The 56152-nt window shown below is 64.8% G+C and carries 58 protein-coding genes (2 of these 58 cut by a window edge); 19 read left to right on the top strand and 39 right to left on the bottom strand.

The window, feature by feature from the left end:
* On the top strand, positions 1-191 hold the 3' portion of the coding sequence (locus DL899_RS04390) for a VIT1/CCC1 transporter family protein (RefSeq protein ID WP_111732766.1). It extends 535 nt beyond the left edge of the window; 191 of the gene's 726 nt are visible here — the last part of the coding sequence; the start codon falls outside the window, past its left edge; it ends in the stop codon at positions 189-191.
* A 5-nt stretch (positions 192-196) separates the two neighbouring features.
* Here DL899_RS04390 and DL899_RS04385 read toward each other — a convergent pair whose 3' ends face one another.
* Positions 197-1264 carry a DUF6456 domain-containing protein gene (locus DL899_RS04385; RefSeq protein WP_111732765.1) on the bottom strand — a complete coding sequence of 356 codons (1068 nt, stop codon included), beginning with the start codon at positions 1262-1264 and terminating at the stop codon, positions 197-199.
* 258 nt (positions 1265-1522) lie between these two features.
* On the opposite strand from DL899_RS04385, the gene DL899_RS04380 reads away from it, so the two are divergent.
* Complete coding sequence (locus DL899_RS04380; RefSeq protein WP_111732764.1) at positions 1523-1822, top strand: DUF6477 family protein; 300 nt, start codon at positions 1523-1525, stop codon at positions 1820-1822.
* 3 nt (positions 1823-1825) lie between these two features.
* Here DL899_RS04380 and DL899_RS04375 read toward each other — a convergent pair whose 3' ends face one another.
* The gene (locus DL899_RS04375; RefSeq protein ID WP_111732763.1) at positions 1826-3370 is read right to left on the bottom strand and encodes a trimethylamine methyltransferase family protein; all 1545 of its coding nucleotides are present in this window, start codon (positions 3368-3370) and stop codon (positions 1826-1828) included.
* A 211-nt stretch (positions 3371-3581) separates the two neighbouring features.
* On the opposite strand from DL899_RS04375, the gene guaA reads away from it, so the two are divergent.
* The 8 genes from guaA to DL899_RS04335 all read left to right on the top strand — a co-directional run bounded on the left by guaA (position 3582) and on the right by DL899_RS04335 (position 11914).
* Positions 3582-5150: a glutamine-hydrolyzing GMP synthase gene (gene guaA / locus DL899_RS04370; protein WP_111732762.1), complete on the top strand. Its 1569-nt coding sequence runs from the start codon at positions 3582-3584 to the stop codon at positions 5148-5150.
* 50 nt (positions 5151-5200) lie between these two features.
* On the top strand, positions 5201-6286 hold the full coding sequence (locus tag DL899_RS04365; protein WP_111732761.1) for an acyltransferase family protein: 1086 nt from the start codon (positions 5201-5203) through the stop codon (positions 6284-6286).
* Complete coding sequence (locus DL899_RS04360; RefSeq protein ID WP_239494598.1) at positions 6283-7194, top strand: DMT family transporter; 912 nt, start codon at positions 6283-6285, stop codon at positions 7192-7194. The genes DL899_RS04365 and DL899_RS04360 overlap by 4 nt, the downstream gene beginning before the upstream one ends.
* Positions 7195-7319: 125 nt before the next feature.
* Positions 7320-8387 (top strand): OmpP1/FadL family transporter, encoded by a 1068-nt coding sequence (locus DL899_RS04355; protein WP_111732760.1) that lies wholly within the window; start codon positions 7320-7322, stop codon positions 8385-8387.
* 133 nt (positions 8388-8520) lie between these two features.
* Positions 8521-9381, top strand: coding sequence for an ATPase (locus DL899_RS04350; RefSeq protein ID WP_111732759.1), 861 nt, complete (start codon positions 8521-8523; stop codon positions 9379-9381).
* Between the two features lie 31 nt (positions 9382-9412).
* On the top strand, positions 9413-10357 hold the full coding sequence (gene metA, locus DL899_RS04345; protein WP_111732758.1) for a homoserine O-acetyltransferase MetA: 945 nt from the start codon (positions 9413-9415) through the stop codon (positions 10355-10357).
* A gap of 77 nt (positions 10358-10434) precedes the next feature.
* Complete coding sequence (gene ppk2 / locus DL899_RS04340; RefSeq protein ID WP_111732757.1) at positions 10435-11304, top strand: polyphosphate kinase 2; 870 nt, start codon at positions 10435-10437, stop codon at positions 11302-11304.
* Entirely contained in the window at positions 11297-11914 is a 618-nt protein-coding gene (locus tag DL899_RS04335) for a TetR/AcrR family transcriptional regulator (protein WP_111732756.1), read from the top strand. The genes ppk2 and DL899_RS04335 overlap by 8 nt, the downstream gene beginning before the upstream one ends.
* Here DL899_RS04335 and DL899_RS04330 read toward each other — a convergent pair.
* The 4 genes from DL899_RS04330 to DL899_RS04315 all read right to left on the bottom strand — a co-directional run bounded on the left by DL899_RS04330 (position 11895) and on the right by DL899_RS04315 (position 15660).
* The gene (locus DL899_RS04330) at positions 11895-13940 is read right to left on the bottom strand and encodes an acyltransferase family protein (protein WP_162685499.1); all 2046 of its coding nucleotides are present in this window, start codon (positions 13938-13940) and stop codon (positions 11895-11897) included. The genes DL899_RS04335 and DL899_RS04330 overlap by 20 nt on opposite strands.
* Positions 13941-14090: 150 nt before the next feature.
* Positions 14091-14582, bottom strand: a complete 492-nt coding sequence (gene rpsI, locus DL899_RS04325; protein ID WP_111732754.1) for a 30S ribosomal protein S9 — start codon at positions 14580-14582, stop codon at positions 14091-14093.
* Positions 14582-15046, bottom strand: coding sequence for a 50S ribosomal protein L13 (gene rplM / locus DL899_RS04320; protein WP_111732753.1), 465 nt, complete (start codon positions 15044-15046; stop codon positions 14582-14584). The genes rpsI and rplM overlap by 1 nt, the downstream gene beginning before the upstream one ends.
* 197 nt (positions 15047-15243) lie before the next feature.
* On the bottom strand, positions 15244-15660 hold the full coding sequence (locus DL899_RS04315) for a PaaI family thioesterase (protein ID WP_111732752.1): 417 nt from the start codon (positions 15658-15660) through the stop codon (positions 15244-15246).
* A 58-nt stretch (positions 15661-15718) separates the two neighbouring features.
* Here DL899_RS04315 and DL899_RS04310 point away from each other — a divergent pair, with 58 nt between their 5' ends.
* From DL899_RS04310 to gluQRS, 3 genes are read left to right on the top strand one after another with little or no spacing between them, the layout of a single operon-like run.
* Positions 15719-16504 (top strand): enoyl-CoA hydratase, encoded by a 786-nt coding sequence (locus DL899_RS04310; protein WP_111732751.1) that lies wholly within the window; start codon positions 15719-15721, stop codon positions 16502-16504.
* Positions 16505-16545: 41 nt separating this feature from the next.
* Positions 16546-17910, top strand: a complete 1365-nt coding sequence (trmFO, locus tag DL899_RS04305) for a methylenetetrahydrofolate--tRNA-(uracil(54)-C(5))-methyltransferase (FADH(2)-oxidizing) TrmFO (protein ID WP_111732750.1) — start codon at positions 16546-16548, stop codon at positions 17908-17910.
* A 29-nt stretch (positions 17911-17939) separates the two neighbouring features.
* On the top strand, positions 17940-18815 hold the full coding sequence (gene gluQRS / locus DL899_RS04300; RefSeq protein ID WP_111732916.1) for a tRNA glutamyl-Q(34) synthetase GluQRS: 876 nt from the start codon (positions 17940-17942) through the stop codon (positions 18813-18815).
* Positions 18816-18857: 42 nt separating this feature from the next.
* Here gluQRS and hisI read toward each other — a convergent pair whose 3' ends face one another.
* Positions 18858-19220: a phosphoribosyl-AMP cyclohydrolase gene (hisI, locus tag DL899_RS04295; RefSeq protein WP_111732915.1), complete on the bottom strand. Its 363-nt coding sequence runs from the start codon at positions 19218-19220 to the stop codon at positions 18858-18860.
* Between the two features lie 68 nt (positions 19221-19288).
* On the opposite strand from hisI, the gene DL899_RS04290 reads away from it, so the two are divergent.
* Positions 19289-19744: an iron-sulfur cluster assembly scaffold protein gene (locus DL899_RS04290; protein ID WP_111732749.1), complete on the top strand. Its 456-nt coding sequence runs from the start codon at positions 19289-19291 to the stop codon at positions 19742-19744.
* A gap of 206 nt (positions 19745-19950) precedes the next feature.
* On the opposite strand, the gene DL899_RS20060 is transcribed toward DL899_RS04290, so the two are convergent.
* From DL899_RS20060 to DL899_RS04270, 5 genes are all read right to left on the bottom strand, one after another.
* Positions 19951-20073, bottom strand: coding sequence for a hypothetical protein (locus DL899_RS20060; protein WP_275426780.1), 123 nt, complete (start codon positions 20071-20073; stop codon positions 19951-19953).
* Positions 20074-20220: 147 nt separating this feature from the next.
* Positions 20221-22311 (bottom strand): ATP-dependent DNA helicase RecG, encoded by a 2091-nt coding sequence (gene recG, locus DL899_RS04285; protein WP_111732748.1) that lies wholly within the window; start codon positions 22309-22311, stop codon positions 20221-20223.
* On the bottom strand, positions 22308-24554 hold the full coding sequence (ligA, locus tag DL899_RS04280) for an NAD-dependent DNA ligase LigA (protein WP_111732747.1): 2247 nt from the start codon (positions 24552-24554) through the stop codon (positions 22308-22310). Before ligA ends, recG begins: the two co-directional genes overlap by 4 nt.
* 99 nt (positions 24555-24653) lie before the next feature.
* Entirely contained in the window at positions 24654-25370 is a 717-nt protein-coding gene (gene ctrA / locus DL899_RS04275) for a response regulator transcription factor CtrA (protein ID WP_111732746.1), read from the bottom strand.
* A gap of 62 nt (positions 25371-25432) precedes the next feature.
* On the bottom strand, positions 25433-25813 hold the full coding sequence (locus DL899_RS04270; RefSeq protein WP_275426783.1) for a DUF1153 domain-containing protein: 381 nt from the start codon (positions 25811-25813) through the stop codon (positions 25433-25435).
* Positions 25814-25892: 79 nt separating this feature from the next.
* Between DL899_RS04270 and mnmA the strand changes: the two genes are divergently transcribed.
* A complete protein-coding gene (mnmA, locus tag DL899_RS04265; protein WP_111732744.1) occupies positions 25893-27029 on the top strand; it encodes a tRNA 2-thiouridine(34) synthase MnmA in 1137 nt (378 codons plus the stop codon).
* Positions 27030-27084: 55 nt separating this feature from the next.
* On the opposite strand, the gene DL899_RS04260 is transcribed toward mnmA, so the two are convergent.
* The 8 genes from DL899_RS04260 to DL899_RS04225 form a co-directional block, all read right to left on the bottom strand.
* Complete coding sequence (locus DL899_RS04260; protein WP_111732743.1) at positions 27085-27921, bottom strand: ATP-binding protein; 837 nt, start codon at positions 27919-27921, stop codon at positions 27085-27087.
* Positions 27918-28835, bottom strand: coding sequence for a twin-arginine translocase subunit TatC (gene tatC, locus DL899_RS04255; RefSeq protein WP_111732742.1), 918 nt, complete (start codon positions 28833-28835; stop codon positions 27918-27920). The genes DL899_RS04260 and tatC overlap by 4 nt, the downstream gene beginning before the upstream one ends.
* Positions 28832-29512 (bottom strand): Sec-independent protein translocase protein TatB, encoded by a 681-nt coding sequence (gene tatB, locus DL899_RS04250; protein WP_111732741.1) that lies wholly within the window; start codon positions 29510-29512, stop codon positions 28832-28834. Before tatB ends, tatC begins: the two co-directional genes overlap by 4 nt.
* A gap of 6 nt (positions 29513-29518) precedes the next feature.
* Entirely contained in the window at positions 29519-29743 is a 225-nt protein-coding gene (locus tag DL899_RS04245) for a twin-arginine translocase TatA/TatE family subunit (RefSeq protein ID WP_111732740.1), read from the bottom strand.
* Between the two features lie 143 nt (positions 29744-29886).
* The gene (locus tag DL899_RS04240) at positions 29887-31257 is read right to left on the bottom strand and encodes an SLC5/6 family protein (RefSeq protein ID WP_111732739.1); all 1371 of its coding nucleotides are present in this window, start codon (positions 31255-31257) and stop codon (positions 29887-29889) included.
* 103 nt (positions 31258-31360) lie between these two features.
* On the bottom strand, positions 31361-31759 hold the full coding sequence (locus tag DL899_RS04235) for a hypothetical protein (protein ID WP_111732738.1): 399 nt from the start codon (positions 31757-31759) through the stop codon (positions 31361-31363).
* A gap of 3 nt (positions 31760-31762) precedes the next feature.
* A complete protein-coding gene (locus DL899_RS04230) occupies positions 31763-32194 on the bottom strand; it encodes a hypothetical protein (protein WP_111732737.1) in 432 nt (143 codons plus the stop codon).
* Positions 32195-32198: 4 nt separating this feature from the next.
* The gene (locus DL899_RS04225; RefSeq protein WP_111732736.1) at positions 32199-32978 is read right to left on the bottom strand and encodes an SDR family oxidoreductase; all 780 of its coding nucleotides are present in this window, start codon (positions 32976-32978) and stop codon (positions 32199-32201) included.
* A 195-nt stretch (positions 32979-33173) separates the two neighbouring features.
* Here DL899_RS04225 and DL899_RS04220 point away from each other — a divergent pair, with 195 nt between their 5' ends.
* The 4 genes from DL899_RS04220 to DL899_RS04205 all read left to right on the top strand — a co-directional run bounded on the left by DL899_RS04220 (position 33174) and on the right by DL899_RS04205 (position 38671).
* Entirely contained in the window at positions 33174-34187 is a 1014-nt protein-coding gene (locus DL899_RS04220) for a Hint domain-containing protein (protein ID WP_111732735.1), read from the top strand.
* A 98-nt stretch (positions 34188-34285) separates the two neighbouring features.
* Positions 34286-35893 (top strand): peptide chain release factor 3, encoded by a 1608-nt coding sequence (locus tag DL899_RS04215; RefSeq protein WP_111732914.1) that lies wholly within the window; start codon positions 34286-34288, stop codon positions 35891-35893.
* 97 nt (positions 35894-35990) lie between these two features.
* Positions 35991-36956, top strand: a complete 966-nt coding sequence (locus DL899_RS04210) for a glycosyltransferase family 2 protein (protein ID WP_111732734.1) — start codon at positions 35991-35993, stop codon at positions 36954-36956.
* Positions 36957-37162: 206 nt separating this feature from the next.
* Positions 37163-38671 (top strand): DEAD/DEAH box helicase, encoded by a 1509-nt coding sequence (locus tag DL899_RS04205; RefSeq protein WP_111732733.1) that lies wholly within the window; start codon positions 37163-37165, stop codon positions 38669-38671.
* A 30-nt stretch (positions 38672-38701) separates the two neighbouring features.
* On the opposite strand, the gene DL899_RS04200 is transcribed toward DL899_RS04205, so the two are convergent.
* The 19 genes from DL899_RS04200 to nuoF form a co-directional block, all read right to left on the bottom strand.
* Complete coding sequence (locus DL899_RS04200; protein WP_111732732.1) at positions 38702-40372, bottom strand: ribonuclease J; 1671 nt, start codon at positions 40370-40372, stop codon at positions 38702-38704.
* A 4-nt stretch (positions 40373-40376) separates the two neighbouring features.
* Positions 40377-41150: a type III pantothenate kinase gene (locus DL899_RS04195; RefSeq protein WP_111732731.1), complete on the bottom strand. Its 774-nt coding sequence runs from the start codon at positions 41148-41150 to the stop codon at positions 40377-40379.
* Positions 41151-41165: 15 nt separating this feature from the next.
* Positions 41166-41915, bottom strand: a complete 750-nt coding sequence (locus DL899_RS04190; RefSeq protein ID WP_204355245.1) for a biotin--[acetyl-CoA-carboxylase] ligase — start codon at positions 41913-41915, stop codon at positions 41166-41168.
* 48 nt (positions 41916-41963) lie between these two features.
* On the bottom strand, positions 41964-43397 hold the full coding sequence (gene nuoN / locus DL899_RS04185) for an NADH-quinone oxidoreductase subunit NuoN (RefSeq protein WP_111732729.1): 1434 nt from the start codon (positions 43395-43397) through the stop codon (positions 41964-41966).
* A 13-nt stretch (positions 43398-43410) separates the two neighbouring features.
* The gene (locus tag DL899_RS04180) at positions 43411-44958 is read right to left on the bottom strand and encodes an NADH-quinone oxidoreductase subunit M (protein ID WP_111732728.1); all 1548 of its coding nucleotides are present in this window, start codon (positions 44956-44958) and stop codon (positions 43411-43413) included.
* Entirely contained in the window at positions 44958-47021 is a 2064-nt protein-coding gene (gene nuoL, locus DL899_RS04175) for an NADH-quinone oxidoreductase subunit L (protein WP_111732727.1), read from the bottom strand. The genes DL899_RS04180 and nuoL overlap by 1 nt, the downstream gene beginning before the upstream one ends.
* A 4-nt stretch (positions 47022-47025) precedes the next feature.
* Positions 47026-47331 (bottom strand): NADH-quinone oxidoreductase subunit NuoK, encoded by a 306-nt coding sequence (gene nuoK, locus DL899_RS04170; protein ID WP_111732726.1) that lies wholly within the window; start codon positions 47329-47331, stop codon positions 47026-47028.
* Between the two features lie 161 nt (positions 47332-47492).
* Positions 47493-48083: a hypothetical protein gene (locus DL899_RS04165; RefSeq protein WP_162685498.1), complete on the bottom strand. Its 591-nt coding sequence runs from the start codon at positions 48081-48083 to the stop codon at positions 47493-47495.
* Entirely contained in the window at positions 48080-48688 is a 609-nt protein-coding gene (locus DL899_RS04160; RefSeq protein ID WP_111732724.1) for an NADH-quinone oxidoreductase subunit J, read from the bottom strand. The genes DL899_RS04165 and DL899_RS04160 overlap by 4 nt, the downstream gene beginning before the upstream one ends.
* Positions 48685-49098, bottom strand: a complete 414-nt coding sequence (locus DL899_RS04155; protein WP_111732723.1) for a carboxymuconolactone decarboxylase family protein — start codon at positions 49096-49098, stop codon at positions 48685-48687. Before DL899_RS04155 ends, DL899_RS04160 begins: the two co-directional genes overlap by 4 nt.
* Positions 49095-49589, bottom strand: a complete 495-nt coding sequence (gene nuoI, locus DL899_RS04150) for an NADH-quinone oxidoreductase subunit NuoI (RefSeq protein ID WP_111732722.1) — start codon at positions 49587-49589, stop codon at positions 49095-49097. The genes DL899_RS04155 and nuoI overlap by 4 nt, the downstream gene beginning before the upstream one ends.
* Before the next feature lie 3 nt (positions 49590-49592).
* Positions 49593-50630, bottom strand: a complete 1038-nt coding sequence (gene nuoH, locus DL899_RS04145) for an NADH-quinone oxidoreductase subunit NuoH (protein WP_111732721.1) — start codon at positions 50628-50630, stop codon at positions 49593-49595.
* A gap of 7 nt (positions 50631-50637) precedes the next feature.
* Complete coding sequence (locus tag DL899_RS04140; RefSeq protein ID WP_111732720.1) at positions 50638-51042, bottom strand: hypothetical protein; 405 nt, start codon at positions 51040-51042, stop codon at positions 50638-50640.
* Positions 51042-53123: an NADH-quinone oxidoreductase subunit NuoG gene (gene nuoG, locus DL899_RS04135; protein WP_111732719.1), complete on the bottom strand. Its 2082-nt coding sequence runs from the start codon at positions 53121-53123 to the stop codon at positions 51042-51044. Before nuoG ends, DL899_RS04140 begins: the two co-directional genes overlap by 1 nt.
* A gap of 6 nt (positions 53124-53129) precedes the next feature.
* Positions 53130-53561 (bottom strand): DUF5333 domain-containing protein, encoded by a 432-nt coding sequence (locus DL899_RS04130; protein WP_239494597.1) that lies wholly within the window; start codon positions 53559-53561, stop codon positions 53130-53132.
* A 127-nt stretch (positions 53562-53688) separates the two neighbouring features.
* Entirely contained in the window at positions 53689-54075 is a 387-nt protein-coding gene (locus DL899_RS04125) for a hypothetical protein (RefSeq protein ID WP_111732717.1), read from the bottom strand.
* 14 nt (positions 54076-54089) lie between these two features.
* Complete coding sequence (locus DL899_RS04120; protein WP_162685497.1) at positions 54090-54416, bottom strand: hypothetical protein; 327 nt, start codon at positions 54414-54416, stop codon at positions 54090-54092.
* Positions 54417-54547: 131 nt separating this feature from the next.
* Positions 54548-55255, bottom strand: coding sequence for a class I SAM-dependent methyltransferase (locus DL899_RS04115; protein ID WP_111732715.1), 708 nt, complete (start codon positions 55253-55255; stop codon positions 54548-54550).
* A 61-nt stretch (positions 55256-55316) separates the two neighbouring features.
* A protein-coding gene (gene nuoF, locus DL899_RS04110; RefSeq protein ID WP_111732714.1) for an NADH-quinone oxidoreductase subunit NuoF crosses the window boundary here: on the bottom strand, positions 55317-56152 show its 3' portion. The gene runs 460 nt beyond the window's last position; only the last 836 of its 1296 coding nucleotides appear in the window; its start codon lies off the right edge, out of view — the gene reads right to left on this strand; its stop codon occupies positions 55317-55319.

Below are 56152 nucleotides of genomic sequence, written 5' to 3'. Positions count from 1 at the left end.
TCCTGCTGCCGCCGGATCACGACACCTTTCTGCTGTCGCTGACGGCGACGGCCTTGGCGCTGGTGGCGCTGGGGCTGCTGCGCTGGAACGCCACCGGCGAACGGATGTATCGTTGCGTCGGCGAAACCGTGCTGGTCGGCACGGTCTGTGCGCTGGTGGCTTTCGGCGTGGGTTGGCTGGTCGGGGGCTGAGCGCCTCAGCCCAGCATCGCGCCGCCATCGCCCAGGGCGTCATAATGCCGGCTGAGCCGCTGCAGCGCGATCCGCAGCACGATCTTGCCCGAACGCGCCGACCAGCCAAGCGACCGTTCGGCGCTTTCCAGCCCCTCCAGCCGGCAGCAACAACGCAGCGCCACATCGCCCAGCCCCGGCCCAAGATCGCGCAACGCCCCGATGGCGCGGGCGCGCGCCGCCGCGCTGCCACGGCTGGCGGCGGGCGGCAGCGCCTCTTCCTCGGTCAGGAACCGGTCCCAGGCGGCGGCCCCGCGCAAGCCGAGGCCCGCCATCTCGAAATCTTCGCGCAGCCGCTCGCCCGCGCCGACCAGTTCGGGCGCCAGGAACGCACGCCCCTGCCCGTCGCGCCGCCGAGCCAACAGCGCCAGCGGCGTTTCCGCGGCGCGAAACCGTAGCGCGGGCGCGTCCCCTGTCCCGGCACGGCGGGCGATGGGCCGTGGCGCGCCGGTGAACGCGACCGGCGCCTTGGCAAAGCCCACGGCGCGGTTTTCCGCCTCGGCCAGAAAGCGGTTCAGCGCGGCGCGCCCGGCGGCGGTGATGCGATAGCGTGACACCCGCGAGGGGCGGTCACAGGCGATCCAGCCGCACAACGCCATCGCCTCGGCCGGCGCGCGATCGACAACGGCGCGGCGCACGGGCTCGGCCTCCTCGGCCTCTCGCACCACCACGGCCTTGTCCATCTCGGCCGCGACCGCCAGCACCGCGCCGGGCTCGCACATCCGGCGCAGAACCCGCCGCGTTTCTTGCGCCAGATCGTCGGCCGACATCGGCAGATCGTTTTCAGCCATGTCATCGTCGGACCTGAGGCATCGGCCAAGCCGGGTCAGCGCCCCGTCAACCAGCAGGTCCTCGCGCCGCGTCTCGACCCCGCGCACCTGCCGCAGCACTGTCGATGCATGCACGCCGGCGGCCCGCGCCAGCGCCCGCAGCGGGCGGCCCTTCTCGGTGTGCTCCAGATAGACCGACACCTCGGCGGGTACCCAGGCCGGCAGTCGGTCCGTGTTTTCGGCCGAATACAAGGCACAGGTCATACCGTCTCCTTTCCGGTGTCCGATCACGACCACTCCCAGCATGCATGTATCATCCGCAAGTTATCCACACGCGCGCAACAAGTCTGGGTTGTAATCGTTACCGGTTCGTTAACTGTTGATGTTTCCGCAATGATTGTTTCCAAAAGATAAACAAATTCCCTCCCGACCGTTCGCAGAAACCGGCCCGGGCGCAACACGCGCCAAGGTTGTGCAACAGTCATGGCCAACCGAAAACCTGCGCCATGACCGGAGATCGCCATGACCAACCCGCTGAGCATGCTGAACCAATTGCACCGCCCGCCCCTGCTGATCGAGGCGGCGCGCCTGGGGCTGCCCGATTACCACCGCGAGATGGCGCTGCGCCGACATCTGGGCATCATGCGCCCGCCCTCTGTGGCGGCGGCGCTGCTGGCCCTGATCGAGATAGAGGCGGAAATCGACCGCGAACGCCGTTGCGGCGGCGCCGGCTATTCGCCGGCCCGCCACGTCGATGTTCTGATCGCCATGATGGGCGAGGCGCGGCTGATGCGCGCCACGCCGCTGGCCGCCGTCGGCTGACCCTTAGCCAAACGCGTCGGGCATCGACGCCTTCTTTTCGGCCACGTAGGTATTCAGCGCCTCGGTGATGCCCGGGTCGAGGGGCGGCTGCACATAGGTTTCGAGCTGCTTTTTCATCCGGGCGTTAGCCAGCACCATGGTGTCGCGCTCGCCCTCTTCCGACCATTGCTCAAACGGCTTGTAGTCCAGCAGGTCGGTGCGCCAGAAGGCGGATTTGAAATTCGCCTGGGTGTGGGCGCAGCCCAGATAATGCCCGCCGGGGCCGACCTCGCGGATGGCGTCCATCGCCTGGCCGTTTTCCGACATGTCGACGCCGGCGGCGAAATGGTGCAGCGCACCAAGCTGGTCGGCGTCCATGACGAATTTCTCGAAGCTGGACACCAACCCACCCTCTAGCCAGCCGCAGGCATGCAGCATGAAGTTCACGCCCGACAAAAGCCCCATGTTCAGGCTGTTGGCGGTCTCGTAAGCGGCCTGCGCATCGGGCAGCTTGGAGCCGGTGAACGCCCCGGCCGATCGGTAGGGCAGCCCCAGACGCCGCGCCAGCTGTCCCGCGCCATAGGTGATGTGCGCGGCCTCGGGCGTGCCGAAGGTGGGCGCGCCAGAGTTCATGTCGATCGAGGTGACGAAGGCCCCCATGATCACCGGCGCACCGGGGCGGACGATCTGCGAATAGGCAATGCCGGCCAACACCTCGGCCAGCACCTGCGTCAGCGTGCCCGCCACCGACACCGGCGCCATCGCGCCGCCGACGATGAAGGGCGAGATGATGCAGGCCTGGTTGTTGCGGGCATAGATTTCCAGCGCCCCCATCATCACATCGTCAAAGGTCATCGGCGAGTTGATGTTGATAAGCGATGTCATCACCGTGTTTTCCTGCACGAAATCCTTGCCGAACAGGATTTCGCACATCTCGACGCTGTCCTGCGCCCGCTGCGGGTCGGTGACCGAGCCCATGAAGGGCTTGTCCGACAGGGTCATGTGCGCCTTGAGCATGTCGAGGTGGCGCTTGTTCACGGCCACGTCGGTGGGTTCGCACACGGTGCCGCCGGAATGGTGCAGCCATTTCGACATATAGCCCAGCTTCACGAAGTTCTCGAAATCGGCCATCGTGGCATAGCGCCGTCCGCCATCCATGTCGCGCACGAAGGGCGGGCCATAGACCGGCGCGCAGACCAGGTTGCGCCCGCCGATAACGACGTTGCGTTCGGGGTTGCGGGCGTGCTGGGTGTACTGGCCGGGCGCGGTGCGGATCAGTTCGCGCGCCAGCCCGCGGGGCAGGCGCACACGCTCGCCCTTGATGTCGGCGCCGGCCTCGCGCCAGCGTTCCAGCGCACCGGGGTTCTGCACGAAGTTGACGCCGATCTCTTCCAGCAGGGTTTCGGCGTTGTGCTCGATGATTTCCAGCGCCTCGTCGTTGAGAACCTCGAACAGCGGTATGTTGCGCTCGATATAGCGGGCGGTCTCGACGCTGACGGCGGTACGCTCCGCCCGGCGTGCGGCACCACCGCCGCCGCGGACTCGTCTGCGGGCTGCTGCTTCGCTCATCTACAGGTCTCCTCGATCATCCTGGACTTCTGACGGCGCATCGCGGCACCGTTTGGAATGGTTTTATCCGTTGCATCCGCCAACCCGCGGCGAATTTGCGCCCTTGCATGGCCAAAACCGACATGGGGGCAGTCTATTTCCGCCAGCCCTGCCCCGCTAGCTCGCCGCCGGCCAGCTTGCAACGGCATTGGCGCCGGGGTAGAGGGCAAACATGACAAACACCGCCCATGACCGCCTTTTGATCATCGACTTCGGCAGCCAGGTGACGCAGCTTATCGCGCGACGCCTGCGCGAATTGAACGTCTATTGCGAAATCCACCCCTTCCAGGCGGTGACCGATGCTTTTTTGCAGGACTTCCGCCCGCGCGCGGTGATCCTGTCGGGCGGGCCCGCCTCGGTTCTGGACGACGGATCGCCCCGCCCGCCGCAGGCCGTGTTCGATCTGGGCGTGCCGGTGCTGGGCATCTGCTATGGCCAGCAGGTGATGATGCAGATGCTGGGCGGCCGGGTCGAACGCGGCGACGGCACCGCCGAATTCGGGCGCGCCTATATCCGCCCCACCGGCGAGGCGCTGGAGTTGCTGGATGGCTGGTTCACCGCCGACGATGACCGCGAACAGGTCTGGATGAGTCACGGCGACCACGTCGCGGCGCTGGCGCCGGGATTTGCTGCCTATGCCACCTCGCCCGGGGCGCCCTTTGCGGTGGCCGCCGACCCGTCGCGCCGGTTCTATGCGGTGCAATTCCACCCCGAGGTGCACCACACCCCCGCCGGTTCCAAGCTCTATGCCAACTTCGTCCGCATCGCGGGTTTCAAGGGCGACTGGACGATGGCCGCCTATCGTGACGAGGCGATTGCAAAAATTCGCGCGCAGATCGGTGATGGGCGGGTCATCTGCGGACTATCCGGCGGCGTCGACAGCTCGGTTGCGGCGGTGCTGATCCACGAGGCGATCGGCGATCAGCTGACCTGCGTCTTTGTCGATCACGGGCTCTTGCGCCAGGGCGAGGCCGACGAAGTCGTGTCGATGTTCCGTGACCACTATAACATCCCACTGATCCATGCCGACGAATCGGAGCTGTTCCTTGGCGAACTTGAGGGCGTCAGCGACCCGGAAACCAAGCGCAAGATCATCGGTCGCCTCTTCATCGACGTCTTTCAGAAACACGCCGACGCCACCGAGGGCGCCCAGTTCCTGGCCCAGGGTACGCTTTATCCCGACGTGATCGAATCGGTCAGCTTTTCGGGCGGGCCGTCGGTCACGATCAAGAGCCACCACAATGTCGGCGGGCTGCCGGAAAAGATGGGGCTCAAGCTGGTCGAGCCGCTGCGCGAACTCTTCAAGGACGAGGTGCGCGCGCTCGGGCGCGAACTGGGCCTGCCTGACAGCTTTATCGGGCGGCACCCGTTCCCCGGCCCCGGCCTTGCCATCCGCTGTCCCGGCGAGATCACGCGCGAAAAGCTGGAAATCCTGCGTCGCGCCGACGCGGTGTTCATCGACCAGATCCGCAAGCACGGCCTCTATGACGAGATCTGGCAGGCTTTCGTCGCGATCCTGCCGGTGCGCACGGTGGGCGTGATGGGCGACGGGCGCACCTATGACCATGCCTGCGCCCTGCGCGCGGTCACGTCGGTGGACGGGATGACCGCCGATTATTACCCCTTTACCCACGAATTCCTGGGCGAGACCGCCACCCGCATCATCAACGAGGTCAAGGGCATCAACCGGGTGACCTATGACATCACCTCGAAACCGCCGGGCACCATCGAGTGGGAATGATCCTGAACATGACGGCCACCGGCATTCGGCCACACGCGCAGGGCTGAGCCATGAGCTATCTGGTCCGCAAGTACGGCGATACCGATTTCATCACCGGGCTGCGCTGCATCGCGGCCAGCATGGTGATCATCATCCATACCGGCGCACTGCGCGATTTCGGCACGCTGGGCGGGATCGTCACCGACAACGGCAAGTACGGGGTGCAGATCTTCTTTGTCATCTCGGGCTTTACCATCGCGCGCACCTATCGATCGGCCGGGGCATTCTGGCCGTTCTTTGCCCGCCGCCTGCTGCGGGTTGCGCCGCTCTATTACCTTGTCATCACCGCGACATTTCTGCTGATCCTGTGGGAATACCTGCCGCGTCCCTATTGGATGACGCTCTATGACAGCGCGCCGGATCTCTACAACTACCTGATGCACATCAGTTTTCTCAGCGCGTGGGATACCCACGTCGCCAACTCCCTGATCGGGGTGGAATGGTCGATCCCGATTGAGGTGTTCTGGTACGCGGTGCTGCCGCTGCTGCTGCCGATCCCGCATGCGACAAAGCGCGTCGTTGCGGTGATGGTCGCGCTGCTGCTGGTTTCAGGGCTGGCGCGGGCCGCCAGCCACCTGTGGATGCCGCAGCATGGCGCACATTTCCTGCCGCTGACCTATGGCGCCTATTTCTATCTCGGCGCGCTGTCCGAACGCATGCGCGAGCGCGTCCAGCAGCGCGGCGCCGACTGGTGCCGCCGCGCGACATGGGGTGCGGTGGCGCTGTTCGGGGTCGGGCTTTGCACGAATACCGGCTTCAACGCCGCGATCCTGGCGCTGGCCACAGCGGGGCTGATCGTCGCCCGCCCCGGCGGCGCGGGTCGTCGCGGGTTCCTGTGCTGGCGGCCGATGCTGCTGTTGGGATCGATCAGTTACAGCCTCTACCTGCTGCACCCCCTGGCCATTCATCTGGCCGGCACTCTCTGGCCCGGGCAAGAGCGTATCGCAATCCTGTTCTTCGCCCTGGCCTTTGCGCTGACGGTGGTTCTTTCGATCATCACCTACAGCCTGGCCGAATACCCGTTCAACCGGCTGGGCGTGCGCCTTTACGGCTCGCAAAGGCGTGGCGCGCGGGGCACGCCCGACACCGGCAGATGAGCGCGCCGCCCGCCCCCGATGCGACCGCCGAACCCGTTCAGGTTCTGCGTGCCGCCGCCTGGATGCTGGGCGCGGTAGCATCTTTTTCGGCCATGGCGGTGGCCGGGCGGCTGGTGAGTTTCGAACTCGATACCTTCGAGGTCATGCTTTATCGCAGCGTCATAGGGTTCATCGTGTTGCTCACCGTGGCGCGGCTGGCCGGCACGCTGGGCCAGGTGACGTGGCGCAACCCGCATCTGCATCTCGGGCGCAACATCCTGCACTTTACCGGGCAGAACCTGTGGTTCTACGCCATCACGATCATTCCGCTGGCGCAGGTCTTTGCGCTGGAATTCACCTCGCCGCTCTGGGTTCTGGTGCTGTCGCCGGTCTTTCTGGGCGAACGGCTGACGCGGATGCGGGTGCTGGCGGCGACCACCGGGTTCATCGGCATCCTGATCGTCACCCGCCCCAGCGTCGATACGGTCAATATCGGCACGCTCTCGGCGGCGCTGGCGGCGGTGGGCTTTGCCGGAACGGCGATTTTCACCAAGCGGCTGACGCGCCGCGAGACGCTGACCTGCATCCTTTTCTGGATGACGCTGCTGCAATCGCTGTTCGGGCTGATCTGCGCCGGGGCGGATGGCGACATCGCCGTGCCGTCGGCGGGGTCGCTGCCGTGGCTGGCGTTGATCGCGCTGGGTGGGCTGGGGGCGCATCTGTGCCTGACCACGGCGCTGTCGATCGCGCCGGCGGCGCTGATCATGCCGGTCGATTTTCTGCGGCTGCCGCTCATCGCCGTGATCGCGCTGATCCTATTCGCCGAGTCGGTCGATATCTACGTCATGCTTGGCGCGGCGCTGATTTTCGGGGCCAACTATCTCAACCTCTGGGTCGAGACGCGCAAACGGGCCCCCCGCGCCCGGTGATTGTGACAATTTTGTTTCGCCCACCGCCCTGTTCAGCCACCGATAAACGTGTGACGCGACGTCAAACTTCAACCCAAAACGGTTCTGACGATACCTTATGATCAAGAGCCTTGGAGGAGGAGCAAATGAAAAAACGGTTTATGGCTGCTGCCATGTGCAGCATGGTGGCCGGGGTCGGTTACGCAGGCGAAATCCAGCGGGCGTCCGATGTCTCGCCGATCCTGTTCGAGGATGGCGATAATTACTTGGAATTCTCGGTCGCGGCGGTAAATCCCGATCTGAGCGGCACGTTTGCCGGCATGGTCACCGGCGACATCACCGAGGCCTATCGCAACTTTTCACTGGGCTACAAACGCCAGGTCAACGACCGGCTGACCTTTGCCATCGTCGGCAACCAGCCATACGGCGCCGACGTCAGTTATGCGGGTGTCACACCGTACCCCTTTGCAGGTTCCAGCGCGGAACTGAACTCGCTGGCGATCACGGGATTGGTGAAATACAACCTGTCCGACCGCGTCAGCGCCTATGGCGGGCTGCGGCTGCAGTCGCTGGACGGCACCATCGTCATCCGGACCGTGGGCCTGCCGCCGCCCATCCCGGGGGCCTACAACCTGACGGTCAATGAGGATTACAAGCTCGGCTATCTGCTGGGCGGCGCCTACGAGATCAAGGAAATGGCGCTGCGTGTGGCGCTGACCTATGAATCCGAGATCGAGCACGATTTCCGCGACAACACCGGCACCCCCTTCAAGGTCAAGATCCCGCAGGCCTTCACCCTGCACGCCCAATCCGGCATCTCCAGAAGCACAATGGTCTTCGGCTCGATCCGCTGGCAGGAATGGTCCAAGTTCGAAATCCGCCCGCTCGATTTCGCCGGCGGCCTGATCCCGGTTGCCGCCGGCCCGTCCGACATCTGGACTTATGAACTGGGCGTCGGCCACCGCTTTTCCGAAAACTGGTCGGGCGCCTTTACCTTGGGCTATGAGCGTGACCAGGGCGATGTCGTCACCAACCTGTCGGGCAAGGACGGCTATATGAGCTATGGCCTTGCGGTCAAGTACGAGACCGAGAACTGGGAAATCACCACCGGCCTGAGCTATATCGACGTCGGCAGTGCCATGACCAACATCGGCGCGGGCTTCTCCGGCAACGATGCGATTGCCGCCGGGGTCAAGCTGGGCTTTCGTTTCTAGGCAAGGGGCATTCGTCTCTCTCCGCACCCCGTTCGGGCATCGCCCGGGCGGGGTTTTTCTTGTCCCGGCGTGCTTTGCCGTTTGACCCCCGGCGCGGCTCTGGCTACCAAATCGGCAGGAAAGGGGAGCCTCGATGATCTATCAAAGCGCACAGGACTGGCTGGACGCCCCGCGCAAGCGGGTGCTGGTCTATGGCATGTCCGGACTGGGCAAGACCCATCTGTCGAACATGCTGCGCGACAGCGGCGCATGGTTTCACTATTCGATCGATTACCGCATCGGCACCCGCTACATGGGTGAATTCATCGCCGACAACGCCAAGGCGCACGCGATGAAGGTGCCGTTCCTGCGCGATCTCTTGATGACGGATTCGATCTATATCGGCTCCAACATCTCGTTTCACAACCTGGCGCCAGTCTCGGCCTACCTGGGCAAGCCGGGAGACCCGGACAAGGGCGGCATGCCCATTGCCGAATTCCGCCGCCGGCAGGAACAGTTCCGCCACGCCGAGATATCGGCCCTGCGCGACACGCCCTATTTCATCGAACGCGCCGAGGCGCTGTATCGCTATCCGCATTTCATCTGCGATACCGGCGGGTCGATCTGTGAATGGGTCGATGGCGACAATCCCGACGACCCGCTGCTGAAAGAACTGTCGCGCCACTGCCTGATGATCTACATCGAGGGTACCGAGGCGCATACCGCCGAACTGATCCGCCGTTTCGACCGCGCACCCAAGCCGATGTGCTATCAGCCCGAGTTCCTGCAACAGGCCTGGGCGGATTACCTGCGTGAAAACAACTGCAAAGAGGACAAAGTTGATCCTGACGATTTCATCCGATGGGCCTATGCCCGTGCCCTGGCCCATCGCGCCCCGCGCTATCGGGCGATGCAGAAATGGGGCGTGACGGTAAGCGCTGATGAAGTCGCCCATGTTTCCTCGGCCCCCGAATTCGAGGCGCTCGTAGCCCGGGCGCTGGACCGGCGGGACTGACCCCGCCCCGCTAGCAAAGGAAAGATACCTCATGCCGATCAAGATCCCGTTGAACCTGCCCGCCTTCGAGGTCCTGCACCGCGAGGGCGTGATGGTCATGCGCGAGGATCAGGCGGCACGCCAGGATATCCGCCCGCTCAAGATCGCGCTGCTGAACCTGATGCCCAAGAAGATCCAGACCGAGACGCAATTCGCGCGCCTGATCGGGGCCACGCCGCTGCAGATCGAGCTGACGCTCATCCGCATGACCGAACACAAGCCGCGCAACACCTCGCCCGAGCACATGGAAAGCTTTTACCGCCCCTTCGCCGAGGTGGCCGCGTCGGACGAAAAGTTCGACGGGCTGATCATCACCGGCGCCCCGATCGAACACCTGCCGTTCGAAGACGTCACCTATTGGGACGAGATGCGCCAGGTTTTCGACTGGACTCAGTCCCATGTCCATTCAACCTTTGGCGTCTGCTGGGGCGGGATGGCGATGCTGAACCATTTTCATGGCATCGAAAAGCACATGCTGAAAGCCAAGGCATTTGGCTGTTTCCGCCACCGCAACATGGCGCCGGCCTCGCCCTATCTGCGCGGGTTTTCCGACGATTGCGTCATCCCCGTCAGCCGCTGGACCGAGATGCGCAAGCCCGAGATCGACGCCGTACCTGGCCTCGATATCCTGCTGCACAGCAACGAGGTCGGCCCCTGCCTGGTCGAGGATGCGGCGCATCGCGCGCTCTATATCTTCAACCATCTGGAATATGACAGCGACACGCTGAAACAGGAATATGACCGCGATATCGCCACCGGCACGACGATCAACGTGCCCTGCAACTATTACCCCGACGACGACCCGACGCGCACACCGCTGAACCGCTGGCGCAGCCACGCGCACCTGCTTTACGGCAACTGGCTGTCGGAAATTTATCAGACCACGCCCTATGACATGGCCCGCATCGGGCTGGACCGTACCGACCTGCGGGCCTGACCGGGCGCGGTGGCGGCGCAATTGCACGCGCCCGCCCAAGCGCCCATACTGTCACGAAAGAGAACGGAGAAAGCCGCATGGAGCTGCCCTTCGAAGGCGCGATCAGCCAGTATTTCGAAACCGGGGCGCCGCCCGAGATCCGCGACGTCATCCGCGCGGCCGACAAGGACACCATCCTGTCGCCCGTCTATCCCCACCACGAACGCCTGGCGCGCAAGACCTATGAGCGCGAGTTGGAAAACCTGCAGATCGAGCTGGTCAAGTTGCAGGCCTGGGTCAAGCAGTCGGGCGCGCGGGTTGCCATCGTGTTCGAGGGGCGCGACGCCGCCGGCAAGGGCGGCACGATCAAGCGGTTTCGCGAAAACCTGAACCCGCGCGGCGCGCGGGTGGTGGCGTTGGGCAAACCGACCGAGACCGAACGCACGCAGTGGTATTTTCAGCGCTATATCGACCACCTGCCCGCCAGCGGCGAGATCGTCTTTTTCGACCGCTCCTGGTACAACCGCGGCGTTGTCGAAAAGGTGTTCGGCTATTGCACCGATGCCGAGCGCACGCTGTTCTTTCGCCAGGTGGGCGATTTCGAACGCATGCTGGCCGATGACGGCATCCACCTGTTCAAGTTCTGGCTGAATGTCGGTCGGGCCGAACAGTTGCGCCGGTTCATCGACCGGGAACGCGACCCTCTCAAGCAATGGAAGCTCAGCCGCATCGACGTCGAGGGGCTGTCACTGTGGGATGAATACACCGCCGCCATCGGCGAGACGCTGACGCTCAGCCACACGGTGGACGCGCCCTGGACGGTGATCCGCTCAGACGACAAGCGCCGCGCCCGGATCGAGGCCATTCGCCATGTGCTGTCGCATCTGAACTATGCCCGCCAGTCACCCGATGCGATCGGGCAGGCCGACAAGGCGGTCTGCGGCGGGCCGGAAATATGGGATGGCTAAGCGCGGCTATCATCACGGCAACCTGCGCCAGGCGCTGGTCGAGGCCGCACTCGAACTGATCGAGGAACGCGGGCCGACCGGATTCACCCTGTCAGAGGCGGCCAAGCGCGCGGGCGTGACCCCGGCGGCGGTCTATCGCCATTTCGCCGGCCGCGAGGACATGATTGCCGAGGCCGCGCGCCAGGGCTACGCGATCTTTGCCGACATGATGCAATACGCCTATCAGCAGGGCCAGCCATCCGACCTGGCCAGTTTCGAGGCGACGGGCCGCGCCTACCTGGCCTTTGCCCGCCGCCATCCGGGCCATTACATCGCCATGTTCGAAAGCGGCATCTCGGTCAACCGCACGCCGGAACTGGCTGCGATCGCCACCCGCGCGCGCGCGGTGCTGGAACGCGCCGCCGAGGAGCTCAGCCGCCATATCCCGCCCGAAAAACGGCCGCCGCCGGCGATGTTCTCGGCCCATATCTGGGCGCTGTCTCACGGGGTGGTGGAACTTTTCGCGCGCAATTCCCCCGGTACGCAAAGCCCGTTCCCGCCCGAGGACCTGCTGGAAACGGGCATCGGCATCTACCTGCGCGGGCTGGGGCTCATTCCGCCTGACGACTGAGCTCAGTCCGAGACGCATCCTTGCTGTAGAGTTCCCGCAGTGCATCCGCCAGCAATGGATCGATACGCCGCGCACCCTCGGCTGAAACGTGGTCGTCATCCGTATAGAGAGAAACCTCGCCGTCGAGCCACGCAAATCGGTCCCCCTTGGCGAAAACCGGGTCCGGAACAACCATCGGCACGTTCATGTCATCGGCAACTCGACGCATCGCCGCGCGCGCCTCGGCTTGCAGTGCATCGCTATCCTCGCGAGTCACGAAACTTTGCTCGAACATTCGCCTCGCACTTGCCTCATCCTGGCCCAGGAGCATCGCATTCTGCACCATAATGGATGGTATCCGCTGCTGCTGCGGCGCCTGCGCCACGAAAACCACTTCAGCACCGTTTTCGCGGTAGAACGCGACCGTCAGACGAAGCGCCTTTTCAAATTCCTTCAGGCGCTCCCTCTCATCCAGAAAACCGCTGTCGGGGGATGTGCTGACCGATGTGCGCCAGTCCGGCGCATCGTATGTACCATAGGTATAGAGCGTCCACCGTGCAGCCAGAAAGACGACATCAGTGCCGCCATCGATGACTTGACGGCTGAAATTCTCTACTGCGGCACGGCAATTTCTGGTGACAGAGCCACCGCGCACCAGCCAAGCCCCTACAAGAGGTGGACAGCCGGCGAATGCCCCGACCGACGTCATGGCATCAAAGTCCTCCGAAACCGTTTCGAAGGCAGGCAACAAGGCGGCCGCGTGGCTGTCACCTAGCAGGGCGAACCGCCGTCCTGCGTCCGCTTCACCATAAGCCATGCACAGATCGGCTGCTGGATCGCGTGGCCGTCCCCGACATTTGTTGGCAAACGGCACATCACCCGTCGTCTGAGCATAAAGCCGCGCCAGGAACGGCGACGCCTCGATGTCGAGCCGGCTTTCAAAGCCTTCTTCGATCAGGGTCCAGAACCCGACCGCGGCGATCACCACGATACCGGCGGCACTGGCGCCCAGGATGCCGCGCCGCGTGGGCAGCACCAGCGGCACCTTGCCGCGAAACGGTTGTTCGACGAACCGCCAACTGGCCCAGGCCAGGACCAGCGACAGCACCACCAGCCCCGCCATCACCCAATCAGACACTTCGCCCGCACCTCGGATGCGCGCAAAGACAAAGAGCGGCTGGTGCCACAGATAGGCCGAGTAGCTGATCAGCCCCACCCCTACGAGCGGCGGCAGCGATAGCACCCGCGCGGTCAGCGTCGTGGAGTCGGCAAAGAGGATGATCAGGCAGGTGCCCACCACCGGCAGCAGCGTCCACAGCGACGGAAACGGCACGCCAGTATCATACCACACCGTCGACACCAGAATCATCGCCAGCCCCAGCGCCGCCAGAACCTCACTGCGCATCACCTCGCGGCGAAACAGGATCGCGGCGCAGATCGAGCCCGCCAGCAATTCCCACAGGCGCGAAGGCGTAAAATAGAAATTCTCGTCAGGATAGTTGCGCCATCCCCATTCGGCGACCGCCATGGATACAAGCGCCAGCAAGGCGAAAACGAACAGAAACTTCCTCTTGGAAAAGGCACCCAGGCCGAACAATATCAGCGGAAATAGCAGGTAGTACTGTTCCTCGACCGCAAGGCTCCAGGTGTGCAGCAGCGGGCGAAGCTCTGCATCGAGGGCAAAGTAACCGCCGTGTTCAAGAAAATGTATGTTCGAGATGAACAGCGCGGCAAAGGCCATGCTGCGGGCGAAATCCTCCAGCGGGTAAGGCGGCAGCCACATCCACGCAAAGGGGATGCAGGCCAGCAGCACCACGAACAGCGCCGGCAGGATGCGCCGCGCGCGGCGTTCGTAAAAGCCCAGCACCGAATAGGTGCCGCGCACGCGCTGTTCGATCAGGATGGTGGTGATCAGATAGCCCGAGATGACGAAAAACACGTCGACGCCGACATAGCCGCCGCTCCAGAATGTCAGCCCGGCATGAAACAGGATGACCGGCAGCACCGCGACAGCCCTGAGCCCGTCGATCTCGCGTCTGTATTGCACCTGGTCTGCCCCCTCAATTCGCCCGCGCCTGCTATAGGGGCGACGCCCCGCCAAGGCAAGACGGCAGCGCCCGCGCCCCTGCCCGCCCGGCGCATGTGAAAAGGGGCCGCCCGGCGGGCAGCCCCTTTGCATTCGCGTAACCTGTGCCGATCAGCGCTTGGAGAACTGGAAGCTCCGGCGCGCCTTGCGCTTGCCGTACTTCTTGCGTTCCACCACGCGGCTGTCGCGGGTCAGGAAGCCCGCGGCCTTCAGCGCCGGGCGCAGCGACGGGTCGTAGAACTGCAGCGCCTTCGAGATGCCATGCTTGACCGCGCCGGCCTGGCCGGACAGACCGCCGCCCTTGACCGTGGCCATGACGTCGAACTGGTCCTCGACACCGGCCACCGTAAAGGGCTGGCGCAGGATCATCTGCAGCACCGGACGGGCGAAATAGGCATTCATCGCCTTGCCGTTCACCACGACCTTGCCCGAGCCGGGCTTGATCCAGACGCGCGCGACAGCGTCCTTGCGTTTGCCGGTGGCGTAGGAACGCCCCAGCTTGTCACGGATCGGATCGCGTGCGGGTTGTTCTTCGGCCATGGGCAGCGCGCCCGCTTCGGCCACGGCTTCGAGCCCTTCGAGGGTCTTGATTTCTTCGGTCATCAGCAGGCCACCCGCGTGTTCTTCTTGTTCATGGATTTGACGTCCAGCACCTCAGGCTGCTGCGCCTCGTGCGGGTGCTCGGTGCCTGCATAGACGCGCAGGTTCGTCATCTGGCTGCGGGCCAGCCGGTTCGAAGGCAGCATCCGCTTGACCGCCTGCATCACCACGCGCTCGGGGTGGTTGCCCTCAAGGATCTGGCCGGTGGTGCGCGACTTGATCCCACCGGGATAACCGGTGTGCCAATAGTTCGGCTTGGCCCGCTTGTTGCCGGTCAGCTGAACCTTGTCGGCGTTGATGACGATGACGTTGTCGCCCATGTCCATGCTGGGCGTAAAGGTCGGCTTGTGCTTGCCGCGCAGGCGCGTGGCGACGATGGCGGCAAGACGGCCCAGGACAACGCCCTCGGCGTCGATCAGGATCCACTTCTTGTCGATATCCGCCGGAGTTGCAGAAAAGGTCTTCATTCTCGCTCTTCCCTTGGGGGTAATATTCGATTGCCGGGTTCTATCGCATGGGGTCGTGCAGTCAAGCGCATTGAGGCGTGTATTATCATGCAAATTCAATGCGTTATAATAAAGGTATTATGATACCCCATACTGTACCGCGCTCAGGCCTCCTGAACCGCCCGAAACAGCCCATTGCCGCCGCATCGCCCTAGTCCTTAGGGGGGGATGGAATATGTCAGGCTTGCCCGCGCGACGGGCGTCCCGACCCCTTCGGAAAAGATCAGGACGTCGCCCACCGCCAGCGCGCGCCCGAGCTTGAGCAGCCGGCAATCGGCGATCAGGTCGGTCTCGGCGGCGGGTTTGCGCATGAAATCGATGGAACAGTTCGTCGTCACCGCCAGCGACTTTGGCCCGATCATGCCCAGCACCGCCATGTAGACCGCCACATCCGCCAGCGCAAAGATCGACGGCCCCGACACCGTGCCGCCCGGGCGCAGATGCGCCTCGCCGACATTGAGCCGCACGCGGATGCGCATCTCTTCCAGTTCCTCAATGGTGAAATGCGCGCTAACCTGCGGAAACTCGCGGTCCAGCAGCGCGGCAACCTCGTCATGGGTCATTTTCAGGGGCATACTTTTCTCTCTCCACAATGGTGGTTAAGAAGGATCACAACGCATGAGGAGAGACAAGATGCCAATCCTGATCCGCCAAGATGACGGCCCGATCGCGCGGCTGACGCTCAACGCCCCCGAAAAGCTGAACGCGCTTTCCGACGAGATGCTTGCCGCGCTGCAATCGGAATTCGACGCGCTGCGCGAGAATCGCAATATCCGCGTGGTGATTCTGGCCGGCACGGGCAAGGCGTTTTGCGCCGGGCACGACCTCAAGGAAATGCAGCAGGGCCGCCAGGCCGAGGATGGCGGGCGCGCCTATTTCGCCGATCTCTTCAGCCGCTGCGCACGGGTGATGACGGCGATCCGCGATCTGCCTCAGCCAGTCATCGCCCGGCCCCACGGCATCGCCACCGCCGCCGGCTGTCAAATGGTCGCGTCGTGCGACATGGCCGTGGCGGCGGAGGGTACGCGCTTTGGCGTCAATGGGGTCAATATCGGGCTCTTCTGTTCAACCCCGATGGTGGCGCTGTCGCGCAACGTGCCGCGCAAGCAGGCGTTCGAGATGCTGACCACCGGCGCATTCATCGACACCGACCGCGCACTGGCGGTGGGGCTGATCAACCGCGCGGTGCCGCAAGACATGCTGGACACCGCCACCGATGAGCTGGCCCAGACCGTCGCCGACAAGCTGGGCACTGCTGTAAAGATTGGCAAGCAAGCCTTTTACAAACAACTGGAAATGCCGGTTGACGAGGCCTACGATTATACTGGCAGCGTGATGGTCGAGAACATGCTTGACCGCGACACCGCCGAAGGCATCGCCGCCTTCATTGAGAAACGCGCGCCGGGCTGGACGCAATAGCGCCTCGCCCCGGTCGCGCAGGCACACCAGGACCGCAGGACATGGACAAGACGCTTCACATCGTCGGTGGCGGCATGGCCGGCTCTGACGCCGCCTGGCAGGCGGCCAATGCGGGCGTGCCCGTGGTGCTGCACGAGATGCGGCCAAAGGTCGGCACCTTTGCCCACCAGACCGGCGACCTGGCCGAAATGGTCTGTTCCAACTCGTTCCGTTCGGACGATGATGAACAGAACGCCGTCGGCCTGCTGCATTGGGAAATGCGCACCGCCGGCAGCCTGATCATGGCGATGGCCGACCGCCACCGCCTGCCCGCCGGGGGGGCGCTGGCGGTGGACCGGCAGGCCTTTGCCCGCGACGTGACCGCCGCGCTGCGCGATCACCCCAACATCACCATCGAGCACGGCGAAATCACCGATTTGCCCGATGATGGCCAGTGGATCTTCGCCACCGGGCCTTTGACCTCGCCCGCCCTTGGCGCGGCCATCGCGCGCGCCACCGGCACCGACCGGCTGGCCTTTTTCGACGCCATCGCACCCATCGTGCATGCCGACAGCATCGACATGACCCGCGCCTGGCGGCAATCACGCTATGACAAGGGCGACACCGAGGAAGAGCGCACCGCCTACATCAACTGCCCGATGGACCGCGACCAGCACGAGGCCTTCATCGACGCGCTGCTGGCTGCCGAAAAGACCGAGTTTCACGAGGGCGAGGATGCGCCCTATTTTGACGGCTGCCTGCCGATCGAGGTGATGGCAGAACGCGGCCGCGAAACCCTGCGCCACGGTCCGATGAAACCCGTGGGCCTGACCAACCCGCACAACCCCGACGTCAAGGCTTACGCCGTGGTGCAACTGCGCCGCGACAACGCGCTGGGGACGCTCTACAACATGGTCGGCTTTCAAACCAAGATGAAGTATGGCGCGCAAACGTCTGTTTTCCGTATGATTCCCGGATTGGAAGAGGCACGTTTTGCCCGTCTTGGCGGCATTCACCGCAACACGTTCCTGAACTCGCCCAGCCTGCTGGACACGGGCATGCGCCTGCGGAGCCGTCCGCATATCCGGTTTGCCGGCCAGGTCACGGGCGTCGAGGGATATGTGGAATCGGCGGCGATGGGGCTGTTGGCCGGGCGGCTTGCCGCGGCCGAAATCAACAGCCGCCCGCTGCCGCCCCCGCCCTCCGACAGCGCCATGGGCGCGCTGATCCATCACATCACCGGCGGGGCCGAGGCAAAGACCTTTCAGCCGATGAACGTCAATTTCGGCCTTTTCCGCCCGGTTGACGGGCTCAAGGGCGGGCGGCGCGGACGGCGCGACCGCTACAAGGCCTATACCGACCGGGCCAAGGCGGCATGGCAGGAATGGCTGGCGCTGGAGACGCAAGGCAACCTTGCCGTTACATGAGTTTCGCCATGTATCGGCCTGATACAAAAATGACTTTTGTTACCCGCTTTGCACCATCCCCCACCGGGCCGCTGCATCTGGGGCACGCCTGTTCCGCAATGCTGGCCCATGACATGGCCCGCGCCGCCGGCGGCACGTTCCACCTGCGCATCGACGACCTGGACACCAGCCGCAGCCGCCCCGAATGGGAGGCGCAGATATATGACGATCTCGCCTGGCTCGGCCTGACATGGCCAGGGCCTGTCTGGCGCCAATCGGGTCGTCTGGCGCGTTACCGCGACGCGCTGGCGCAGCTTTGGGCGCTTGGGTTGCTCTATCCCTGCACCTGTTCGCGCGCCGACATCCGTGCCGCCGCCAGCGCCCCGCAAGAGGGCGCGCCGATGCTGGGGCCCGATGGCATCGTCTATCCCGGCACCTGCCGCCCCTCGCATCCGCCCTCTGGCCCGATGCCAGATGCGCCCCTGCGCCTGGATATCGCTCGCGCCCTGACCCTAGCTGGCGATGATCTGACATTCACCGAAACCGGCGCCGGACCCGATGGTGAAACCGGCACCATCCGCCTGGGAGATCTGCCGCAAACCGTGGGCGACGTGGCGCTTGCGCGGACTGAGACCGGCGCCTCCTACCATCTCGCCATCGTTTGCGACGACGCCGACCAGGGCATCACCCATGTCATCCGCGGGCAGGATCTGTTCCCCGCCACGGCGATCCACGTGCTGCTGCAACACCTTCTGGGCATGACGACGCCAGCCTATCACCACCACCGGCTGATTCGCGATGAAACGGGCCGCCGCCTGGCCAAGCGCGACGATGCCCGCGCCATCGCCACCTACCGGGCCGAGGGGCTGACGCCCGCAGACATTCGCCGCATGGTCGGGGTCGCCCCACAGGCTTCTTTCTGGTGACAAATACCCTCCGGGGGTCCGGGGGTGGAAAACCCCCGGTGCCTACCCCGCCATCGGCGACAGGATTTCCACCTCTTCGCCGTCACGCAAAGCAGTGTAAAAACAACTGCGGCGGTTGGTGTGGCAGGCCGGGCCGGTCTGGCGCACCAGCACCAGCAGGCAATCGCGGTCGCAATCAACGCGCATTTCGACCAGATCCTGCACATGGCCGCTGGTCTCTCCCTTGACCCAAAAGGATTGCCGCGAGCGGCTCCAATAGGTCACGCGGCCGGTTTCCAGCGTGCGCGCCACGGCCTCGGCGTTCATCCAGGCCAGCATCAGCACCTCGCCGCTTTCGGCGTCCTGCGCGATGGCCGGGATCAGGCCGCGCGCGTCATAGGTCAATGTCGCCGGATCAAAACTCATGTCGCAAAACCCCTTTCCGTCCACCGCTTGCAGTTCTATCTATTGGGGACAAGCGGAAAGGGAAAGCCATGAGCGGCGAAACCGACCTGATCAAGCTATACTCGGCGCGCATCCTGGAACTGGCGGCGGACATTCCCCACCACGGCCGGCTCGAGGCCCCGCATGCGTCAGTCAAGCGCCGCGCGCCGCTGTGCGGATCGACCGTGACGGTCGACATCCGCACCGATGGCGAGCGCATCACCGATTACGCGGCCGAGGTAAAGGCGTGCGCCCTGGGCCAGGCGGCCGCCAGCGTCGTCGGCGCCAATATCATCGGCTGTACGCTGGAACAGGTGCAGGCGGCGCGTGATGCGCTCAAGACGATGCTGAAAGAGGACGGCCCGACCCCGCCCGCGCCCTTTGACGGGCTCGAAGTGCTGCGCCCGGCGCGCGATTACAAGAATCGCCATGCCTCGATCATGCTGACGCTCGAGGCCACGGCCGAGGCGCTGGAAACGGCGCAGTCGTCGTCCAGCTGCGCCTGAAAATAACCCTGCAACATACTGCAATTCTATAAAAAAACCGCCGCACGCTTGCAGTCAAGCGGCGGCGGCAGAGTATGCTCGGTTCCGGTGTTCCCACAAGCGTGATCCGGGAAAGAGGCAAGATCCCGGACGGGGACAGGCGCATCGGGAATGGGGACAGGTGATGCGCAGGCAAGGTGGGGTCGGTAACGTCGCAGGCAGAAACCTCAGAATGGGGCCGGCAGCCAGAGCAGCGCCAGAAGCGACAGCATCAATGCCCCGCCCCCGATCATGTCGGCCAACAGCGTGGCGCGTGAACGGGCGAGAACGGTATGGATTTGACGCAACATCCGGTGGCTCCAATTGCAGTTTCAAGTTGCTACTTTGTTCTCATACTCAGCCACGTCTGTAAAGAACATTGTGGGAACATATAGGGAGTTATGACCTAACAGACTGGAAACAATGAGAACTTTATGTTCCGCCTATGTTCCACGTCATTACCCCACCCCGATCAGCGTGATCGCCCGGTCCTGCTCCATCAGCCAAAGCAGCACCCGCGCCGCCTTGCCCCGCGGGCCGGTCAGGTCGGGGTCATCCGCAAGCAGCTTGCGCGCATCCGATTGCGCCACCGCCATCAGCGCCGATTGCGTTTCCATGTCGGCGATGCGAAAGCGGGGCAGCCCCGACTGCGCCGTGCCGATCAGGTCGCCCGCGCCGCGGATTTCCAGATCCACCTCGGCGATGCGAAAGCCGTCTTCGGTCTCGCGCAGGGTGGTCAGGCGGCGCTCGGCCGTCTCGCCCAGCGGCGGTTGATAGAGCAACAGACAGGTCGATGCCCCCTCGCCCCGCCCGACCCGGCCGCGCAGCTGGTGCAGCTGCGCCAGGCCAAAGCTTTCGGCGCGTTCGATCACCATGATGGTGGCGTTGGGCACGTCGACGCCGACCTCGATCACCGTGGTCGCCACCAGCACGCTGGTCTCGCCCCGCTGAAACCGCGCCATCGCGGCGTCCTTTTCGTCGGGCGGCATCTGGCCGTGCACCAGCCCGACATGCCCCTCGCCCAGGGCCGCGCGCAGGTGCCGGAACCGGTCCTCGGCGCTGGACAGGTCGATCACCTCGCTTTCCTCGACCAGCGGGCAAACCCAATAGGCCTGCCGCCCCTCGGCTATGGCGCGGCGCAGGTGTTCGACCACCTCGTCGATGCGGCCCTGACTGACCAGCGCGGTCTTGATCGGTTTGCGCCCGGGCGGCTTTTCGTCCAGCACGCTGACATCCATGTCGCCGTATTGCGCCAGCGCCAGGCTGCGCGGGATCGGGGTGGCGGTCATCACCAGCATGTCGGCGCGCTGCCCCTTGCGGCCCAGTTCCAGCCGCTGGCGCACGCCGAAACGGTGCTGTTCATCGACGATGGCCAGCCGCAGATCGGCGAAATCGACATCGCGCTGAAATACCGCATGGGTGCCGACGAGGATCTGTATCTCGCCCGATTTCAGCGCCGCCAGCTTGGCCGCCCGCGCCGCGCCCTTGTCGCGCCCGGTCAGGAGGTCGAGCCGCACGCCCGCGGCCTCTGCCAGCGGTCTCAGCCCCTCCAGGTGCTGGCGGGCCAATATCTCGGTCGGGGCCATCAGCACCCCCTGCCCGCCGGCCTCGACCGCGATCAGCAGCGCCTTGAGCGCCACCAGCGTCTTGCCCGCGCCAACATCGCCCTGCAACAGCCGGTTCATTCGGGTCTCGCTGGCCATGTCGGCGGCGATTTCGGCCAGGGCGCGGGTCTGGGCACCGGTGGGCCTATAGGGCAGCGCCGCCAGCACCTTTGCCTGCAGTTCGCCGGTGCCGACTGTCGCCCGCCCCTTGGCGCGCCGCAGCTTGCTGCGCGCCAGCGCGAGCGTCAGTTGATGGGCCAGGAATTCGTCATAGGCCAGCCGTTCGCGTTCGGGGCTTGCGGGGCTGAGATCGGCCATCGCCTGCGGCGTGTGGGCACGCTTCAGCGCCTCCAGCCAGTCGGGCCAACCCGCCTGCGCCTTTTGCGCGGGGTCAATCCATTCGGGCAGGTCGGGCGCGCGCATCAACGCCGCCTGCGCGGCCTTGCCCATGACCCGCTGGGTGACGCCGGCGGTCAGGGGATAGACCGGTTCGAATTCCGGTATCTCGTCCGCCTCTTCCGGGGGCAGTATGTGGTCGGGGTGGACCATCTGCGCCACGCCATCGAAGAGTTCGATCTTGCCCGAGATGACACGCTGCGCGCCGGTGGGCAGGATCCGCGCCAGATAGTCGGCGCGGGCGTGGAAAAAGACCAGCTGGAAGGTCGTCGCGCTGTCCTCGACATCGATCCGGTAGGGCCCGCCACGCCGGCGCGGCGCGTTGTGGCGGCCCACCGTCACCTCGACCGTCACCACCTGCGGGAACTCCGCCCCCTGCACCGTGGGCCGACGGCGGCGGTCGGTGCCCGACCAGGGCAGCGTGAACAACAGGTCGCGCGGGCGGGTGATGTCCATTGCCTGCAGGTGGCGCGCGGTCTTTTCGCCAACGCCCTCCAGCGTTTCGACATCCGCGAAGATCGGGAAAAGGATTTCGGGCCGGCCGGTCATGGCGTGCCGACAAGCTCGAACCAGCCATCCTCGTCGATGATTTCGACGCCCAATTCGCGCGCCTTCTTTTCCTTTGACCCGGCCCCCGGCCCCGCGACCACCAGGTCGGTCTTGGCGCTGACGCTGCCCGACACGCGGGCGCCTAGGGCCTCGGCCCGCGCCTTGGCCTCGGCCCGGGTCATCCGCTCCAACGTGCCGGTAAAGACCACCGTCTTGCCCGCAACCGGGCTGTCTGTGACCTGCCGCCCCTCGTCGGGCTCAACCTCCAAGTGCTCCACCAGCCGGTCGATCGAGGCGCGCTCGGCCTCCTGCCGGAAACTGGTGACCAGCGCCACCGCCACCGTCGCGCCGATGCCGTCGATGCCGGTCAGGTCGTCCCACGCGGCGCGCGCCTCGGGCGTCAGCCCCTCCCAGACGGCGTCGCGCGCGGGCTTTATGCGCGCGCGCCGGCCCTCTTGCGCGGCGGCCTGGCGTTCGGCGGCCTCTGCCGCGTCGGCCTGCAGGTGGCATTCGGCGGCCGGGGCGGCGGTATCGACGGCGGCGACCAGCGCCTGCCAGGTACCGAAATGGCGCGCCAGGTCGGCGGCGGCGACCTCTCCGACATGGCGGATTCCGAGCGAGAAGATAAGCCGCGCCAGCGGAATTTTCCGCCGCTCATCAATGGCTTCAAAGATGTTGTTCGCGCTCTTTTCGCCCCAGCCCTCGCGGTTCTTCAATTGCGTCGGGCGGCCCGGTCCGTAGCGTTCTCTGAGCGTAAAGATATCGGCCGGTTCGCGCACCCAGCCATCACGATAAAGCTGTTCGACCTGCCTGGCGCCCAGCCCCTCGATATCAAAGGCGGCGCGCGACACGAAATGGCGCAGCTTTTCGACCGCTTGCGCCGGGCAGATCAGACCGCCGGTGCAGCTGCGCACCGAATCGCCCTCTTCCCGGATGGCGTCAGAGCCGCATTCGGGGCAGGTCGTCGGAAACACATAGGGCTGCGCCCCCTCGGGCCGGCGCGACAGGTCGACATCGGCCACCTTGGGGATGACATCGCCGGCGCGATAGACCTGCACCCAGTCCCCTTCGCGGATGTCCTTGCCGCCCCGGATCGGGTTGCCGCTGGCATCGCGCCCGGCGATGTAATCCTCGTTGTGCAGGGTGGCGTTCGACACCACCACGCCGCCCACCGTGACCGGGTGCAGCCGTGCGACGGGGCTGAGCGCGCCGGTGCGGCCCACCTGGATGTCGATCGCCACCAGCCGGGTCCATGCGGTCTCGGCGGGAAACTTGTGGGCGATGGCCCAACGCGGGGTGCTCGACCGGAACCCCAGCCGCGCTTGCAAGCCCAGATCGTCGATCTTGTAGACAACGCCGTCGATGTCATAGCCAAGCTCGGCGCGCATCTGCTCGATCCGGGCGTAATGCACCAGCATCGCGTCGGGGCCGTCGCACAGCTCCGTCAGCGGGTTGACCGCAAAGCCGAAACCGGCCAACCGCTTCAGCGCGCCGGTCTGGGTGTCGGCCAGCGGTTTGCTCAGCTCGCCCCAGGCATAGGCAAAGAACCTTAGCGGCCGCTCGGCGGTGATGCGCGGGTCAAGCTGGCGCAGGGACCCGGCGGCGGCATTGCGGGGGTTGGCAAAGGGCTTTTCCCCGCGTTGCGCCTGCCTTTCGTTGAGCGCGGCGAAATCGGCATGGGCCATATAGACCTCGCCGCGCACCTCCAGCACCTCGGGCGCATTATCTATCCTGGCGGGAATATCACTGATGGTGCGGGCGTTGGCGGTGACGTTTTCGCCCACCGATCCATCGCCGCGGGTGGCGGCCTGCACCAGTTCGCCGCCCTCATAGCGCAGGCTCAGGCTGACGCCGTCGATCTTGGGTTCGGCGGTAAAGGCCAGCGGCGCATCACTGGACAGGCCCAGGTAGCGGCGGATACGGGCGTCGAATTCGGTGATGTCCTCGGGCGCAAAAGCGTTGGAAAGGCTCAGCATCCGCACCTTGTGCCGGACCTGGGTAAACCCTTGCGCGGGCGGGGCGCCGACCTGTTCGCTGGGGCTGTCCGGGCGCTTGAGGTGGGGAAAGCGGCCCTCGATGGCGGCGTTGCGCACCTTCAGCGCGTCATAATCGGCATCGCTGATCTCCGGCGCGTCCTTGGTATGATAGGCCTCGTTCGCGCGGGCGATCAGCCGCGCCAGTTCCGCCAGCTCGGCCGCAGCCTGCTGTTCGGTGAGCGTGTCGATCCCGGGCCTGTCGGCCATCGCGCGCCTCCGCCATCTGCGGCGGGACGAAACACCGTACCCCGCCCTGCCCCTATACGCAGCAAAGTGATAGGGCGCGCGCGCGCCGGCGTCCAGCGGTCAGGCGGTGGCGGCCAACCTCTGGCTGACGCCGGCGGCCGGTTCGGGGTCGCGCAGCACATAGCCGCGCCCCCAGACGGTTTCGATGTAGTTGTCACCGTTCGTGGCCACCGACAGCTTTTTGCGCAGCTTGCAGATGAAGACGTCAATGATCTTCAACTCGGGCTCGTCCATGCCGCCATAGAGGTGATTGAGAAACATCTCCTTGGTCAGGGTCGTGCCCTTGCGCAGCGACAGCAGTTCCAGCATCTGGTATTCCTTGCCGGTCAGGTGCACTGGCGTGCTGCCGGCCTCGACCGTCTTGGCGTCCAGGTTGACGTTGATCTTGCCGGTACGGATGACCGATTGCGCGTGGCCCTTGGATCTGCGGATGATGGCGTGGATGCGCGCCACCAGTTCCTCGCGGTGAAAGGGCTTGGTCAGGTAATCATCGGCGCCGAAACCGAACCCCTTGATCTTGCTTTCGGTATCATCGGACCCGGTCAGGATCAGGATCGGCGTGTCCACCCGCGCCATGCGCAACTGCCGCAGCACGTCGTGGCCGTCCATGTCGGGCAGGCCGAGGTCAAGCAGGATGATGTCGTAATCATAAAGCTTTGCCAGGTCGATGCCCTCTTCGCCCATGTCGGTGGTATAGACGTTGAGATTGGCATGGGTCAGCATCAGCTCGATGCTTTTCGAGGTCGTCGGGTCGTCTTCAACCAGCAGCACACGCATTTTTGTTCCTCACGATCAACCATTGCTTGTACCGAGACTGGCCAAGATTGGTTAACCACCCGTTACCGCGCAGGAATAAATAGCGAACTCAACCAGTGGCTGTCCAATCTTTTGTGCGCCGCCTTTAGCGCCGGGCGCCGCACCGTCACCTTCAGCGCGTCGGTGTCGCCGCTGGATGCGGCGCGCAGCCATTCATCGAATTCCTCGGCGCTCAGCCCATATCGCTGCTCTGCCTCGGCGCGCGTGATCAGCCCGTGCAGCACCCCGCGCACCACCGCCAGCTTGCGCGAGGCAACCCAGCGGCGCGTATCACGCGGCGGCAGGTCGGCCCGTGTCATCATCGTGCCGTCGGGCAGTTTCACCGCACGCGCCCCGGCGACTTTTTCAAAAACATCACTCTCACCCTTTTCTTCCTTTCCAGGGTCGCAAGTCTTGGCCCACAGGTTTAACGGGGGGTGAAACCCGCCCTTGAGAGTGCGTTGCATTTTCCTATATTCCGCAGGACCTATCAGGAACGCCGCCATGCCCCGTGACATCCCGCTCAATTCCCTTGGCATCCCCAAGGCCCCTGCCGACACGCGCGTGATCGTGGCGATGTCGGGCGGCGTCGACAGTTCGGTCGTGGCGGCGATGCTGGCGGAAGAGGGCTATGACGTCGTCGGCGTCACTCTGCAGCTTTACGATCACGGCGCGGCGCTGGCGAAAAAAGGTGCCTGCTGCGCCGGCGTCGATATCCACGATGCCCGCCGCGTGGCCGAGGAAATGGGATTTCCCCATTATGTGCTCGATTACGAGAACCTGTTCCGCGACGCGGTGATCGACGAATTCGCCGACAGCTATCTTGCCGGGGCGACACCGGTGCCCTGCATCCGCTGCAACGAACGGGTCAAGTTCCGCGACCTGCTGGAAACAGCCAGGGACCTGGATGCCGACTGCATGGCGACCGGGCATTACATCCAGCGCAAGCCGGGGCCGGCCGGGCCGGAGCTGCACTGCGCCACGGATGCCAGCCGCGACCAGAGCTATTTCCTGTTCTCGACCACGCCCGAGCAACTGGAATTCCTGCGCTTTCCGCTGGGGCACCTGCCGTCCAAGGACGCAACCCGCGCGCTGGCGGCGCGCTATGGGTTGTCGGTGGCCGACAAGCCCGACAGCCAGGATATCTGTTTCGTGCCCAACGGCGATTACGCCGCGGTGATCGAAAAGCTGCGCCCCGGCGCGGCCGAGCCGGGTGACATCGTCGATGCTGACGGCAACGTTCTGGGCCGCCACGAAGGGGTGATCCGCTATACCATCGGCCAGCGTCGCGGCCTTGGCCTGGGCGGTCTGGCAGAGCCGCTGTATGTCGTCGGGCTGGATGCGGACGGGCATCGCGTGATCGTCGGACCCAAGGAAATGCTGGCCACGCGCCGCGTGCCGGTGCGCGAAATCAACTGGCTGGGCGACGCGCCGTTGGACAGCCGGCCGGAATGGCATGTCTCGGTCAAGGTCCGTTCGACCCGCCCCCCGCGCGAGGCGATCATCCGCCCTGCCGGCCCCGACACGGCCGAGGTGGAGCTGCTGTCGCCCGAGGAAGGTGTATCCCCCGGGCAGGCCTGCGTGTTCTACGAAACCGGTGGCAGCCGGGTGCTGGGCGGCGGCTGGATCTGGAAGGGCTGAACAGGCGTGCCCAGCGGTGCCGCCGATTGGGGCACCGCCGCAATGTCCGGTACTCTCAGATCGCGATGCCGCGCCGGCCCGCCAGGTCGGTAAAGAACTGCCACGCCACCCGGCCCGAACGCGCCCCGCGCGTGGCCTGCCATTCGATCGCTTCGGCGCGCAGGGTCTCGTCGTCGATCTCCACACCGCTGGCATCGCAGTAGCCGCGAATCATTTTCAAGTATTCGTCCTGCGCACAGGGGTGGAAGCCCAGCCACAGCCCGAACCGGTCGCTGAGCGATACCTTTTCCTCGGTCGCCTCCGACGGGCTGATCGCGCTCGATCGTTCGTTTTCGATCATGTCGCGCGGCATCAGGTGGCGCCGGTTCGAGGTGGCATAGAAAACCACGTTTTCGGGGCGTCCCTCGATCCCGCCATCAAGCACCGCCTTGAGCGACTTGTAATGCTGATCGTCGTGGGAAAAGCTCAGATCGTCGCAGAACAGCAGGAACCGCGCGTCCGAGGCCCGCAGCAGGCCTAAAAGACGGCCGACGCTGGTCAGGTCCTCGCGCTGCAGCTCGACGATCTTGAGCGGCAGCCCCTCGGCCAGCACGGCGGCATGCACCGCCTTGACCAGCGACGATTTGCCCATCCCGCGCGAGCCCCACAACAGCGCGTTGTTGGCCGGCAGGCCGCGGGCAAACTGGCGGGTGTTCTGCAACAGCGTGTCGCGGGCGCGGTCGATCCCCACCAGCAGCCCCATGTCGACGCGGTTGACCTCTTCAACTGGCACCAGGCGGTCGGGCGAGACATGCCAGACAAAGGCGTCCGAGGCGGACAGGTCGGGGGCCTCCAGCGGTGGCGGGCTCATCCGTTCCAGCGCTGCGGCAATACGGTCAAGGGGGTCTGTCATGGTTTCGGCTCTCCGTCGCCGTTACCCCCTTGCCCGAATTCCTCGTCAAGCGGGTCTTCGTCTTCTTCGTCGTCGTCCTCGAACCAGGTGCCTTCGGCCCTCATGCGCGCTTCGCGCTGGCGTTCGACCCGCTGAACCAGGAAGATCGATATCTCGTAAAGCCCGTAGACCACCGTAAACAGGATCACCTGGGTGATCACGTCCGGCGGCGTGACCAGTGCGGCCAGCACCAGAATGCCGATCACGGCGTATTTGCGCATGCTGCGCAGCCCCGCCGCGCCGACCAGCCCGGCCTTGCCCATCAGCGTCAACAACACCGGCAGCTGGAAACACAGCCCGAAGGCGACGATGAACTTGATGGTCAGGTCCAGGTATTCCTGCGCCGAGCCCTGGAACACCACGCTGAGCGGCGCCGCCGCCTGCGGCTCGCCGACCACGGCCTCGCCCTCGGCGCCGAACTGCTGGAACCCGAGGAAGAAGTCATAGGCCAGTGGCGTGACCACGTAGAATGCAAACGCCGCGCCCAGGATGAACATGAAGGGCGACGCGACCAGGAACGGCAGGAACGCACCCTTTTCCGATTTATAGAGCCCCGGCGCCACGAATCGCCACATCTGGTTGGCGATATAGGGAAAGGACAGCATGAAGCCGCCAAGGAGCGACACCTTGATAGCGACAAAGAACCCCTCTTGCGGCTTGATGAAGATCAGGTCGCAATTCTGGCCGCGATCAGCCAGCACCTGGCACAGCGGCGCGGTGAGGAAATTGAAGATCGGCGTCGCCACGGTAAAGCAGATGATCATGCCGATCATGAAGGCAATAACCGACCGGATAAGCCGCGTGCGCAGCTCGGTCAGGTGTTCGATCAGCGGCGCGCTGCTGTCCTCGATCTCGTCTTCGGGGGAATGGCTCATGCCTTGTCCTTGGCTTTGCTGCCAGCCCCGGATGCGGGTTTGTCAGCGGCCTTCCTGGTGGCGGGTTTGCCGGACGTGACCTTAGCCGCCGCCGGCTTTTTCGCCGCGGGTTTTTTCGCCGTGGTTTTCGTCGATCCGGATTTCGCGGCCGCGGGCCTCTTGGCGGCCGGTTTTTTGGCGGCGGTATTTGTGACGGCGGATTTCTTCGCCGCTGGTTTCTTCGCTGCGGGTTTCCTGGCCGGCGCTGGTTTGGCGGGGGGCGTTGCCGGGCTTTTCGCCGTTGCAGCCGCCTCCGCCTCAGCCTCTTTCGCCAGCCGCTCGGCGCCCATCTCGGCGGTTCGCTTGCGGATCTTCTCGACCATCTCGTCACGTTCCGGGTCGGGTTCGGGCTTGGGGCCGGCCATGGTGCGGGCGGTAAAGCCCTCGGTCGATTTGCGGGCCTCGTCCATCGCCGTTTTCATCGGGTTGGTGGCCGCATCGAGGCTGCGCTTGACGTCACTCACACCGGCTTCGTCCGCGGCCTCGTTCATGGCGCGGCTGAAATCGCGGGCCATGCGCTTGGCCTTGCCCACGAAATTGCCCACCGTGCGGAACATGCCAGGCAGGTCCTTCGGGCCGACCACGATCAGCGCCACGATGCCGATGACCAGCAGCTCGGTCCAGCCCAGGTCAAACATTCAGGTTCAGACCTTGTCTTTGTCGCTCTCGGGCGTGACGTCGCGGGCCTGATCGGCCGCCTCGGCGCTGGCGTCCTCGATTTCCTTGTTGCCTTCGGAAACGCCCTTCTTGAACGAGGTGATGCCCTTGCCGACCTCGCCCATCAGCGACGAGATCTTGCCGCGCCCAAAGAGCACCAGCACCACGACGGCAATCAGCAGAAGGCCGGGAAGGCCGATATTGTTCAGCATGCTTTCTCTCCCTTGGTCGGGACACTTTCTTGCGCGCCCGTCGAAATTTCGTCAATCGTATCTATGCCGACATACCCCCGGATGAAAGATGTAATGCACCCAAGAGGCCGGTTTTTGACCGCCTTCCGCAGCTTGCATCCACTTCAGCGCGCCCTTCGAGCCCCGGCCAGCACCGCCAGAAAGCCAGACACCAGCACCATGAGGCAGATCGCCAGCAGTTGCTCGTACTTGTGCCCATCGGGCAGCAACGCAGTGAAAAACGCCGTGTCGCGCGCGAGATAGGCCACCGCCCCCGCCATTGCAACGCCGAATGCCACCAGGTACGCCCACAACACGATCCGCCACCCCATGATCAGCCCCACCGCCAGGACCGGCGTCAGAAACATGCTGGCCGTGCCGCTGACAGCCACTGCGTCGAACAACGTCTGATTTCCCCACAGCGTCAGCGTCACGCCGCCCGCCATGAACGTCACCATCGCCGTGCGCCCGCCGCCCAGCGTGCGCGGCCCCAGCCGCAGCTCGTCCACCACCAGCCGGGCGGCGCTCGCCAAGGCGGAATCGAGCGTCGACAGCGCGCTGACCAGCAGCGAGATCAGCAACGCCACAAAGACGAAGGGCGGGAACATTACCGCCCAGGCACCCAGGAGTTCGTTGTCGTACTCTGCCCCCGAAAGGGCCGCCTGCACGCCGAAAATGCCGAATGCAACGATGCAGAGCGTCGATATCCAGAAGGCGTGCAGAAACGCCCTCCTGGTCACCGCCCGGTCGGCAAGAAAGCCACGATCCATCATCACCGGGTCGTGGACCGGATAGGAAAACACCTGCAGGAACGCGACCAGCAGCAACACCTGCCCGTTCCATGCCCCCGCCGTGCCCGTTGCCGTCACTACCGCGCTGAAATCAAATCCCGGGTCCGTGACCAGCGCAACGAAGGCCACGGCGAATACGGCGAGAAACACCAGCATCTGCATCACGTCAGTGCGCAGCGCGGCGCTCAGCCCGCCCCAGGCGCTATAGGCCAGCCCCAACACCGCCACAGCCAGGATCGCGGCCTCGCGGGCCATGGCCAGCCCCGGCAGCACCGCCGCAAAGATCAGCCCGACGACGATGAGATTCGCGAACACCTCCGACAGCAGCCGCAAGCCGATGACAAGGTTGTAGGCAGCCAGGCCGGCGCGCCCGAACCGCTCGCCCAGCCAATCCTGTACCGAAGTTGCCCCGCCTGCCCGCAGCCGGTCGACGACCAGCGCGCCGGTCAGGAACGAGCCGTAATAGGCGGCATAGGCCAGCACGCCCCAGATGCCATAGAAATAGCCCAGGATCGCGGCGTTCATCAGCGAGCGGGCGAAGATCCACGTGGTCACCTGGCTGAGCACCAGCACCCACAGCCCGGGCGGCGCGCCGTTCTCAACCCGCCCGGAAAAGAACCCCTCGACCGTGGCCCGGCGCGGGGCAACGGCAAGGCTTGCGACAACGATCAGTCCGAATAAGGCAATGGTGACAACAGCTTGCATCGGCATGCTCCTCGGTGGCCGGCAGATGACAGCCGGTTACCGCGCGGCCACGAGTCCCACCAGCGCAAAACCGCACCCTGAAGCGAATGTGAAAACGCCGTGTTCAGCCGCCGGCCGTTTCGGCCCAGTCCCGCAGCAGCGCGCGGATACGCCCGAATGTGTCCGGCCGCCGTTCGCGGGGATGGATGCGCGGCGCGCCGTGATCCTGCTCAAAGGATTCGACCAGATGCACCCCCGGATCGGCCTGCGACAGCGCCCGCATCGGCCCGATGGGCATGGTTTCGTCCGCCGGGTTGTGCAGCGCAAAGACCGGACACAGCCCCGCCCGGCACAGCGACGGCCACGCGAACCTACCCGAATAGCACAGGATGCCGCCGGGGTCGGGCCGCTCGATCCCCAGCCAGGGCGCCAGCCAGGCCACGCCAAAGGCGCTGGCGGCCCCTGCCCCGCTGCCGCCCAGCACCGGGCGCGCGGCCAGCCCCAGCACGCCTTGCCGCGCCACGAGTCAGTTGAGGAACCGCGCTCCGTCCTCCGCCGCGGCCAGCACCGCCGGGCCGGTCAGCGCCTCGGCCCCCGGCGTCACCGGCACCTGCGCCAGCGCGGCCAGCCGTTCCCGCGTTGCCGGCAGCAGGTCGTCCTCGGCCGTCGCCGGGCGAAAACGCGGCACGGCCAGCGCCAGTCCTTCGCTTGTCAGTTGCCGGGCCAGGCGGCGCACGATCATGCTGCCATGCGTCGCCCCCTCGCCCCCCGCCGGCGGCATCCACACCAGCACCGGCACGGCGCCCGCACCGGGCGCGGGCAGATAAATCGTGGCGGTCAGCGTCACCTGCCCGCCGGCCTGCGGCGCGCGGGCATAGATGACATCCTCGGCCATCCGCGCGCCGGTACGGCGGTCGAATACGGTGAATTCCGGCAGGGTGGATCCGTCCGGCATCATCCCCTCAGATCGTGACGTTGATCGCGCCGCCATCCAGCAGGATGTTCTGGCCGACAATATAGCCCGCATGCCGGCTGCACAGAAAGGCGCAGGCAGCGCCGAATTCATCGGGCGTGCCATAGCGCCCGGCGGGGATAGTGGCGACGTGGCGCGCGCGCGCCTCGTCCAGCGTGATGCCTTGCGATTCGGCCGCCGCCTTGTCCAGCGCGTCGGCGCGGTCGGTGGCGTGGATGCCGGGCAACAGGTTGTTGATGGTCACCCCCTTGCCCGCCACCTGCCGCGCGGTTCCGGCGACATAGCCGGTCAGCCCGGCACGGGCCGAATTCGACAGCCCCAGCACCGCGATCGGCGCCTTGACCGACTGCGAGGTGATGTTGACCACCCGGCCCCAGCCGCGTTCCATCATCCCAGGCACCAGCGCCGTCATCAATGCGATGGGCGTCAGCATGTTGGCGTCGAGCGCGGCAATAAAATCCTCGCGCTGCCAGTCGTGCCACATCCCCGGCGGCGGCCCGCCGGCATTGGTGACGAGGATATCCACATCTCCCGCCGCCTCGAGCACCTCTGCGCGCCCCTCTGACATTGTCACGTCGGCCGCCACGACTGTCACCGAAACCCCGAAATCGGACCGGATCGCCTCGGCCGCCGCCATCAATGCCTCTTTTCCGCGGGCGTTGATCACCAGGTCGACACCAGCCTCGGCCAGCGCCCTTGCACAGCCCAGCCCAAGCCCCCTGGAAGCCGCGCAAACCAGCCCGCGCCTGCCCTTGATTCCCAGATCCATCCGATGCTCTCCTTTGTTCTGCGCCGCTCAGGATGCACCGCGCCCGGATGAAATGCCAGCAAAACACCCGGGAATTGACCGCAACCTGCCACATATTCATCCTAGAGGGTTCCGTCTGGGGGAGGCCTGTTTTAGGGCCCGATGCACGCGTGCCCCATTGCAATTCGGGATTATTCAGGATCGTCAGGCGGGAACATGGAACCAAAGAAAAAGAAATCGGCACAATCCATCCCCGTCTATCGGGCCGCCGATCTGCAGGTGGTCAGCGGCGCCAACCTGGGCGACCCGCTGTCTTTTGCCGCCGAGCTGGATCTTGACGACACATACGAGCTGCGCCGCGCCGCCACCCCGAGGCGGCTGTCGATCGTCGCTGCCGAAAACGGCTCCTTCACCGTCGCCGAAGGCTCGGCGGTGGGCCGCCCCGGCGCGACGCTGCATCTCGACAGCTGCCTGACGCTGATGCCCGCCACCGGGCGCACGACCGAGGTGCTGGTGCTGGTCGAGGTCGACGAGGCCGGTCATGTCCGGGGCGTCTATGCCCTGCCGCTGGCGGATCTTGCGGCGCGCACCGAATACACGCTGGTCGGCATCGACCGGGTGAGCGCACGACAGAAATTCGCCCAGCTTGCTTGTGTCTCGTTCTCGCGCGGCACCCATATCACCATGGCCTCGGGTGAGCAGAAGCCGATCGAGGATCTGTCCGTCGGCGACCTGGTTCTGACCCGCGACGACGGCCCGCAGGCAGTGCGCTGGATCGGCGAATCGACGGTGCGTGCGGTGGGCGAATTCGCCCCCATCCGCATCCGCGCCGGCACCCTGCACAACGAGGGCGATCTGCTGGTCAACCCCGATCACCGGCTGTTCATCTATCAGCGCTTCGACGCGCTGGGCGCCGGCCGGCACGAGGTGCTGGTGCGCGCCCGCCACCTGGTGAACGGCGATACGGTGGTCCGGCTGGAGGGCGGGTTCGTCGATTATTTCCAGCTGCTGTTCGACCGCCACCACATCATCTTTGCCGAAGGCATCGCCGCCGAAACGTTTTTCGTCGACACCCGCACCCGCGCCGCCCTGCCCGACGATCTGGGCCGCGCGCTGGACGAAACACTGCCCGGGCACGAGGGCCGCCGCCATCTGGAATACGAGGTCAGCGAGGCGCTGCTGGATCATCCCGACCCTGCCAGCCTGCTCAAACGCGCCTCGACACAATAGGACGTGCGTAGGCCGGGCTTCAGCCCCGCACCCCCGCCACCCACCTGCGCGGCGATCAACGTGTTGCGCCTTGCACTGCCCGCCTCTATATGCCGCGCATGCCCGAGGACCTGAAAAATCGCCCCGCCCTGCCGCCGGAAATCGCCCGGCGGCGCACCTTTGCCATCATCAGCCACCCTGACGCCGGCAAGACCACGCTGACGGAAAAGTTTCTGCTGTTCGGCGGCGCCATCCAGATGGCCGGCCAGGTGCGTGCCAAGGGCGAGGCGCGGCGCACGCGCTCGGACTTCATGGCGATGGAAAAGGAACGCGGGATTTCCGTTTCCGCCTCGGCGATGTCGTTCGATTTCGGGCAGTACCGGTTCAACCTCGTCGACACGCCCGGCCACAGCGACTTTTCCGAAGACACCTATCGCACGCTGACGGCGGTCGATGCGGCGGTGATGGTGATCGACGGCGCCAAGGGGGTGGAAAGCCAGACGCGCAAACTGTTCGAGGTTTGTCGCCTGCGCGACCTGCCGATCCTGACCTTCTGCAACAAGATGGACCGCGAAAGCCGCGAGACCTTTGATATCATCGACGAGATCCAGGAAAACCTGGCCATCGACGTCACCCCCGCCAGCTGGCCGATCGGCATGGGGCGCGATTTCATGGGCTCCTACGACCTACTGAACGACCGGCTGGAACTGATGGAGCGCACCGACCGCAACCGCGTCGCCGAAACCATCGAAATCTCGGGCCTCGACGACCCCAAGCTGGACGAACACGTTCCCGCCCACCTGATCGACACCCTGCGCGAAGAGGTCGAGATGGCGCGCGAACTGCTGCCCACGCTGGATATCCAGGCCGTGCAAGAGGGGCACATGACGCCGATCTGGTTTGGCTCTGCGATCAATTCATTCGGCGTGCGCGAGCTGATGAAAGGTATCGGCGCCTATGGCCCCGAGCCGCAGCCGCAATCGGCCGTGCCGCGCCAGATATTGCCGGAGGAGGATGCCGTCACCGGCTTTGTCTTCAAGGTGCAGGCCAACATGGACCCCAAGCACCGCGACCGGGTGGCCTTTGTCCGCCTGGCCTCGGGCCATTTCCGCCGCGGCATGAAGCTGACCCATGTGAGGGCAAAGAAACCGATCACGATTGCGGCGCCGGTGCTGTTTCTCGCCGCCGACCGCGAACTGGCGGAAGAGGCATGGGCCGGCGACATCATCGGCATCCCCAACCACGGCCAGCTGCGCATCGGCGACACCCTGACCGAGGGCGAGGCGCTGCGCGTCACCGGCATCCCGTCATTTGCACCCGAACTGCTGCAGACGGCGCGCGCGGGCGACCCGATGAAGGCCAAGCACCTGGAAAAGGCCCTGATGCAATTCGCCGAGGAAGGCGCGGCAAAGGTATTCAAGCCCGCCTTCGGCTCGGGCTTCATCGTCGGCGTGGTCGGCGCGTTGCAGTTCGAGGTGCTGGGCGCGCGGATCGAGCAGGAATACGGGCTGCCGGTGCGGTTCGAGCCATCGCAGTTCACCTCGGCCCGCTGGGTCACCGGCCCCAAGGAGGCGGTCGACGCCTTCACCGCCGCCAACAAGGCCCATATCGCCCATGACAATGACGGCGACGTGGTCTATCTGACCCGCCTGCAATGGGACATCGACCGGATCGAGCGCGACCATCCCGAGCTGAAGCTGTCATCGACCAAGGAAATGATGGTCTAAGCACCCCGCCCGGCGGGAACCGCCGGATCGGTGCGCCTGTCCTCATGGTGCCAACCGCCCTCTTGCACCCTCTGCCCGCACACAGCATTCTCGGCGCATGAATTCCGCACCCACCTGGGGCGTGGTCGCCACCATCAAGGCGCCTGCCCGCTACATCCTGAATTTCGCCGCCCATCACCTCGACCTCGGGGCGCACCGGGTGCATGTCTTCCTGGACGAGGACAACGCGCAGGCGCGTGCCGCGCTCAAGGCCCACCCCAGGTGCCGCGTGACCGTGACCGATGACGCCTATTGGCAGCGCCGCAACAAGGGCCGGCCCGAGCGCCACCAGCCCCGCCAGACCGCCAACGCCACCCGCTGTTACCGCCACAACCCGCAGGTGGACTGGCTGGCGCATGTCGACGTCGATGAATTCCTCTGGCCCGGCGCACCGGTGGCCGAACAACTGGCCGCCCTGCCCGATACGGTGCGCAGCGCCCGCGTCCGCCCGATCGAGGCACTGGCCCCCGACCCCGACGACCTGCCGCCCGAGGGCACGATCTGGTGCAAGGGCCACGCCCGCCAGCACAGCCCCCGCCGGACGCAGACCATCGCCATCTATCCCACCTATGGCGAACATCTGAATGGCGGCTTCCTAAGCCATGTCGCCGGCAAGGTGTTCGTGCGCACCGGGATCGAAAAGACGTCGCTGCGCATCCACAACGCCTTTTTCAACCGCGCGCAGGACCCCGATCCGGCGCGGCTGGACGACATGCGGCTGGTGCACCTGCACGGGCATAGCTGGGACCACTGGCTGAAACTCTACCGTTTCCGCATGGCCCAGGGCAGTTACCGCGACAGCCTGCGCCCAGCCCCGATGCCGGACGGGGTGGCGCTGACCATGAACCAGCTCTTTTCGATGATCGAGGCCGAAGGCGGCGAAACCGCGCTGGCGGCGTTCTATCGCGAGGTCTGCACCGCGACGCCCGAATTGCGGGTGCGGCTGCAAGAGCATGACCAGCTCTTTTCCGTCCGCCTTGACCTTGACGCCAAGCGGCGTCACCATTTCCCCGATGCGGACTGATCGTTGCCGGATCGGCAACAACCGTACCCATATGCGCCACGTCATGCGCAATAATGCCCCAACGCGCGAGGCGCGCATTGCTATTGGCCCCGTGATTCGGTAAGGGCAGACAGGCCGACAGGGCCGCGCGCCCGACACAGGGCCAGCGCACCCCTGTCAATTGACGAGATGGCGGGCCCGAATGTGTCCGCAAACCATGGACACTCATGATCAAATTTACCGAACTGAACCTCAATCCGAAGGTACTCAAGGCCGTCGAAGAAGCCGGCTACGAAACACCCACCCCGATCCAGGCCGGGGCAATTCCCCCCGCGCTGGAAGGCCGTGATGTTCTGGGCATCGCCCAGACAGGCACCGGCAAGACGGCGGGCTTTACCCTGCCGATGCTGTCGCTTTTGGCACGGGGTCGGGCACGGGCACGGATGCCGCGCAGCCTGGTGCTGTGCCCCACCCGCGAACTGGCCGCCCAGGTGGCCGAAAACTTTGACACCTATTCCAAGTATCTCAAGTTGACCCGCGCGCTGTTGATCGGCGGCGTCAGCTTCAAGGAACAGGAAGCGATCATCGACAAGGGCGTCGATGTTCTGATCGCCACGCCCGGCCGCCTGCTGGACCATTTCGAGCGCGGCAAGCTGATCCTTTCGGACGTCAAGATCATGGTGGTGGACGAGGCCGACCGCATGCTCGACATGGGGTTCATCCCCGATATCGAGCGCATCTTCGGCCTGACGCCCTTTACCCGGCAGACGCTGTTTTTCTCGGCCACCATGGCACCCGAGATCGAGCGTATCACCAACACCTTTCTGCAGGCGCCCGCGCGCATCGAGGTGGCCCGCCAGGCCACCGCGTCGGAAACGATCGACCAGCTGGTCGTGATGTTCCGCCCCTCTCGCCGCGAACGCGCCGACAGCGAAAAGCGCGCCCTGCTGCGGGCGCTGATCGACCGCGAGGGCGACAAATGCAGCAACGCGATCATCTTTTGCAACCGCAAGTCCGACGTCGACATCGTCGCCAAGTCGCTGAAGAAATACGGCTATGATGCCGCCGCCATTCACGGTGACCTGGTGCAAAGCCAGCGAACCCGCACGCTGGATGCATTCCGCTCGGGCGAGTTGCGGTTCCTCGTGGCCTCGGACGTGGCCGCGCGCGGGCTGGATATCCCGGCGGTGAGCCACATCTTCAACTTCGACGTGCCCGGCCATGCCGAGGACTATGTTCACCGCATCGGCCGCACCGGGCGTGCCGGCCGCGAGGGCCGCGCGATCACCATCTGCGGGCCGCGCGACGACAAGGCGCTGGATGCGGTCGAGGCGCTGATCCAGAAACAGATACCGCGCATGGACAACCCCCTCGGCGATGCCCCGGCCCCGGCCAAGGATGCGACCGAAACCAGCGAAAAGCCGCGTTCGTCGCGCTCTCGCTCGCGCAGGCGTTCCGACAAGCCGAAAGAGCCGGCAGCCAAGGCTGACACCGTGACCGAAAGCGTCGAAGCCAAGACGCCCGAGGCCGAAGCGACCGAAGTCGCGGCCCCCGTGGCTGAAACCGTGACCGAAACCGTGGCCGAGTCCGAAAAGGCGCCCGAACTGGTGCCTGAAAAGGCACGCGGCGGCAGGGGACGGCGCGGCGGCGGCGGCGGGAAATCCGACGTTGTCGGCTTGGGCGATCACCTGCCCCGGTTCATCGCGCTCAGCTTCGAGGAACGCCGCGCGGGCTGATCGCCCGCGCCGCGCCTGAGCGTCAGCCGGTCAGCCGGTCAGCCGGCTGATGATCACCGTCACCTCGGGCCGCTTGCCGATTTCCGTCATCGCCGTCTGGCGCGCGATCTTGCGCAGGCCCTGTTCCAGCTTGTCGTCGTCGGCCAGCGTCTTGTCACCGGCGCGGCCCATGAACTGGCCCAGATCCTCTTCCAGCACATCGACCAGCGGCGCGCGGCTTGTTCCCGTCTCGGCAAGGCCCATGACCTCGCACCAGGGTTCGCCCAGCGGCTCGCCGTTCTCGTCGATGATGACGTTGACCAGGATATGCCCGTTCAGCGCCATGCGGATGCGGTCGCGCACCACCCCGTCAAGGGCGCCCACCTGCACCCGCCCGTCAAGATAGACGCGCCCGGTCTCGACATATTCGACCACGTCGGCGCCATCCTTTGTCACCGCCAGCATGGTGCCGTTGGGCGCCAGAACCCCCTTGAAACCACCCGCTTGCGCGACCTTGACATGTTCGCGCAGGTGGCGGTGTTCGCCGTGCATCGGCACCACCAGTTTCGGCGATACCAGCTGATGCAGGCGTTCCAGGTCGGGGCGGTTGGCGTGACCCGAGACGTGATAGCGCCCGGAATCGTCGTCGACCAGATCGACGCCCTTTTCGCTCATCTGGTTCATGATGCGAATGACGCCGCGTTCGTTTCCGGGGATCGTCTTGGACGAAAACAGGAAGGTGTCGCCGGGTTTCAGCACGATCCCGTTATACTTGCCCTGGGCAAGCTGGGCGCTGGCGGCGCGGCGTTCGCCCTGGCTGCCGGTGACGATCAGCATCAGCTTCTCGCGGGGCACGTCGCGCGCCTCTTCGGGGCTGATGGTGCGCGGAAAGGCGGTCAGCACGCCGGTCTCGACCGAGGCTTCGATCATGCGCCGCATCGCCCGCCCCATCAGGCAGATCGTGCGCCCCGCGCGTTCCGCCGCCTCGGCCAGCGTCTTGACCCGCGCCACGTTGCTGGCAAAGGTCGTCGCCACGAACATGCCCTTGGCCCCGGCGATCAGTTCCTCGATCGCGGGGGCAAGGCTGGATTCGCTGCGCCCAGCATGCGGGCTGAAGACATTGGTGGAATCGCAGGTCAGAGCCAGAACGCCGGGTTCGGCCAGCGACGCCCACAGGTCCTCGTCAAACGCCTCGCCCACCACCGGGCCAGTGTCCATCTTGAAGTCGGCCGAATGCACCAGCCGCCCCAGCGGCGTGTCGATCACCATGCCCGAGCTTTCGGGGATCGAATGCGAGATCGGCACAAAGCCCACCTTGAACGGCCCCGCCTCGATGCTCTCGGGCCAGGGGCCGGCGGTGATCACGGCCTTTTCCGGCTGTCCGCGTTCGGACATCTTGGCGCGCGCGAGATGGGCCGTGAAGGGGCGCGCATAGACCGGCGCGCCCAGTCGGTCGTATAGATGCGCCAGAGCGCCGATATGGTCCTCGTGGGCGTGGGTGATGAAAATCGCCTCCAGCCGGTCGCGGCGTTCCGCCAGCCAGGTGATGTCGGGAAAGATCAGGTCGACGCCCGGCGAGCCATCCATGTCGGGAAAGGTCACGCCGAGATCGACCAGGATCAGCCGCTCCTTTCCAGGTGCACCGTAGCCATAGACATAGGCATTCATGCCGATTTCACCCGCGCCGCCGAGCGGCAGATATATCAGCCGTTCCTTGCTCATTCCCTCATCCTTTTTTCTTGTTGTGGGCGTGAATCACCGTCAGCCCGTGCATTGTCAGATCGTCCTCGATCACGTCGAACAGCCCCTCGCCCTGGGCAAACAGCGGCGCCAGCCCGCCGGTACCGATGATCCGCATCGGCCGGTCGAATTCGCTGCGGATACGCGAACACACCCCCTGCACCAGCCCGACATAGCCCCAGAAGATCCCCGATTGCATGCAGTCCAGCGTGTTGGTGCCGATGGCGTGGTCGGGCTTTGTCACGTCGATATGGGGCAGCGCGGCGGCCGCCATGTGCAGCGCCTCGAGGCTCAGGTTCACCCCCGGTGCGATGGCCCCGCCGACATAGGCACCGTCATGGCCGACCACGTCAAAGGTGGTGGCGGTGCCGAAATCGACAACGATCAGGTCGCCGCCGTGCCGGTCATACGCGCCAGCGGTATTGACCAGCCGGTCGGGCCCCACCAACGTGCCCTCGTCCACGTGTGGCTCGACCGGCAGGGCGCAGTCGGGGCGTCCCACCACCATCGGGCGGCAGCCGAAAAACCGGTCGGTAAAGACGCGCAGGTTATACACCACCCGCGGCACCGTGGACGAGATGATGACATCGGTGATGTCGGCCTCGATGCCGTAATGCTTCACCAGGGTCGAGAACCACGTGAAATAGGCGTCCGCCGTGCGCGCATGATGGGTCGAGGTCCTGAGCGTGCACAGAAAGCGTTCGCCGTCCCAGATCGAAAAAACGGTATTGGTGTTGCCGCAGTCGATGGCCAGTAGCATGCCCTCGCCCCCCTGTCAGAAAAAGACTTCGGCGGCCGCGATGGCGCGCCTGGATTCTGCGGTCCTTAGAACAAGATTACCGGCTTCGTCCACCGTCTCGAAGGTGCCGGTGAATTCGTCCCGCCCGGTGCGGGCCGTCACCACCTCGCCCAGACGGGCCGCGCGGGCCAGCCAGGCGGTGCGGATCGAGCCAAAGCCGTGGGTGGCGAACTGCGCCTCGAACCGGGCATAGGCAGATGCGAGCAGGTCCAGGAATTCCTCGGGCGTCGGCGCGATGCCGGTTTCGGACATCAGCGACACCGGGCGCAGCGCGCCTGCCTCGACCGTCTCGGGCGCGGGGGCAGTGACAAGGTTCACGCCGATCCCGATGGCCAGCGGCGCAGGCGCGCCGGGCTGGCCGGCGCTTTCCAGCAGGATACCCGCCACCTTGCCGCCGTTCAGCAGCACGTCATTGGGCCATTTGAGCGTCAGCCCCTGCGCCCGCCCGCCGGCGGCGACAAAGGCATCGAACAGGGCCAGCGACGACACGAAGGACCGCAGCGCCGCGCGTTCCGGCGGCCCAGGATCGGGCAAAAGCAGCGTGGCGGAGAAATTTCCCAGCGGGTTTTTCCAGGCCCGCCCGCGCCGCCCGCGCCCGGCGGTCTGGCGATGGGCCAGCACCCATTCCGGGCCGGCCAGCCCCGGGGCAAGGCGCAGCGCCTCGGCGTTGGTGCTGTCGACCTCTGCCAGAACGCGCCGCCCGTATCCATCCGGCCAGCCGGTCATGCCGTGCAATCACCCGGGATGCGGGTAACGCCCCCCGGGCACATGGGTCTAGTTGACAAGGGCCGCTGCCGCTGCCTGTGCCATGCTTTCGACGCCGAACATGTTGATAATGCCCAACAGCATGACCGCCGCCGAGACCATCAGGAACGCCCATTGCACCGGCGACCGGTTGGCCTGCAACGTCTCGCCCTCTTCGCCGAAATACATGTAGTAGACGATGCGCAGGTAATAGAACGCACCGATCACGCTGGCGATCACGCCGGCCACGGCCAGCCAGGCCAGCCCGCCCTCATAGGCCGCGCGCAGCACGTAGAACTTGCCGAAGAAACCCAGCAGCGGCGGCACACCGGCCAGGCTGAACAGCAGGATCAGCATTGCCATGGCCCGCCCCGGATGCGCCCGGGAATAGAGGTTGAGACTGCGCAGATCGGTCACTGGTTCGCCGTCGCGCTCCATGCTGAGGATGAAGGCAAAGCAGCCCACGTTCATGGTGATGTAGATCACGACATAGATCAGCATCGCCTGCACACCGAATGCGGTGCCGGCGGCCAGCCCCATCAGGGCATACCCCATATGCGCGATGGTGGAATAGGCCATCAGCCGCTTGATGTCGCGCTGGCCGATCCCGGCGACGGCGCCTAGGAACATCGACAGGAGCGACAGCACCGCGATCACCTGAGTCCAGTCACTGACCACGCCGCCAAAGGCGTCATGCACGACACGGGCGAACAGCCCCAGCCCCGCCATCTTGGGCGCGGTGATAAAGAACGCAGTGACCGGCGTCGGCGACCCCTCGTAAACATCGGGCGTCCACATGTGGAACGGCACCGCCGAGATCTTGAACGCCATGCCCGAAATCACCAGCACCAGCCCGATCAGCAGACCGACAGGCGCGTGCCCCTCGGCCGCGGCAAGGATGCCGGAATAGAGCGTCGTGCCGGTGAAGCCATAGATCAGCGACGCACCATAGAGCAGCAACCCCGAGCTGAGCGCGCCGAGGACAAAGTACTTCAGCCCCGCCTCGGTCGATTTCACGCTGTCGCGGCGCATCGCGGCGATCACATAGAGCGCCAGCGACTGCAGTTCCAGCCCCATGTAAAGCGACATCAGGTCCCCGGACGAGACCATCATCATCATCCCAACTGTCGCCAGCGCGATCAGCAGCGGATATTCGAACCGCAGGATGCCGCGGCGGGACATGTAGTCTTGCCCCATCACCATGACCGAGGCCGCCGCCAGCAGCAGCGTGACCTTGGCGAAACGGGCGAACCCGTCGTCGATGAACATGCCGCCAAAGGCCGTGCGCGCGCCCTCGCCATTGACGCCGATCCACAGCGCCATCAGCGTCAGCAGCGCGGCGGTCAGCCAGGTCAGCATCCCCGCCATCCGGTCCCGCCCCGAATAGACGGTCAGGACCAGTGCTGCCATGGCATAGACCGAGATGACGATCTCGGGCAGGATTACGTTCAGATCAGCCTGCATCGCGCGGCCTCCGTCAATGCGACAGCCCGGCCAGGTCGGCGGCGGTGCCGGCCTCGGTCAGTGCGGTCTGGTAATTGCCGATCAGCGCCTCAACCGAGGGGCCGATCATGTCTGTCACGAGGCTGGGATAGACCCCCAGCAGCAATGTCATCACCACCAGCGGTGCAAAGATCGTCTTTTCACGCGCGGTCATGTCGGTGATCGACTTCAGGCTTTCCTTGATCAACTCGCCAAGCACGACCCGGCGATAGAGCCACAGCCCGTAGGACGCGCTGAGGATCACGCCGCTGGTGGCCACCAGCGCGACCCAGGTGTTGACCTGGAAGATGCCCAACAGCGTCAGGAATTCGCCGACGAACCCGCTGGTGCCGGGCAGCCCGACATTGGCCATGGTGAACAGCATGAAGATCAGCGCATAGGCCGGCATCCGGTTGACCAGCCCGCCATACGCGTCGATTTCGCGCGTGTGCATGCGGTCATAGATCACCCCGACACACAGGAACATCGCGCCCGAGATAAAGCCGTGGCTGATCATCTGAAAGATCGCCCCGTCAATGCCCTGCTGGTTGGCGGCAAAGATGCCCATGGTTACATAGCCCATATGCGCCACCGACGAATAGGCGATGAGTTTCTTCATGTCATCCTGCGCCAGCGCGACCAGCGAGGTATAGACGATGGCGATCGCCGACATCCACAGGATGAGCGGCGTCAACACGTCCGCCCCCACCGGGAACATCGGCAGGCTGAAGCGCAGGAAACCATAGCCGCCCATTTTCAGCAGGATCGCCGCCAGCACCACCGAACCGGCAGTCGGCGCCTGGACGTGCGCGTCAGGCAGCCAGGTATGCACCGGCCACATCGGCATCTTGACCGCGAACGAGGCGAAGAAAGCGATGAACAGCAAGGTCTGCATGCCGCCGACGATGTGAATCCCGAGGATCGAAAAGGTCTCGAACTCGAACTCGTGGATCAGCAGCGTCGGGATGTCGGTGGTTCCGGCCTCGGCGAACATCGCCACCATCGCCACCAGCATCAGCACCGAGCCGAGGAAGGTATAGAGAAAGAACTTGAACGCCGCATAGATGCGTTCCTTGCCGCCCCAGATGCCGATGATCAGGAACATCGGGATCAGCCCGCCCTCGAAGAACAGGTAGAACAGCACCAGGTCGAGCGCCATGAACACGCCCAGCATCAGCGTCTCGAGCACGAGGAAGGCAATCATGTAGTCCTTGACCCGCGTGGTCACGTTCCACGAAGACAAGATCGTCAGCGGCATCATGAAGGTGGTGAGCATCACGAACAGGACCGAGATGCCATCGACCCCCATCTTGTATTTCAGCCCCAGCAGCCACTGGTGTTCCTCGACGAACTGAAAGCCGGTGTCGGAGGGATCGAAATCGAACAGGATGAAGAGCGACACCAGAAACGTCAGCGTCGTGGCGATCAGCGCCACCGACTTGGCGTTGCGCTGCGCCGCCTCGTCGTCTCCCCTCAGGAAGATGGCCAGGATGACCGCCGCGATGGCGGGGATAAAGGTGGTGATGGAAAGCAGGTTATCCATTATTCAGCCCCCCCGGCAAAGACCATCCAGGTGATGAGCACCACGATTCCGATCACCATCGCAAAGGCATAGGTAAAGATGTAGCCGGACTGCGCCCGCCCTGCGAGGCGGGTAAAGAAGGGCACGATCCCCATCGCCACACCGTTGAGAAAGCCATCGATGATCCCCAGGTCGCCGCCGCGCCACAGCAGCCGCGCAAGACGTTTGGTCGGGTTGATCAGCACCGCATCATACAGCTCGTCGATGTACCACTTGTTGAGCAGGAACAGGTACAGGGGCCGTTGGCTCTGGGCGACGCGGGCCGGCAAGCCGGGTTGCAGGATGTAGAACCAGATCGCCACGCCAAGCCCCAGCAGCATCGCCACGAACGGGCTGACCTTGACCCAGGTCGGGGCATGGTGGGCCTCGTCCATGACATGGTTGTCGGGCGCCATGAAAATGGCCCCCTGCGGCGGTCCGGCGGCATGGCCATGATCATCGGTCTCTGCCGTCGCGGCCTCTTCATGGGTGCCTTCGGCGGCGGCCTCTGCATGGGTCGGGATGCCGAAGAACTGGTTCACCTTGGCATGATCGCCGAAGAAGCTGCCATACCAGACCATCCCCGACAGCACCGCGCCCGCGGCCAGCACCACCAGCGGCACCAGCATGACCTTGGGGCTCTCATGGGCATGGTCATGCGCGTGCTGGTCGCCGCGCGGCGTGCCCCAGAAGGTCAGGAACATCAACCGCCAGCTGTAGAAGCTGGTGAACAGCGCCGCGACAACCAGCGACCAGAAGGCAAATCCGCCGGCGGTGCCTGCCCAGGCGCTTTCGATGATGGCGTCCTTGGACAGGAACCCGGCAAAGCCGATCTGGGTCAACGGGATGCCCACCCCGGTGATCGCCAGCGTGCCGATCATCATCATCCAAAAGGTCACGGGCAGTTTCTTGCGCAGGCCGCCATAATTGCGCATGTCCTGCTCGTGGTGCATCGCGGTGATGACCGAACCCGAGCCGAGGAACAACAGCGCCTTGAAGAACGCGTGCGTCAGCAGGTGGAACATCGCCACCGAATAGACGCCGACGCCGGCCGCCACGAACATGTAGCCAAGCTGCGAACAGGTCGAATAGGCGACCACGCGCTTGATGTCGTTCTGCACCAGCCCCACCGTGGCGGCAAAGAACGCGGTGATGGCGCCGATGAAGACGACGAACATCTTGGCCTCGGGCGCGAATTCGAAAATCGGCGACATCCGGCAGACCAGGAACACCCCGGCGGTGACCATCGTCGCGGCGTGGATCAGCGCCGACACCGGTGTCGGGCCTTCCATCGCGTCGGGCAGCCAAGTGTGCAGGATGAACTGCGCCGACTTGCCCATCGCGCCGACGAACAGCAGGAACGCCACCAGGTTGGCCGCGTTCCAGTCCGTCCACAGGAACGTCAGCTGCGTGTTGGCCAGCTCCGGCGCGGCGGCAAAGACATCGTCAAACCGGATCGAGTCGGTCAGGAAGAAGAGCGCCATGATCCCCAGCGCGAAACCGAAGTCCCCCACCCGGTTGACCACGAAGGCCTTGATCGCGGCGGCGTTGGCCGATGGCTTGCGAAAGTAAAAGCCGATCAGCAGGTAGGACGCCAGCCCCACACCTTCCCAGCCAAAGAACATCTGCGCCAGGTTGTCGGCGGTCACCAGCATCAGCATGGCAAAGGTGAAGAGCGACAGATAGGCAAAGAAGCGCGGGCGATAGCTCTCGCCTTCGGCGAAATTCTCGTCATGGGCCATGTAGCCCATCGAATAAAGGTGCACGAGCGCCGAGACCGATGTCACCACGATCAGCATGATCGTCGTCAGCCGGTCGACGCGGATCGCCCAGGGCGCATCCAGCGAGCCCGAGCGGATCCAGTCCAGCACATGGATGTAATGGGTCTGGCCGTCATGGCCCAGAAACACTACCCAGCTGAGCAGACAGGAAAGGAACAGCAGACCCGTGGTCAGCCACTGCGCGCCCTTGTCGCCGATGATGCGCCAGCCGAACCCGGCGATGATGGCGCCGACGAGCGGAGCGAAAAGGATGATCGTTTCCATCGCTTCAGCCTTTCATCACGTTGACGTCTTCGACGTCGATGGTGCCGCGGTTACGGAAGAAGCAGACCAGGATCGCCAGGCCGATGGCGGCCTCGGCCGCGGCCACGGTCAGCACGAAGAGGGTAAAGACCTGCCCCACCAGATCGCCCAGATGGGCCGAGAACGCCACCAGGTTGATGTTGACCGCCAGCAGCATCAGCTCGATCGACATCAGCAGGATAATCACGTTCTTGCGGTTCAGGAATAGCCCGAAGATGCCGATGACGAACAGCGTCGAGGCCACCGTCAGGTAATGTTCCAGTCCTATCATCTTGTCCCTCCGGGTTTCCCCGTCCGCTTGTCTTTTCAACGCGTTCCGGGCTTATCCCGGAACCTCTTTGTTTCGGTTCCCGGCCTCCCGGGCCGAAAGCCCCGGGTCAGGCCCGGGGCGGGTGGAGCGGGGTTACAGCCCCTGCCCCGGTTTCACATCTCTCAGGGCTCCGACCTCAACTGTTTGAGAGAATCGGCAAACTCATCTGTTGCGATTGCAGCGCAGGCACAACCGAACAGATCGCCAAGCTGGTTCATCACGGAATTGCCCCTGCCCGCGTCAAATCGTGCGTATTGCTCACTGAGAAATCGCCCCTCGGCACTGAAATCGTAGTCGTCGCCCAATCCTGATCCGCGTTGCAAAAATCGTTGCTTCAAATCGGCGAAAAAAACACCGGCCGATTCAGCGCTTGTCCTCTTCATGGTCTTGCTCGCGCAATCGACAAGTCTCATGTCAATATCGCTGTCCGGCTTCTGACTGTCCGGCGCATCCCACAATTCGGCGGCAAGAGCCGCTGTCATCGGAAATGCAAAGAACCGTTGCTCACCAAACATGAACAAGATCGTCTCGTCGCCAGTTCTGTCTTGGATCTTTCGCGCTGACCGACAAACGGCGCTATTCTCAGCCGAGGTCCTGAGCCGGTATTCGCCTCCATAAAGAGCATCCATGGGCAACATCATCGCGTCATCAGCGATTGCCAGTGTGGGCGCACAAAGCAGCGCAAACCACGATATGTGGAAACGCAGGCTCACAGCCCCTGCCCCGGCTTGACGTCGTGCAGTTCCATCGCCTTGGCGGGATCGCGGTACATCTGCGCCAGCACGTCCTGGCGCTTGATGTTCTGGCGATGGCGCAGGGTCAACATGATCGCCCCCATCATCGCCACCAGCAGGATCAGCCCGGCCAGCTGGAACAGCAGGAAATACTGGTCATAGAGGATCAGTCCCAGCGCGGCGGTGTTTTCCACCCCCTCGGGCGCAGGCGCGCCGCGCGCGGCCTCGGCCCCGGCAGAGACCTGCCATTCGCCAAAGACGATGCCCAGTTGCATCAGCAGGACCAGCCCGATCAGCAGCGCCAGCGGCATGTATTTCGCCATTTCGGCCTTCAGCGCGGCAAAATCCACATCGAGCATCATCACCACAAAGAGGAACAGCACCGCCACCGCGCCGACATAGACGATAAGCAGCAGCATCGCCAGGAACTCGGCCCCCAGCAGCACGAACAGCCCCGCCGCCGAGGCGAATGTCAGGATCAGCCACAGAACCGAATGCACCGGGTTCCGGCTGACGACGGTGAACAGCCCGCCCGCAAGCGCCGATATGGCAAAGAGGTAGAAGGACAGCGCGGCAATGGTCATGATTTGTCTTCCCCTTCGGTTTCCTCGTCCAGCACCTCGCGGGCGAATTCCATCGCCCGGGTCATCGAGGGGATGCCGGCAAAGACGGCCATCTGGGCGATGGTCTCGGCAATCTCGTCAGAGCTGGCGCCCGCCGCGCGCGCGTGGCGCACGGTCATGCGGATCTGGGTGTCGCTTTGCGCGCCCAGCATGGTCAGCCCGGCCAGTGTCAGCAGCAGCCTGGTCTTGGCGTCCAGCCCGTCACGGTTGAGGCCCCGGCCGAACGACATTTCCATCATTTCCTTTGGCATGGTCGGCCACAGCTTTTCAAACCCCTTGGGCGAAAAGCTTTCAAGCGCAGGATTGAAGGCGCGCGCCATCTCCTGTGCCTGGGCCATCATGGCCTCAAAGGGGTTCTTGGTGTCGCTCATCGGTAGGGCGCATCCAGTTCCTGGTTGCGGGCGATCTCGGCTTCCCAGCGTTCGCCGTTATCCAGCAGCTTTTGCTTGTCGTAAAACAGCTCTTCGCGGGTTTCGGTGGCGAATTCGAAATTCGGGCCCTCGACGATGGCATCGACCGGGCATGCCTCCTGGCAGAAACCGCAATAGATGCACTTGGTCATGTCGATGTCATAGCGCGTCGTGCGGCGCGACCCGTCATCGCGCGGCTCGGCGTCGATGGTGATTGCCTGGGCGGGGCAGATCGCCTCGCACAGCTTGCAGGCGATGCAGCGTTCCTCGCCGTTGGGATAGCGGCGCAGCGCGTGCTCGCCCCTGAAACGCGGGCTGAGATAGCCCTTTTCATGCGGGTAGTTCAGCGTTGCCTTGGGGGCAAAGAAGTATTTCAACCCGACCTTGAAGCCCAGCACCCAGTCGCCCAGCAGGAAATACCAGCCCGCGCGTCGATAATCGATCTGCGTCATCTGTCAGCCCCCAATCGCCCAGCGGGCCCAGAAGCCGCCAAGCACTTCGAATTTCGCCAGGAACGCCACGGCCACGACCCAGGCCAGGCTGAGCGGCAGGAACACCTTCCAGCCGATCCGCATCAGCTGGTCATAGCGGTAACGCGGCGTGATCGCCTTGACCATCGCGAAGAGGAAAAAGAAGAACGCCATCTTTCCGGTCATCCACAGCACGCCGTCGGGCAGGCCCGGGATGGGGCTGAGCCAGCCGCCAAAGAACAGCAGCGACGTCAGCGCGCACATCAGGAAGATGGCGATGTATTCACCGGCCATGAACAGCAGGAACGGCGTGGCGGAATATTCCACCTGATAGCCCGCGACCAGTTCCGATTCGGCCTCGGGCAGGTCAAAGGGCGGGCGGTTGGTCTCGGCCAGCGCCGAGATGAAGAACAGGAACACCATCGGCAGGTGCGGCAGCCAGTACCAGCCGAAAAAGCCGTATCCGGTATCCTGCGCCGCGACGATGGCGGAAAAGTTCAGGCTGCCGGTCGAGATCACCACCCCGATGATGATCAGCCCGATCGACACCTCGTAGGAAATCATCTGCGCGGCAGAGCGCAGGCTGCCCAGGAACGGGTATTTCGAGTTCGACGCCCAGCCGCCCATGATCACGCCGTACACCTCGAGCGAGGACACCGCGAAGATGAACAGGATGGCGACGTTGATGTCCGACAGCACCCAGCCGTCATTCATCGGAATCACCGCCCAGGCCAGAATCGCCAGCACGAAACTGGTCATCGGCGCCAGCAGGAACACCGCGCGGTCGGCGCCCGCGGGCACGACCACCTCTTTCACCACGTATTTCAGCGCGTCAGCCACCGATTGCAGGATGCCGTAGGTGCCCACCACGTTGGGGCCCCGCCGCATCTGTACCGCCGCCCAGATCTTGCGGTCGCCATAGACCAGAAAAAGCAGCGAAATCATCACAAAGCCGACAATGGCCAGACACTGGGCGAAAATAATCACCGCTATGCCGAGTGGAGTTGCAAAGAAATCAGCCATCAGGTCCTCACACCATCGGTATTCCGTTTTCGGCGCAGTCGGCGGCAACCACCTCGGCGTCGATCTTTTTCAGCCCTTCGGGCAGCGCCGGCGAGATCGTATAAACCGCATCCCCCCGCCAAATGCCACCCTCTTCGGCCACATTCGTGCGCAGATGACGCGCAAATCCGAACCCGCGGATCAGGGCGTACTGCGCAGCCGCGCATTCGGCATAGCGTTCCACGTCGCCGGCATCGCGCGCGCCGGCCATTTTGACATGGAATCGCACCAGGTCACCATCCAGCAGCCGGGTCTCGATACCCCGGTATTCGGGGGCGAAACGGGCCACGTCAGGCCCCTCGGACGCGGTGCAGCCCGAAACGGCCCCGGCAAGGCAGATCGCGGCCGGCGTTATGAGCGCGGCGCGCCACATCATTCGGCGGCGATTTTCTGTTCGCGCCGCGCACGGGTGTTGGCGGAAAGCTCTGCCATCAGTTCGCTGGCCCGCGCGACCGGGTTGGTCAGATAGAAATCCGAAACCGCGGCCTGCAACTGCCCCGCACCCAGTTCGACTTCGGCGACCGGGGTCCAGTCGTTTTCCGGCACGGCATCGATCTCGGCCAGGTGCGGCGCCGCCGCGACCAGCGCCTGGCGCAGTTGGGCCAGGTTGTCCCAGGGCAGCGGCGAACCCATCTCGCCCGACAATGCGCGCAGGATCGCCCAGTTTTCCTTGGCCTCGCCCGGCGGGTGCGAGGCGCGCAGTGCCAGTTGCGGCCGGCCCTCGGTGTTGACGAACAGGCCCTGTTCCTCGGGATAGGCGGCCGCCGGCAAGATCACGTCGGCGCGGTGCGCGCCGCGGTCGCCATGGCTGCCCTGGTAGATCACAAAGGGACCGCCGTCATCGCCGCGCGTGAGCTCGATCTCGTCGGCGCCCAGGTTATAGATGACATCCGCACCATCCAGCGCGGTCGCGATACCGCCCTCGCAGGTGGCGTCCACATCCATTGCGCCGACACGGGCAGCGGCGGTGTGCAGCACCAGCATCTTGCCGCCGACCTCGTCGGTCAGCTTCATGGCGAGGCTCAGCACCGCCGGGGCGTTATCGCCCATCAGGCCGCCCTGCCCGACGATGACCATGCTGTTTTCGGCCGGCTGGGCATCCTCCAGCATACGCAGCAGGAACTTGTTGCGCGCGCCCAGTTCGGTGGCCTCGAACGTCAGATCGGCCGGCTGGCCGACACGCACCACCTCGGCGCCGTTCAGCCAGGCCTTGCGCAGGCGTGCGCCCAGAACCGGTGCCTCGGTCGATGGATCGGTCCCGATCAGGTAGATCTTGCGCGCGCTGTCGATGTCCTCGATGCGGGCGTTGCCGACATAGGCCGAGCGGTTGCCGGCGGGCAGATGCGCGCCATCGGTGCGACATTCCACGCGCCCGCCCGCACCCTCGACCAGTTGCTTGAGCGAAAACGCCGCCTCGACCGGGGCCAAATCACCAACCAGCCCTGCCAGGGATTTCGCGCCCTTGATTGCGCTGGCCGCGGCCGCAAGCGCCTCTGGCCAAGAGGCCGGGCGCAGCTTGCCGTTTTCGCGCAGATAGGGCCGGTCCAGCCGCTGGCGACGCAGCCCGTCCCAGACAAAGCGGGTCTTGTCGGAAATCCATTCCTCGTTCACGCCGTCATGGTTGCGCGGCAGGATGCGCATCACTTCGCGGCCCTTGGTGTCGACCCGGATCGACGACCCCAGCGCATCCATCACGTCGATGGTCTCGGTCTTGGTCAGCTCCCACGGGCGGGCGGTGAACGAATAGGGTTTCGACACCAGCGCGCCAACCGGGCACAGGTCGATGACGTTGCCCTGCAGGTTCGACGACAGGCTTGCGCGCAGCGCCGCCGACACCTCGTTTTCCGACTCGCCGCCTTTGACTGACAGCATCTCGTTGCCGTAGGTGGTCACGCGCGTGTCCTCGCCCCGGCCCAGGGTGCCCATGTCGGTGCAGCCGGCGACCTCGGTCGTGAAACGCACGCAGCGGGTGCAGTAGATGCAGCGCGTCATGTGGGTTTCCACCAGCGGCCCGATATGCAGGTCGGGCAGCGCGCGCTTGGGCTCGCGGTAGCGCGAGAAATCGACGCCATAGGCCATCGCCTGGTCCTGCAGGTCGCATTCGCCGCCCTGGTCGCAGATCGGGCAATCCAGCGGGTGGTTGATGAGCAGGAACTCCATCACCCCTTCGCGCGCCTTGCGAACCATGGGCGAGTTGGTGCGCACCTGCGGCGGCTGCCCCTCGGGGCCCGGGCGCAGGTCGCGCACCTGCATCGCGCAGGATGCGGCGGGCTTGGGCGGCCCGCCGACGATCTCGACCAGGCACATCCGGCAGTTGCCGGCGATCGACAGCCGTTCGTGATAGCAAAAGCGCGGGATTTCGACCCCCGCCTGTTCGCAGGCCTGAATGAGCGTCATCGCCCCATCGGCCTCGACCTCTTTGCCATCGATGATGATTTTGCGCAGGTCAGACATCGGTTCTCACTTTGCTTTCAGTAAACGGCCAATCCGGCTGCCCTGGGCGATTTCCGCCCGGCCCAGCACGCACAGGCTGGCCGCATCCAGGTTGCTGGCCCCCCTGGCCTCGAAATAGGCGTTGCGCTTTTCACGCATCTTCGCCTCTTCCACGTCGTTGTTGATATAGGCGTCGATCTCGTCCCGGCTGTAGCCGCGTTTCTCAGCCATCTTCTTGAGATCGTTGACATAGCTTTGCGCACGAAAAAACCGCGTGCCGATATTTCCGCATTCGCGCCGGATCTTGTCGGCAACCGCCAAGTCCAGCAGGCCGGCATTGATGTCGGTCTCGGCCTGCAGTCCGCTTTCGGCACTGGCGGCAGCGCCGCCGCCGGCAACGGCAAGACCCAGGATCAGGGCAACAGTTCGATGCATGGGGCTGGTTTCATGACGTGTCATCGGCGTTCTCCTTTCACGGTGAACGGGGCGCCTGCCGCAACGACAGGCCCCCGCACAACCAAGACAGGAACAGGCGCGCGCGCTATGCAATAACATGCGCGAACCGCCGCCGTTATGAGCACGCCGATCACCACAGAACGCATTTCCCGGACAGGACAACCCCCTTGCCGCCACCGGTCAGCACCGCATCAGGCACATCAGGCCCGACCGACCAGGCGATTTCGGAGGTGCCGAAATTCTGCAAGCAGTATTCCTTGGCGCCATGGCGGCCCGCCTCGCGCGCGCCGGCAAGCCCCTGGTCGGCGCGCCGCACCGACACCGTGAACAGCGTGCGGTCGGCCTTGTCGGCGGCGCGTGCCTTGACCGGGTAATAGTTGCCGTTGAAGAGCAGCCGTTCGGATTTCCGGCTGCAGCCCGAGGCCCCCAGCATCGCCACGGCGGCCACGGCGGCAACAAGCGCCGTGCGCCCGGCCCGGCCCGTGCCCTTTTGCCTCAATGTGCTCATGCCGCTCATCGCCCCCGTTTCCCTTATTCTGCGCTTGCGCAAAGAACCTCGTATCGCGCCGCGCCGGCCTCGACCCCGACCATCAGCGAGACCAGCACCGACCGTGTGCCACAGGCCGCCCGTTCGGCAAAGCCCACATAATCGGTCAGGTCTGCCGCCTCCATCGCTGCGCCATCGAGCCGGCGCATGGTGACATAGACCTGCTCGCCCTTGATGGCGGCCCCGGCCCTGGAAGTCATCGAGACCACCCGGCGCGTCAGATCGGCCTCGAGATTGGCCGAACGCAGCGTCTCGGCCCCGGCCAATGCCGGAACCAGCGCAATCGCTGCTGTCATCGCCAGTAATCTCATCTCGTCGCCCTCTTCGTGTCGCCGCCGTTTCGCGCGTGTCCCTCGTCGCGCATCTGGCGTCTCGTTGCAAGCACCTCGTGCCCCCGAATCGCGCCTTGGGATGCGCCGTTATGCCGCCCTGCGCGGCGCTGTCAGCCGACCCTCGAATGTACCGGCGCCTGTGTGACGCCCTTTTCAATGACCACCAGCGAGTCGTGCACATGCAGCCCGCTGATCGCGCCTTCCATCTCGGGGCGTCTCAGCCCCTTGGGATGATAATGCCGGTGCATGTCGTCGATGATCTCGCGCACGCTGTTGAAAAAGTTCTTGGGTGCGTCAAAACCGCCCTCGAACCCCTTCCAATAGGCCGCGTGCAGATCTTCGATGATATATGTCCCACCCTCGGACAGGCGCGGATAGAGCGCACGCAGCGATGTCTCGATATGGCTCATCTGGTGGCTGCCGTCATCCAGAACCACGTCAACGCCGCCCATCTCGTCAACGACCCGGGCCAGGAATTCGGGATCGTCCTGCGACCCGATCCGCACCTGCCCGTAAGCGCCGTCGAAATCGGCACAGCTCTTGCGGATGTCGATGCCGTACAGCACCGCCTTGTCGCCCAGGAAACGCCGCCACATCTGCAGGCTGCCACCCTTGGCCACGCCGATTTCCAGAAACCGCACCCCGGTGCCCCGGTAGCGCGCGAGGTACCGGTCATAAAGCGGGATATAGTGGTGCCACTTGTGCACCTCGAAATCGCGGGTTGTGGCATAGATCTCGGCCAGCTCGCCGTCGTAGCCGTAGCGTTCCATGATGTCGGCGGCGATATCACCGCCTTCAAAAGCGTATTTCTTGATCATGCCGCGCTTCCCCTTGCGAGGGCGGAATATGTCCGGCGAACAAGCTGCAAGAAATCGCTCCCTACTCTGCGGCGACCGCGCTGACGCGGCCGGTTTTTTGCGCCTTGATGCGGTCCTCGATCTCGTCACGGAAGTTGCGGATCAGGCCCTGCACCGGCCATGCGGCGGCGTCGCCCAGGGCACAGATGGTGTGCCCCTCGACCTGCTTGGAGACGTCGAACAGCATGTCGATCTCTTCGATCTCGGCCTCGCCGCGCACCAGCCGGTCCATCACCCGCATCATCCAGCCGGTGCCTTCGCGGCAGGGCGTGCACTGGCCGCAGCTTTCATGCTTGTAGAACTTGCTCAGCCGCCAGATCGCCTTGATGATGTCGGTGGACTGGTCCATCACGATCACCGCCGCGGTACCGAGGGAGGATCCGACCTCGCGCAGGGCGTCGAAATCCATCACCGCCTCGCGCATGTTCTCGCCACGCACGCAGGGCACGGACGATCCGCCGGGAATGACCGCCTTGAGGTTGTTCCAGCCGCCACGGATGCCGCCGCAGTGCTTTTCGATCAGCTCCTCGAACGGGATCGACATCGCGTCCTCGACCACGCAAGGGTTGTTGACGTGACCCGATATGGCGTAAATTTTTGTGCCCGCGTTGTTGGGCCGGCCGAAGCTTGAGAACCATTCCGGCCCGCGACGCAGGATCGTCGGCGTCACGGCGATCGATTCGACATTGTTCACCGTGGTCGGGCAACCATAAAGCCCCGCACCGGCCGGGAATGGCGGTTTCATCCGCGGCATCCCCTTCTTGCCCTCCAGGCTTTCCAGCAGTGCGGTTTCCTCGCCACAGATATAAGCACCGGCGCCATGCGCCAGGTAGAGGTCAAAGTCATACCCCGACCCGC

It is taken from the genome of Roseovarius amoyensis (assembly GCF_003260265.1).
Taxonomy (GTDB): Bacteria; Pseudomonadota; Alphaproteobacteria; order Rhodobacterales; family Rhodobacteraceae; genus Roseovarius; species Roseovarius amoyensis.
This window is presented reverse-complemented; position numbering and strand designations above follow the sequence as displayed.

Bases quoted from the DNA above. Each gene is read 5' to 3' on its own strand.
- DL899_RS04385 (WP_111732765.1), bottom strand. From the start codon at position 1,264: ATGACCTGTGCCTTGTATTCGGCCGAAAACACGGACCGACTGCCGGCC.
- DL899_RS04380 (WP_111732764.1), top strand. From the start codon at position 1,523: ATGACCAACCCGCTGAGCATGCTGAACCAATTGCACCGCCCGCCCCTG.
- DL899_RS04375 (WP_111732763.1), bottom strand. From the start codon at position 3,370: ATGAGCGAAGCAGCAGCCCGCAGACGAGTCCGCGGCGGCGGTGGTGCC.
- guaA (WP_111732762.1), top strand. From the start codon at position 3,582: ATGACAAACACCGCCCATGACCGCCTTTTGATCATCGACTTCGGCAGC.
- DL899_RS04365 (WP_111732761.1), top strand. From the start codon at position 5,201: ATGAGCTATCTGGTCCGCAAGTACGGCGATACCGATTTCATCACCGGG.
- DL899_RS04360 (WP_239494598.1), top strand. From the start codon at position 6,283: ATGAGCGCGCCGCCCGCCCCCGATGCGACCGCCGAACCCGTTCAGGTT.
- DL899_RS04355 (WP_111732760.1), top strand. From the start codon at position 7,320: ATGAAAAAACGGTTTATGGCTGCTGCCATGTGCAGCATGGTGGCCGGG.
- DL899_RS04350 (WP_111732759.1), top strand. From the start codon at position 8,521: ATGATCTATCAAAGCGCACAGGACTGGCTGGACGCCCCGCGCAAGCGG.
- metA (WP_111732758.1), top strand. From the start codon at position 9,413: ATGCCGATCAAGATCCCGTTGAACCTGCCCGCCTTCGAGGTCCTGCAC.
- ppk2 (WP_111732757.1), top strand. From the start codon at position 10,435: ATGGAGCTGCCCTTCGAAGGCGCGATCAGCCAGTATTTCGAAACCGGG.
- DL899_RS04335 (WP_111732756.1), top strand. From the start codon at position 11,297: ATGGCTAAGCGCGGCTATCATCACGGCAACCTGCGCCAGGCGCTGGTC.
- rpsI (WP_111732754.1), bottom strand. From the start codon at position 14,582: ATGACCGAAGAAATCAAGACCCTCGAAGGGCTCGAAGCCGTGGCCGAA.
- rplM (WP_111732753.1), bottom strand. From the start codon at position 15,046: ATGAAGACCTTTTCTGCAACTCCGGCGGATATCGACAAGAAGTGGATC.
- DL899_RS04315 (WP_111732752.1), bottom strand. From the start codon at position 15,660: ATGCCCCTGAAAATGACCCATGACGAGGTTGCCGCGCTGCTGGACCGC.
- DL899_RS04310 (WP_111732751.1), top strand. From the start codon at position 15,719: ATGCCAATCCTGATCCGCCAAGATGACGGCCCGATCGCGCGGCTGACG.
- trmFO (WP_111732750.1), top strand. From the start codon at position 16,546: ATGGACAAGACGCTTCACATCGTCGGTGGCGGCATGGCCGGCTCTGAC.
- gluQRS (WP_111732916.1), top strand. From the start codon at position 17,940: ATGACTTTTGTTACCCGCTTTGCACCATCCCCCACCGGGCCGCTGCAT.
- hisI (WP_111732915.1), bottom strand. From the start codon at position 19,220: ATGAGTTTTGATCCGGCGACATTGACCTATGACGCGCGCGGCCTGATC.
- DL899_RS04290 (WP_111732749.1), top strand. From the start codon at position 19,289: ATGAGCGGCGAAACCGACCTGATCAAGCTATACTCGGCGCGCATCCTG.
- DL899_RS20060 (WP_275426780.1), bottom strand. From the start codon at position 20,073: ATGTTGCGTCAAATCCATACCGTTCTCGCCCGTTCACGCGCCACGCTG.
- recG (WP_111732748.1), bottom strand. From the start codon at position 22,311: ATGACCGGCCGGCCCGAAATCCTTTTCCCGATCTTCGCGGATGTCGAA.
- ligA (WP_111732747.1), bottom strand. From the start codon at position 24,554: ATGGCCGACAGGCCCGGGATCGACACGCTCACCGAACAGCAGGCTGCG.
- ctrA (WP_111732746.1), bottom strand. From the start codon at position 25,370: ATGCGTGTGCTGCTGGTTGAAGACGACCCGACGACCTCGAAAAGCATC.
- mnmA (WP_111732744.1), top strand. From the start codon at position 25,893: ATGCCCCGTGACATCCCGCTCAATTCCCTTGGCATCCCCAAGGCCCCT.
- DL899_RS04260 (WP_111732743.1), bottom strand. From the start codon at position 27,921: ATGACAGACCCCCTTGACCGTATTGCCGCAGCGCTGGAACGGATGAGC.
- tatC (WP_111732742.1), bottom strand. From the start codon at position 28,835: ATGAGCCATTCCCCCGAAGACGAGATCGAGGACAGCAGCGCGCCGCTG.
- tatB (WP_111732741.1), bottom strand. From the start codon at position 29,512: ATGTTTGACCTGGGCTGGACCGAGCTGCTGGTCATCGGCATCGTGGCG.
- DL899_RS04245 (WP_111732740.1), bottom strand. From the start codon at position 29,743: ATGCTGAACAATATCGGCCTTCCCGGCCTTCTGCTGATTGCCGTCGTG.
- DL899_RS04240 (WP_111732739.1), bottom strand. From the start codon at position 31,257: ATGCAAGCTGTTGTCACCATTGCCTTATTCGGACTGATCGTTGTCGCA.
- DL899_RS04230 (WP_111732737.1), bottom strand. From the start codon at position 32,194: ATGATGCCGGACGGATCCACCCTGCCGGAATTCACCGTATTCGACCGC.
- DL899_RS04225 (WP_111732736.1), bottom strand. From the start codon at position 32,978: ATGGATCTGGGAATCAAGGGCAGGCGCGGGCTGGTTTGCGCGGCTTCC.
- DL899_RS04220 (WP_111732735.1), top strand. From the start codon at position 33,174: ATGGAACCAAAGAAAAAGAAATCGGCACAATCCATCCCCGTCTATCGG.
- DL899_RS04215 (WP_111732914.1), top strand. From the start codon at position 34,286: ATGCCCGAGGACCTGAAAAATCGCCCCGCCCTGCCGCCGGAAATCGCC.
- DL899_RS04210 (WP_111732734.1), top strand. From the start codon at position 35,991: ATGAATTCCGCACCCACCTGGGGCGTGGTCGCCACCATCAAGGCGCCT.
- DL899_RS04205 (WP_111732733.1), top strand. From the start codon at position 37,163: ATGATCAAATTTACCGAACTGAACCTCAATCCGAAGGTACTCAAGGCC.
- DL899_RS04200 (WP_111732732.1), bottom strand. From the start codon at position 40,372: ATGAGCAAGGAACGGCTGATATATCTGCCGCTCGGCGGCGCGGGTGAA.
- DL899_RS04195 (WP_111732731.1), bottom strand. From the start codon at position 41,150: ATGCTACTGGCCATCGACTGCGGCAACACCAATACCGTTTTTTCGATC.
- DL899_RS04190 (WP_204355245.1), bottom strand. From the start codon at position 41,915: ATGACCGGCTGGCCGGATGGATACGGGCGGCGCGTTCTGGCAGAGGTC.
- nuoN (WP_111732729.1), bottom strand. From the start codon at position 43,397: ATGCAGGCTGATCTGAACGTAATCCTGCCCGAGATCGTCATCTCGGTC.
- DL899_RS04180 (WP_111732728.1), bottom strand. From the start codon at position 44,958: ATGGATAACCTGCTTTCCATCACCACCTTTATCCCCGCCATCGCGGCG.
- nuoL (WP_111732727.1), bottom strand. From the start codon at position 47,021: ATGGAAACGATCATCCTTTTCGCTCCGCTCGTCGGCGCCATCATCGCC.
- nuoK (WP_111732726.1), bottom strand. From the start codon at position 47,331: ATGATAGGACTGGAACATTACCTGACGGTGGCCTCGACGCTGTTCGTC.
- DL899_RS04160 (WP_111732724.1), bottom strand. From the start codon at position 48,688: ATGACCATTGCCGCGCTGTCCTTCTACCTCTTTGCCATATCGGCGCTT.
- DL899_RS04155 (WP_111732723.1), bottom strand. From the start codon at position 49,098: ATGAGCGACACCAAGAACCCCTTTGAGGCCATGATGGCCCAGGCACAG.
- nuoI (WP_111732722.1), bottom strand. From the start codon at position 49,589: ATGACGCAGATCGATTATCGACGCGCGGGCTGGTATTTCCTGCTGGGC.
- nuoH (WP_111732721.1), bottom strand. From the start codon at position 50,630: ATGGCTGATTTCTTTGCAACTCCACTCGGCATAGCGGTGATTATTTTC.
- DL899_RS04140 (WP_111732720.1), bottom strand. From the start codon at position 51,042: ATGTGGCGCGCCGCGCTCATAACGCCGGCCGCGATCTGCCTTGCCGGG.
- nuoG (WP_111732719.1), bottom strand. From the start codon at position 53,123: ATGTCTGACCTGCGCAAAATCATCATCGATGGCAAAGAGGTCGAGGCC.
- DL899_RS04130 (WP_239494597.1), bottom strand. From the start codon at position 53,561: ATGACACGTCATGAAACCAGCCCCATGCATCGAACTGTTGCCCTGATC.
- DL899_RS04125 (WP_111732717.1), bottom strand. From the start codon at position 54,075: ATGAGCGGCATGAGCACATTGAGGCAAAAGGGCACGGGCCGGGCCGGG.
- DL899_RS04120 (WP_162685497.1), bottom strand. From the start codon at position 54,416: ATGAGATTACTGGCGATGACAGCAGCGATTGCGCTGGTTCCGGCATTG.
- DL899_RS04115 (WP_111732715.1), bottom strand. From the start codon at position 55,255: ATGATCAAGAAATACGCTTTTGAAGGCGGTGATATCGCCGCCGACATC.